Annotated in this window: 49 protein-coding genes (1 of these 49 running past the window's edge); 27 read left to right on the top strand and 22 right to left on the bottom strand. The window is 70.6% G+C overall.

The annotated features are described in order from the left end of the window. Positions 1–498, bottom strand: the 5' portion of a protein-coding gene (locus ACN6LB_RS16230; RefSeq protein WP_356139744.1) for an oligopeptide:H+ symporter. It extends 999 nt beyond the left edge of the window; the window shows 498 of its 1,497 coding nt (coding positions 1–498); its start codon is at positions 496–498; the stop codon falls past the left edge of the window. A gap of 524 nt (positions 499–1,022) precedes the next feature. Between ACN6LB_RS16230 and ACN6LB_RS16225 the strand changes: the two genes are divergently transcribed. After that, on the top strand, positions 1,023–1,700 hold the full coding sequence (locus ACN6LB_RS16225) for a response regulator transcription factor (protein ID WP_107905766.1): 678 nt from the start codon (positions 1,023–1,025) through the stop codon (positions 1,698–1,700). A 50-nt stretch (positions 1,701–1,750) separates the two neighbouring features. Next, on the top strand, positions 1,751–3,025 hold the full coding sequence (locus tag ACN6LB_RS16220; protein WP_445026454.1) for an ATP-binding protein: 1,275 nt from the start codon (positions 1,751–1,753) through the stop codon (positions 3,023–3,025). Positions 3,026–3,132: 107 nt separating this feature from the next. On the opposite strand, the gene ACN6LB_RS16215 is transcribed toward ACN6LB_RS16220, so the two are convergent. Next, entirely contained in the window at positions 3,133–3,669 is a 537-nt protein-coding gene (locus ACN6LB_RS16215; RefSeq protein ID WP_445026453.1) for a GtrA family protein, read from the bottom strand. A gap of 196 nt (positions 3,670–3,865) precedes the next feature. Between ACN6LB_RS16215 and ACN6LB_RS16210 the strand changes: the two genes are divergently transcribed. From ACN6LB_RS16210 to ACN6LB_RS16195, 4 genes are all read left to right on the top strand, one after another. Beyond that, on the top strand, positions 3,866–5,005 hold the full coding sequence (locus ACN6LB_RS16210) for a 5-(carboxyamino)imidazole ribonucleotide synthase (protein WP_445026452.1): 1,140 nt from the start codon (positions 3,866–3,868) through the stop codon (positions 5,003–5,005). Beyond that, positions 5,002–5,526: a 5-(carboxyamino)imidazole ribonucleotide mutase gene (gene purE / locus ACN6LB_RS16205; protein ID WP_356139740.1), complete on the top strand. Its 525-nt coding sequence runs from the start codon at positions 5,002–5,004 to the stop codon at positions 5,524–5,526. The genes ACN6LB_RS16210 and purE overlap by 4 nt, the downstream gene beginning before the upstream one ends. A gap of 5 nt (positions 5,527–5,531) precedes the next feature. Beyond that, the gene (locus ACN6LB_RS16200; protein ID WP_445026451.1) at positions 5,532–6,710 is read left to right on the top strand and encodes a dipeptidase; all 1,179 of its coding nucleotides are present in this window, start codon (positions 5,532–5,534) and stop codon (positions 6,708–6,710) included. A 131-nt stretch (positions 6,711–6,841) separates the two neighbouring features. Next, positions 6,842–7,975, top strand: a complete 1,134-nt coding sequence (locus ACN6LB_RS16195) for a dipeptidase (protein ID WP_445026450.1) — start codon at positions 6,842–6,844, stop codon at positions 7,973–7,975. Between the two features lie 19 nt (positions 7,976–7,994). Here the strand turns inward: ACN6LB_RS16195 and ACN6LB_RS16190 are convergent, their stop codons facing one another. Both ACN6LB_RS16190 and ACN6LB_RS16185 read right to left on the bottom strand, forming a co-directional pair. Then, the gene (locus tag ACN6LB_RS16190) at positions 7,995–8,390 is read right to left on the bottom strand and encodes a VOC family protein (protein WP_356139737.1); all 396 of its coding nucleotides are present in this window, start codon (positions 8,388–8,390) and stop codon (positions 7,995–7,997) included. Positions 8,391–8,454: 64 nt separating this feature from the next. Then, positions 8,455–8,814 carry a VOC family protein gene (locus ACN6LB_RS16185; RefSeq protein WP_445026449.1) on the bottom strand — a complete coding sequence of 120 codons (360 nt, stop codon included), beginning with the start codon at positions 8,812–8,814 and terminating at the stop codon, positions 8,455–8,457. Positions 8,815–8,922: 108 nt separating this feature from the next. On the opposite strand from ACN6LB_RS16185, the gene ACN6LB_RS16180 reads away from it, so the two are divergent. Continuing rightward, positions 8,923–9,423: a CGNR zinc finger domain-containing protein gene (locus ACN6LB_RS16180; RefSeq protein ID WP_445026448.1), complete on the top strand. Its 501-nt coding sequence runs from the start codon at positions 8,923–8,925 to the stop codon at positions 9,421–9,423. A 214-nt stretch (positions 9,424–9,637) separates the two neighbouring features. On the opposite strand, the gene ACN6LB_RS16175 is transcribed toward ACN6LB_RS16180, so the two are convergent. Beyond that, positions 9,638–10,981, bottom strand: a complete 1,344-nt coding sequence (locus tag ACN6LB_RS16175) for a UDP-glucose dehydrogenase family protein (protein ID WP_445026446.1) — start codon at positions 10,979–10,981, stop codon at positions 9,638–9,640. A 175-nt stretch (positions 10,982–11,156) separates the two neighbouring features. On the opposite strand from ACN6LB_RS16175, the gene ACN6LB_RS16170 reads away from it, so the two are divergent. From ACN6LB_RS16170 to ACN6LB_RS16160, 3 genes are all read left to right on the top strand, one after another. After that, positions 11,157–12,314, top strand: a complete 1,158-nt coding sequence (locus ACN6LB_RS16170; protein ID WP_445026445.1) for an acyl-CoA dehydrogenase — start codon at positions 11,157–11,159, stop codon at positions 12,312–12,314. A 179-nt stretch (positions 12,315–12,493) separates the two neighbouring features. Then, on the top strand, positions 12,494–13,069 hold the full coding sequence (locus ACN6LB_RS16165) for a hypothetical protein (protein WP_445026444.1): 576 nt from the start codon (positions 12,494–12,496) through the stop codon (positions 13,067–13,069). A gap of 43 nt (positions 13,070–13,112) precedes the next feature. Next, positions 13,113–14,075 (top strand): tyrosine-type recombinase/integrase, encoded by a 963-nt coding sequence (locus tag ACN6LB_RS16160; protein ID WP_445026443.1) that lies wholly within the window; start codon positions 13,113–13,115, stop codon positions 14,073–14,075. Positions 14,076–14,166: 91 nt separating this feature from the next. Here ACN6LB_RS16160 and ACN6LB_RS16155 read toward each other — a convergent pair whose 3' ends face one another. Next, a complete protein-coding gene (locus ACN6LB_RS16155; RefSeq protein WP_445026441.1) occupies positions 14,167–14,514 on the bottom strand; it encodes a DoxX family protein in 348 nt (115 codons plus the stop codon). A gap of 310 nt (positions 14,515–14,824) precedes the next feature. Here ACN6LB_RS16155 and ACN6LB_RS16150 point away from each other — a divergent pair, with 310 nt between their 5' ends. Next, positions 14,825–17,626, top strand: coding sequence for a phosphorylase family protein (locus tag ACN6LB_RS16150; protein WP_445026440.1), 2,802 nt, complete (start codon positions 14,825–14,827; stop codon positions 17,624–17,626). A gap of 12 nt (positions 17,627–17,638) precedes the next feature. Here the strand turns inward: ACN6LB_RS16150 and ACN6LB_RS16145 are convergent, their stop codons facing one another. Together ACN6LB_RS16145 and ACN6LB_RS16140 are read right to left on the bottom strand one after the other, a co-directional pair. After that, a complete protein-coding gene (locus tag ACN6LB_RS16145) occupies positions 17,639–18,259 on the bottom strand; it encodes an HAD family hydrolase (protein WP_445026439.1) in 621 nt (206 codons plus the stop codon). 107 nt (positions 18,260–18,366) lie between these two features. After that, positions 18,367–19,668: an LCP family protein gene (locus ACN6LB_RS16140; RefSeq protein WP_356148100.1), complete on the bottom strand. Its 1,302-nt coding sequence runs from the start codon at positions 19,666–19,668 to the stop codon at positions 18,367–18,369. A gap of 119 nt (positions 19,669–19,787) precedes the next feature. On the opposite strand from ACN6LB_RS16140, the gene ACN6LB_RS16135 reads away from it, so the two are divergent. Beyond that, complete coding sequence (locus tag ACN6LB_RS16135; protein ID WP_356148103.1) at positions 19,788–20,342, top strand: acyl-CoA thioesterase; 555 nt, start codon at positions 19,788–19,790, stop codon at positions 20,340–20,342. Positions 20,343–20,406: 64 nt separating this feature from the next. Here the strand turns inward: ACN6LB_RS16135 and ACN6LB_RS16130 are convergent, their stop codons facing one another. Then, entirely contained in the window at positions 20,407–21,867 is a 1,461-nt protein-coding gene (locus ACN6LB_RS16130) for an LCP family protein (protein ID WP_445026437.1), read from the bottom strand. 128 nt (positions 21,868–21,995) lie between these two features. Here ACN6LB_RS16130 and ACN6LB_RS16125 point away from each other — a divergent pair, with 128 nt between their 5' ends. Beyond that, positions 21,996–23,024, top strand: coding sequence for a glycosyltransferase family 2 protein (locus ACN6LB_RS16125; RefSeq protein ID WP_445026435.1), 1,029 nt, complete (start codon positions 21,996–21,998; stop codon positions 23,022–23,024). An 18-nt stretch (positions 23,025–23,042) separates the two neighbouring features. Here the strand turns inward: ACN6LB_RS16125 and ACN6LB_RS16120 are convergent, their stop codons facing one another. The 5 genes from ACN6LB_RS16120 to ACN6LB_RS16100 all read right to left on the bottom strand — a co-directional run bounded on the left by ACN6LB_RS16120 (position 23,043) and on the right by ACN6LB_RS16100 (position 31,192). Next, the gene (locus ACN6LB_RS16120; protein WP_445026433.1) at positions 23,043–24,734 is read right to left on the bottom strand and encodes an LCP family protein; all 1,692 of its coding nucleotides are present in this window, start codon (positions 24,732–24,734) and stop codon (positions 23,043–23,045) included. A 381-nt stretch (positions 24,735–25,115) separates the two neighbouring features. Beyond that, entirely contained in the window at positions 25,116–26,861 is a 1,746-nt protein-coding gene (locus tag ACN6LB_RS16115) for an LCP family protein (protein ID WP_445026432.1), read from the bottom strand. Positions 26,862–26,954: 93 nt separating this feature from the next. Then, the gene (locus ACN6LB_RS16110; protein WP_445026430.1) at positions 26,955–28,697 is read right to left on the bottom strand and encodes an LCP family protein; all 1,743 of its coding nucleotides are present in this window, start codon (positions 28,695–28,697) and stop codon (positions 26,955–26,957) included. A 246-nt stretch (positions 28,698–28,943) separates the two neighbouring features. Then, positions 28,944–30,296, bottom strand: a complete 1,353-nt coding sequence (locus tag ACN6LB_RS16105; RefSeq protein ID WP_445026504.1) for an LCP family protein — start codon at positions 30,294–30,296, stop codon at positions 28,944–28,946. A gap of 140 nt (positions 30,297–30,436) precedes the next feature. Then, a complete protein-coding gene (locus ACN6LB_RS16100; protein ID WP_445026429.1) occupies positions 30,437–31,192 on the bottom strand; it encodes a TIGR03089 family protein in 756 nt (251 codons plus the stop codon). 141 nt (positions 31,193–31,333) lie between these two features. On the opposite strand from ACN6LB_RS16100, the gene ACN6LB_RS16095 reads away from it, so the two are divergent. Both ACN6LB_RS16095 and manB read left to right on the top strand, forming a co-directional pair. Beyond that, on the top strand, positions 31,334–32,791 hold the full coding sequence (locus tag ACN6LB_RS16095) for a peptidoglycan recognition protein family protein (protein ID WP_445026503.1): 1,458 nt from the start codon (positions 31,334–31,336) through the stop codon (positions 32,789–32,791). 99 nt (positions 32,792–32,890) lie between these two features. Then, positions 32,891–33,973 (top strand): mannose-1-phosphate guanylyltransferase, encoded by a 1,083-nt coding sequence (gene manB, locus ACN6LB_RS16090; protein WP_356141741.1) that lies wholly within the window; start codon positions 32,891–32,893, stop codon positions 33,971–33,973. Positions 33,974–34,127: 154 nt separating this feature from the next. Here the strand turns inward: manB and ACN6LB_RS16085 are convergent, their stop codons facing one another. The 4 genes from ACN6LB_RS16085 to ACN6LB_RS16070 all read right to left on the bottom strand — a co-directional run bounded on the left by ACN6LB_RS16085 (position 34,128) and on the right by ACN6LB_RS16070 (position 38,082). Next, positions 34,128–35,129: a DNA-3-methyladenine glycosylase family protein gene (locus ACN6LB_RS16085; RefSeq protein WP_445026427.1), complete on the bottom strand. Its 1,002-nt coding sequence runs from the start codon at positions 35,127–35,129 to the stop codon at positions 34,128–34,130. Between the two features lie 104 nt (positions 35,130–35,233). Beyond that, a complete protein-coding gene (locus ACN6LB_RS16080; RefSeq protein ID WP_445026426.1) occupies positions 35,234–36,562 on the bottom strand; it encodes a coenzyme F420-0:L-glutamate ligase in 1,329 nt (442 codons plus the stop codon). Next, complete coding sequence (gene cofD, locus ACN6LB_RS16075; protein ID WP_356141735.1) at positions 36,559–37,518, bottom strand: 2-phospho-L-lactate transferase; 960 nt, start codon at positions 37,516–37,518, stop codon at positions 36,559–36,561. The genes ACN6LB_RS16080 and cofD overlap by 4 nt, the downstream gene beginning before the upstream one ends. Positions 37,519–37,581: 63 nt before the next feature. After that, a complete protein-coding gene (locus ACN6LB_RS16070) occupies positions 37,582–38,082 on the bottom strand; it encodes a cysteine dioxygenase (RefSeq protein ID WP_445026425.1) in 501 nt (166 codons plus the stop codon). A 695-nt stretch (positions 38,083–38,777) separates the two neighbouring features. Here ACN6LB_RS16070 and ACN6LB_RS16065 point away from each other — a divergent pair. The 3 genes from ACN6LB_RS16065 (at position 38,778) to ACN6LB_RS16055 (ending at position 44,647) form a co-directional block, all read left to right on the top strand. Beyond that, positions 38,778–39,041 carry a WhiB family transcriptional regulator gene (locus ACN6LB_RS16065; RefSeq protein WP_010986447.1) on the top strand — a complete coding sequence of 88 codons (264 nt, stop codon included), beginning with the start codon at positions 38,778–38,780 and terminating at the stop codon, positions 39,039–39,041. Positions 39,042–39,380: 339 nt separating this feature from the next. Next, positions 39,381–43,073: a glycosyltransferase gene (locus ACN6LB_RS16060; protein WP_445026424.1), complete on the top strand. Its 3,693-nt coding sequence runs from the start codon at positions 39,381–39,383 to the stop codon at positions 43,071–43,073. Continuing rightward, entirely contained in the window at positions 43,070–44,647 is a 1,578-nt protein-coding gene (locus ACN6LB_RS16055) for a DUF5719 family protein (protein WP_445026422.1), read from the top strand. The genes ACN6LB_RS16060 and ACN6LB_RS16055 overlap by 4 nt, the downstream gene beginning before the upstream one ends. 200 nt (positions 44,648–44,847) lie before the next feature. On the opposite strand, the gene ACN6LB_RS16050 is transcribed toward ACN6LB_RS16055, so the two are convergent. Beyond that, positions 44,848–45,297 (bottom strand): metallopeptidase family protein, encoded by a 450-nt coding sequence (locus ACN6LB_RS16050; RefSeq protein WP_356141759.1) that lies wholly within the window; start codon positions 45,295–45,297, stop codon positions 44,848–44,850. Between the two features lie 325 nt (positions 45,298–45,622). Here ACN6LB_RS16050 and ACN6LB_RS16045 point away from each other — a divergent pair, with 325 nt between their 5' ends. The 6 genes from ACN6LB_RS16045 (at position 45,623) to ACN6LB_RS16020 (ending at position 51,551) form a co-directional block, all read left to right on the top strand. Continuing rightward, positions 45,623–46,054 carry a DUF3499 domain-containing protein gene (locus ACN6LB_RS16045; RefSeq protein ID WP_445026502.1) on the top strand — a complete coding sequence of 144 codons (432 nt, stop codon included), beginning with the start codon at positions 45,623–45,625 and terminating at the stop codon, positions 46,052–46,054. A gap of 139 nt (positions 46,055–46,193) precedes the next feature. Further along, positions 46,194–47,558, top strand: a complete 1,365-nt coding sequence (locus ACN6LB_RS16040; protein ID WP_445026420.1) for a phosphomannomutase/phosphoglucomutase — start codon at positions 46,194–46,196, stop codon at positions 47,556–47,558. A gap of 222 nt (positions 47,559–47,780) precedes the next feature. Beyond that, the gene (locus tag ACN6LB_RS16035) at positions 47,781–47,963 is read left to right on the top strand and encodes a Trm112 family protein (RefSeq protein WP_356141725.1); all 183 of its coding nucleotides are present in this window, start codon (positions 47,781–47,783) and stop codon (positions 47,961–47,963) included. 78 nt (positions 47,964–48,041) lie between these two features. Then, positions 48,042–49,169, top strand: a complete 1,128-nt coding sequence (locus ACN6LB_RS16030; protein ID WP_445026419.1) for an SIS domain-containing protein — start codon at positions 48,042–48,044, stop codon at positions 49,167–49,169. Between the two features lie 130 nt (positions 49,170–49,299). Then, complete coding sequence (manA, locus tag ACN6LB_RS16025; protein ID WP_445026417.1) at positions 49,300–50,451, top strand: mannose-6-phosphate isomerase, class I; 1,152 nt, start codon at positions 49,300–49,302, stop codon at positions 50,449–50,451. 122 nt (positions 50,452–50,573) lie between these two features. Next, positions 50,574–51,551, top strand: coding sequence for a cation diffusion facilitator family transporter (locus ACN6LB_RS16020; protein ID WP_445026415.1), 978 nt, complete (start codon positions 50,574–50,576; stop codon positions 51,549–51,551). A gap of 112 nt (positions 51,552–51,663) precedes the next feature. Here ACN6LB_RS16020 and lepB read toward each other — a convergent pair whose 3' ends face one another. Further along, positions 51,664–52,332 (bottom strand): signal peptidase I, encoded by a 669-nt coding sequence (lepB, locus tag ACN6LB_RS16015; RefSeq protein ID WP_445026413.1) that lies wholly within the window; start codon positions 52,330–52,332, stop codon positions 51,664–51,666. A gap of 360 nt (positions 52,333–52,692) precedes the next feature. Here lepB and ahcY point away from each other — a divergent pair, with 360 nt between their 5' ends. Next, on the top strand, positions 52,693–54,150 hold the full coding sequence (gene ahcY, locus ACN6LB_RS16010) for an adenosylhomocysteinase (RefSeq protein ID WP_445026412.1): 1,458 nt from the start codon (positions 52,693–52,695) through the stop codon (positions 54,148–54,150). A gap of 169 nt (positions 54,151–54,319) precedes the next feature. After that, complete coding sequence (locus ACN6LB_RS16005; RefSeq protein ID WP_356141713.1) at positions 54,320–54,934, top strand: hypothetical protein; 615 nt, start codon at positions 54,320–54,322, stop codon at positions 54,932–54,934. A gap of 50 nt (positions 54,935–54,984) precedes the next feature. Here ACN6LB_RS16005 and ACN6LB_RS16000 read toward each other — a convergent pair whose 3' ends face one another. Continuing rightward, entirely contained in the window at positions 54,985–56,055 is a 1,071-nt protein-coding gene (locus ACN6LB_RS16000; RefSeq protein ID WP_445026411.1) for an RDD family protein, read from the bottom strand. 119 nt (positions 56,056–56,174) lie between these two features. On the opposite strand from ACN6LB_RS16000, the gene ACN6LB_RS15995 reads away from it, so the two are divergent. After that, entirely contained in the window at positions 56,175–57,182 is a 1,008-nt protein-coding gene (locus ACN6LB_RS15995) for a stage II sporulation protein M (RefSeq protein WP_445026410.1), read from the top strand. A gap of 192 nt (positions 57,183–57,374) precedes the next feature. On the opposite strand, the gene ACN6LB_RS15990 is transcribed toward ACN6LB_RS15995, so the two are convergent. Next, a partial coding sequence (locus ACN6LB_RS15990; RefSeq protein WP_445026409.1) for a hypothetical protein occupies positions 57,375–57,671 on the bottom strand: 297 nt, incomplete at its 5' end.

The following is a 57,671-nucleotide window of genomic DNA, read 5'->3' as shown; positions in this document are numbered from 1 at the left end:
GTTGATGCCGATGTAGAAGACCGTGAAGCCACCGTCGCGGCGCGGGTCGTCCGGGCCGTCGTAGAGGTGGCCGACCATCGTGGAGATGTTGGCCTTCAGCAGACCGGAACCGATCGCGACGAGGCCGAGGCCCGCGTAGAAGGTGCCGGAGGAGGGCAGGGCCAGTGTGAGGTGGCCCAGCATGATGATCAGGCCCGCGACGGCGACCGTCTTGCGGGGGCCGAGCACGCGGTCGGCGAACCAGCCGCCGGGGAGGGCGAGCAGGTACACCAGCGACAGGTACACCGAGTAGATGGCGGTCGCGGTGGCCGCGCTGAGGTGCAGGCCCCCCGGTGCCACGAGGTACAGCGGGAGCAGAGCCTTCATGCCGTAGTAGGAGAAACGCTCCCACATCTCGGTCATGAAGAGAGTGGCCAGTCCGCGGGGGTGGCCGAAGAAGGTCTTCTCGGATCCGGGGGTGCCCGGGGTGACCGAGTCCTTCGTCAGGCTGGACGCCATGGTCGTTCCTTGCTGGTTCGGGACGCGCGGCATGAGCGTTGCGCGCCCGGTGGGGCGGCCGGCACCGGCGGGGTTCGACCGTCCACCCCACGCCCACGGGGAGTCCGCTCCGGGTTGCGAAGCGGTGGACGGCGACCACCGGGATCCACGCCCCTCGCACGTTCAGCGCGCTCGGGGCCCGGCCACAGGTCATTCCTTTCAAGGCCGGCAACAGCCGACCCGCACACAAAAGAGACCTTCAGCGTCAAGTGCCCGCCAAAGGTCCCCGGTGTTGCTACAGGCGTTTGGGTCACCATACGGCACGACACTGCCGGATATGGAAGGACTTGAGATATGGATCACAGGCGATCATGGAACCGCGGACATGCATTCGAAGGCGTTCAGTGAGATCGCATCCCACAGCCGCAGGTTCGAACGTCGGAACCGGAAACTCCGTTTCGCCCGGGCATTCTCGCAGACCCAGGTAAGAATCACGGTCGACGATCACACCCCGGCTCCTGTCCAGGGCGGTCTACCATCAGCTCATGACCCGTGTACTGCTCGCCGAGGACGACGCGTCCATCTCGGAGCCGCTGGCCCGCGCCCTGCGCCGGGAAGGTTACGAGGTCGAGGTGCGCGAAGACGGACCCACCGCGCTCGACGCCGGCATGCAGGGCGGCATCGATCTGGTCGTCCTGGACCTCGGTCTGCCCGGCATGGACGGCCTTGAGGTCGCCCGCCGCCTGCGCGCCGAAGGCCACACCGTGCCCGTCCTCATCCTGACCGCGCGCGCCGACGAGGTGGACACCGTCGTCGGCCTCGACGCGGGCGCCGACGACTACGTCACCAAGCCCTTCCGGCTCGCCGAACTGCTCGCCCGTGTCCGGGCCCTGCTCCGGCGCGGCGCCGCCGAGCCCCAGCAGCCGCCCGCCACGCACGGCGTACGGATCGACGTCGAGTCGCACCGCGCCTGGATGGGCGACGAGGAACTCCAGCTCACCGCCAAGGAGTTCGACCTGCTGCGGGTGCTGGTGCGCGACGCGGGCCGGGTCGTCACCCGCGACCAGCTCATGCGCGAGGTCTGGGACACCACATGGTGGTCGTCCACCAAGACCCTCGACATGCACATCTCCTGGCTGCGCAAGAAGCTCGGCGACGACGCGGCGAACCCCCGCTACATCGCGACGGTACGGGGCGTCGGCTTCCGCTTCGAGAAGAGCTGACCGGCACCGCACCGCCGGGTCCGCCCGAGTTTCCGTACAGGTAAGAGGACATGCGCCGTCGACTGATCCAGTCCACGCTCGCCGTGGTGCTCGTGGTGATCGCCGTCTTCGGCGTCTCCCTCGTCATCGTCGAGACCCGCACGATCGGCAACAGCGCCCAGGAGCGGGTGGACTCCGAGGCGCAGAAGCTGGCGAGCATCGTGGACAGCCGGCTCATCGGCGACGCGCACGTCAGCCGGGAGATCCTCAAGTCCCAGGTCACGGGCCAGCGGTACGCGATGATCCGGATCCCGGGCAAGGACCCCATCGAGGTCGGCACCAAGCCCGGCGGCGACGTCATCCACTCCACGGTCAAGGGCGAGGAGGGCGAGACGGTCACCGTCCAGGAGCCGCGCTCGTCGGTGACCCGGGAAGTCGGCCGTACGCTGCTGATCATCGGCGCGGTCGCGCTGCTCGCCATCGTCGCCGCCGTCCTCCTCGCGGTCCGCCAGGCCAACCGCCTCGCCTCCCCGCTCACCGACCTCGCCGAGACCGCGGAACGGCTCGGCTCCGGCGACCCCCGGCCGCGCCACAAGCGGTACGGCGTCCCCGAGCTCGACCGTGTCGCGGACGTCCTCGACGGCAGCGCGGAACGGATCGCGCGCATGCTCACCGCCGAGCGCCGCCTCGCCGCCGACGCCTCCCACCAGCTCCGTACGCCGCTGACGGCCCTGTCCATGCGCCTGGAGGAGATCACCCTCACCGACGACCCGGACACGGTGAAGGAGGAGGCGACCATCGCGCTGACGCAGGTCGAGCGGCTCACGGACGTCGTGGAGCGGCTGCTCACCAACTCGCGCGACCCGCGCACGGGCTCCGCGGTCACCTTCGACCTGGACGAGGTCATCAAGCAGCAGCTGGAGGAGTGGCGCCCGGCCTACCGCAGCGCGGGCCGCGCCATCGTCAGCTCGGGCAAGCGCCACCTGAGGGCCGTCGGCACGCCGGGCGCGGTCGCCCAGGTCCTGGCGGCCCTCATCGAGAACTCCCTCATGCACGGCGGCGGCACCGTCGCCCTGCGCACCCGCGTCATCGGCAACCAGGCCGTCGTCGAGGTCACCGACGAGGGCCCCGGCGTCCCGGCCGACCTCGGCGCCCGCATCTTCGAGCGCACGATCAGCGGCCGCAACTCCACGGGCATCGGCCTCGCGGTCGCCCGCGACCTCGCCGAGGCCGACGGCGGCCGCCTGGAGATGCTCCAGGCCCAGCCCCCGGTCTTCGGCCTGTTCCTGTCGAGGACACCGATGAAGCGACCGCAGCCGACGGAGGAGGAGCCGACGGTTCGGTGAGGGAGGCTTTCAGCCCGTCCGGCGTTTGAGGACGAGGCCGTTCAGGCCGACAGCGGGGGTCTGGGGGCGGCAGCCCCCAGCAAGGCCCGCACCGCCCCAGGGTGCCGTCAGCTGACCCGCTGAGCAGGCCGCTCGGCCGACCCCGCCTCCAGGAACGATTCCGCACTGGCGACGGCCTCACGCGCGGGCAACGTACGGAACACCCACGTCCGGTACGACCAGAACCGGAACATCGTCGCGATCCCGATGCCGAGCACCTTGAAGACGTTCCGCTGCAGCGAGCTGTCCCAGCCGAAGCCGTAGATCGCCGCGTACAGAATTCCGTTCTCGATCACCAGACCGACCGCACTGAACGCCAGGAACAGCGTCAGTTCCTTCGTACGGGCACTGCGGTCCCGGTCACGGTAGGTGAAGTAGCGGAAGCCCAGATAGTTGCAGAAGATCGCGACGACGGTGGCGATGATGTTGGCCCGCACGGCCTGCAGGCTCGTGGTGTGCCACAGGAAATTCGAGACGCCGAAGTTGACGACGGTGCCCAGGGCCCCCACGGCACCGAACTTTACGACCTCGCGCGCGAGCAGGTCGAAGCGCTCGCGCAGTGTGCTGCGGGGCCCCGCCCGCAGCCCCGAGGAACCAGTGCCCATGGTGTCGCCAGCCCCCGTCAGTCGGATACGTCAACCAAGCCATGCTAACCAGCGGCCCCCGCTGGTGCCTGTGGACCGCTTCACGGAGGCGCAAAGACAAGCCCATGGCCGCCCGCCAGGACCCCCCGACAACGGGCAAAGCGCTGGAAAAAGGGACGGAAACCGGCCACCGTGGCGTGGCCGATACTCTTGGAGCGTGACGTTCCCGGTAGTCGGCATGGTCGGCGGCGGTCAGCTCGCTCGTATGACACACGAGTCAGGTATCCCGCTCGGCATCAGATTCAAGCTCCTCAGTGACACCCCTCAGGATTCCGCGGCGCAGGTCGTCGGCGATGTCGTCATCGGCGACTATCGCGACCTCGACACGCTGCGTGACTTCGCGCGGGGCTGCGACGTGATCACCTTCGATCACGAACACGTACCCACCGAGCACCTCAGAGCCCTGGAAGCGGACGGCATCCCCGTCCGCCCCGGCCCCGACGCGCTCGTGCACGCCCAGGACAAGGGGGTGATGCGCGCCAAGCTCGACGAGATCGGTGTGCCGTGTCCCCGGCACCGGATCGTGCGCGACGTCGAGGACGTGGCGGCGTTCGCGGCGGAGGGCGACGGGTTCCCCGTGATCCTCAAGACCGTGCGCGGCGGATACGACGGCAAGGGGGTGTGGTTCGTCCGCTCCCTCGAAGAGGCGGCCGACCCCTTCCGCGCGGGCGTCCCCGTCCTCGCCGAGGAGAAGGTCGACTTCGTACGGGAGCTGGCGGCGAACGTCGTACGCTCGCCGCACGGCCAGGCCGTCGCGTACCCGGTGGTCGAGTCCCAGCAGGTCGACGGCGTCTGCGACACGGTGATCGCCCCCGCGCCCGGCATAGCGGACGAGCTGGCCCTGCGCGCCGAGGAACTGGCCCTGCGCATCGCCAAGGAACTCGGAGTCGTCGGCCACCTCGCCGTGGAGCTCTTCGAGACCCGCGACGGCCGCATCCTCGTCAACGAACTGGCGATGCGCCCGCACAACTCGGGCCACTGGACCCAGGACGGCGCGATCACCTCGCAGTTCGCCAACCACGTCCGCGCGGTCCTCGACCTGCCCCTCGGCGACCCGCGCCCGCGCGCCAGGTGGACCGTCATGGTCAACGTCCTCGGCGGCGACTACCCCGACATGTACTCCGCGTACCTGCACTGCATGGCCCGCGACCCCCAGCTCAAGATCCACATGTACGGCAAGGACGTGAAGCCCGGACGCAAGGTCGGCCACGTCAACACCTACGGCGACGACCTGGACGACGTCCTTGAGCGCGCCCGGCACGCAGCCGGTTACCTGAGAGGCACGATCACCGAATGAGCCCTGTTGTAGGCATCGTCATGGGGTCGGACTCCGACTGGCCCGTCATGGAGGCCGCCGCGCAGGCCCTCGACGAGTTCGAGATCCCCTACGAGGTGGACGTCGTCTCCGCGCACCGGATGCCGCACGAGATGATCGCGTACGGCGAGCAGGCCGCCGAGCGCGGTCTCAAGGCGATCATCGCGGGCGCCGGGGGTGCGGCCCACCTTCCCGGCATGCTCGCCTCCGTCACCCCGCTGCCGGTCATCGGCGTCCCCGTGCCCCTCAAGTACCTGGACGGCATGGACTCGCTGCTGTCGATCGTGCAGATGCCGGCCGGTGTCCCCGTCGCGACCGTCTCGGTCGGCGGCGCGCGCAACGCGGGCCTGCTCGCCGCCCGGATCCTCGCCGCGCACGACGAGGAACTCCTCGGCCGGATGCGGGAGTTCCAGCAGGACCTGAACGACCAGGCCACGGAGAAGGGCAAGCGGCTGCGCGCCAAGGTCGAGGGCGCGGCCGGCGGCTTCGGCTTCGGGAAGTGACGCGCGTGTCCTCTCTCGATCAGGCTCGCGCACTCCTCGCCGAGTTCCCCGTCGTCGACGGGCACAACGACCTGCCCTGGGCACTGCGCGAGCAGGTCCGCTACGACCTCGGCGCCCGCGACATCGCCACCGACCAGAGCGCCCACCTGCACACCGACCTGGCACGGCTGCGCGCCGGCGCCGTCGGCGCGCAGTTCTGGTCGGTGTACGTCCGCTCGGACCAGCCGGGCGCGGTACCCGCCACGCTCGAACAGATCGACTGCGTACGGCAGTTGATCGCGCGCTATCCCAAGGACCTGCGCGGCGCGCTGACCGCCGCCGACATGGAGGCGGCCCGCGCCGAGGGCCGCATCGCCTCCCTCATGGGCGCGGAGGGCGGCCACTCGATCGCCAACTCCCTCGCCACGCTACGGGCGTTGTACGCACTCGGGGTCCGCTACATGACCCTCACGCACAACGACAACAACGCGTGGGCGGACTCGGCGACCGACGAGCCGGGCGTCGGCGGTCTGTCGGCCTTCGGCCGCGCGGTCGTCGCGGAGATGAACCGCGAGGGCATGCTCGTCGACCTCTCCCACGTGGCGGCGACGACGATGCGCGACGCCCTCGACGCCACGTCCGCACCCGTGATCTTCTCCCACTCCTCCTCGCGCGCGGTGTGCGACCACCCGCGCAACATCCCGGACGACGTCCTGGAGCGGCTGCCCGCCAACGGGGGAGTGGCGATGGTGACGTTCGTGCCGAAGTTCGTGCTCCAGGCCGCCGTCGACTGGACGGCGGCCGCCGACGAGAACATGCGCGCCCACGGTTTCCACCACCTCGCCACCACCCCGGAGGCGATGAAGGTCCACCGCGCCTTCGAGGAGACCAACCCGCGCCCCCTCGCCACGGTGTCGACCGTCGCCGACCACCTGGACCACATGCGCGAGGTGGCCGGCATCGACCACCTGGGCATCGGCGGCGACTACGACGGCACGGCGTTCACCCCGGACGGACTCGGCGACGTCTCCGGATACCCGAACCTGATCGCGGAACTGCTCGACCGCGGCTGGTCCGGGACCGACCTGGCCAAGCTGACCTGGCAGAACGCGGTACGGGTGCTGGGCGCGGCCGAGGACGTCGCCCGCGAGCTCCAGACCACGCGAGGGCCCTCGAACGCGACCCTGGAGCAGCTGGACGGCTGACACCCCGGACCTCCGGAGGAGGGTGGGGCGTACCTGGGGCGTACCCCCAAACGCCCCGCCCACCAGGAAGCCCCGGAAGCTCCGTGCGACGGTGACCGTACTGCGATCACGTTGACTTACGGAGCCCCGCCATGGCCGACCTCCAGGACGAACTGCACACCACCGCCGAGGTGGGCGAGCTGGACGAACGGCCCGCCGTCCGGCCGGAGCCTCCCGTCGAAGCGGAACTCCCCGCAAAGACGGCACCGACCCCGGACGGGGACCCGCTCGCGCGGGCACACGCCTTCCTCGCCGCCCACCCCGTCGCCGACGGCTACAGCGGTCTGCCCTGGGCGCTGCGCCACCTCCCCTGGTTCGACCTGGAGCTGGGCGAGAGCGCCGTGGACACGGATGTGCCGCGGATGCGCCGGGGGCACGTGGGCGCACTGTTCTGGTCGCTGCACCTGCCCGAGGGGCTGACCGGGGACCGGGCCGTCGGCGCGACCCTGGAGCAGCTCGACCTCGTCAAAACGGTCGTCCAGACCCACCCCGAGGGCCTGCGGCTGGCATGCAGCGCCGGGCAGACCACCGACGCCCGCAACTGCGGCCGCGTCGCCGTCGTCCTCGGCCCCGCCGGAGCGAGCGCGCTCGGCGACTCGATGGGCATCCTGCGCGCCCTGCACTCCCTCGGCCTGCGCGCACTCACCCTCTCGGGCGTCTCCTGGGCGAGCGAGGCGGGCCTGACCCGCTTCGGCGAGGAGGTCCTTCGCGAGATGAACCGGATCGGCGTCGTGGCCGACCTCTCCGGCGCCTCCGAGGCCACGATCCGCCGCTCCCTCGCCGTGTCCAAGGCGCCGGTGCTGTTCACCCGCTCCGCGGCCCGCGCCCTGCGCCCCCACCCGGCCAACCTCCCCGACGACCTGCTCCGGGAGCTGGCCGCCGCCAATGGCCTGTGCCTGGTCCCGCTCACGGCCGAGCAGACGGGCCCGTCCGTCCGGGACGTCGCAGACCACCTCGACCACGTCCGTACGATCGCGGGCCCGGAGGGCGTCGGCCTGTCGGGCACCTTCGACTCCGGATCCGCGCACCCCCAGGACCTCCCCGACGCGTCCGGCTACCCGCGCCTGATCGCCGAACTCCTCGACCGCGGCTGGACCGAGTCCGACCTCGCCCTGCTCACCTGGGGCAATGTCCAACGGGTGCTGCGCAGCGCGGACTTCACGGCCCGCGCCGCCCAGCAGCGCCGCGAGCCGTCCATGGCGAAGATCGCGGAACTGGACGGATGACGGCGCGGTTCACCTCGTCCTACGCGTGATCGATCCGGCAGAGGCAGAAGGGATGCCCTGCCGGATCGGCGTACACCCGCCAGTCCTGCTTGCCGTCCCGGTCGTCGAGATCCAGCGGCCGGGCACCCAGCGCGAGGACCTTCTCCTGGGCGGCGTCGATCTCCTCCCAGGTGCTGCCCGCGTCGAAGTCGACGTGGAACTGCTGCGAGTTGCGGTCGGCCCGCGGCCACTCCGGGGGGACGAATCCCGCCGCCCGCTGGAACGCCAGCCGCGGACCCTCCGGAATCCGCAGGACGACCCAGTCGTCGTCCTCCGCCTCGGGAGTGCCGCCCGCGACCTTCGCGTAGAAGTCGGCGAGTGCGCGCGGGTCGGGACAGTCCAGGACGACGGAACGGAAACGTGCCACAGGTGCCATGAGGTTCTCCTCGGTCGGTTGGGTTTCCTGGGCCGGCGGACGCCTGGGCCGGCGTCCGCAGCGGTCAGCAGGCGCAGAGGCAGAACGGGTGCCCCGCCGGGTCCGCGTACACACGCCAGGTACGCGACCGGTCCTCCGCGTCCAGGACCTTCGCCCCGAGCGCGAGCACGCCCTTCTCTGCCGCGTCCAGGTCCTCGACGGTCAGGTCCAGATGGAACTGCTGCGAGTCGTCCGGCGCGGGCCACTTCGGCGGTACGTGGCCGGGCGCGGCCTGGAACGCCAGCGACGCTCCGCCGGGCACCCGCAGGTCGACCCAGTCGCCCTCGCCCTCGACCGTGCCGCCGAGCACCTCGGCGTAGAACCCGGCGAGCACTCCCGGGTCGGGACAGTCCAGGACGACGACACTCAGCTTGGCGAGAGCCATGACCATTCCTCCAGTTACCGGTAGGGGCCCCTAAGGGGTAACGGTTACTGCATGCTCCCGCATTGGAGGTAACGTCGCAACCATGTTGTGCTTTCTCGGGGGGCAGCCATGAGCGACAGGGCGCCCGCTCCCGGCGGCCTGGCCCTGATCCAGTCCCTGGTGAACACCCTCGACATCGAGTCGGGCGCCGACTCCCTGGACACGGCGGAAGGGCGCGCGCCCTTCGCCCTCGCGCAGGAGGACGTGGCGGCGGCCCGTGAACTGCGCGAATCGCTCCGCGTGGCATGCCTGGCCCACGCCGGCCACCCGCCGCACGAAACCGTCACCCCGCTCGGCGTGCTCCTCGCGCGGGCACCCCTGCTGGTGACGGTGGACGAGGACAACGGCGCCGCCGCCCTCGCCCCGGCCCCGCCCGCACCGCTCGCCGCACAGGTGGCGGCGGCGATCGCCCAGGCCCTGGTCGAAGGGACCTGGCTGCGTCTGAAGGCCTGCGAGACCTCGACCTGCCACTGGGCGTACTACGACCGCAGCCCGGCGGGCCGCGGCCGCTGGTGCACCATGTCGGTCTGCGGAGCCCGCGCGAAAATGCGCCGCTACCGCGCGAAGTAGCGCCCTTCCGGCCACAGGGCCCACCGGGCCGTGGACAATGGACGAGGACGCCGGTCCGGCCGACTGAGCCTCGGCCGGACCGGCGTCACCTCTGTTTGTTCGCTCGCCTTCGGGGCGCTTCAAGCCGGTGTCGGGAGGCCGACCGTGCTCAGCCCTCCTTCGTCGGGCCTCCGCGCGGTCGGCCTCCCGACACCGGCGCGCCCCTACGACTCCCTCACGCGGTGGGGCGCCCCATGGCCCGGTACGTCCAGCCGGCGCGCCGCCACAGCTCGGGGTCGAGGGCGTTGCGGCCGTCGAGGATCAGGCGGACGGCGGCCGCCTCGCCCAGCGCCGCCGGGTCCAGCTCGCGGAACTCGCGCCACTCCGTGAGGTGCAGGACGACGTCGGCACCCCGCACGGCCTCGATCGCGGAATCGGCGTATCCGAGCGTCGGAAAGACCCGCCGCGCGTTGTCCATGCCCTTCGGGTCGTAGACGGTGACCTGACCGCCCTGAAGGTGGATCTGCCCCGCGACGTTCAGCGCGGGCGAATCCCGTACGTCGTCCGAGTCGGGCTTGAACGTCGCGCCGAGCACGGCGACCCGCTTCCCGAGGAAGGACCCCCCGCCGAGCGCCTCCCTGGTCAGCTCCACCATCTGGCCGCGCTGGCGCATGTTGATGGAGTCGATCTCGCGAAGGAAGGTGAGCGCCTGGTCGGCGCCCAGCTCACCGGCGCGCGCCATGAAAGCGCGAATGTCCTTCGGCAGGCACCCGCCGCCGAACCCGATCCCGGCCCGCAGGAACTTCTTCCCGATCCGGTCGTCGTACCCGATCGCCTCGGCCAGCTTGGCGACGTCACCACCGGCGGCCTCGCACACCTCAGCCATCGCGTTGATGAAGGAGATCTTGGTGGCGAGGAAGGAGTTCGCGGAGGTCTTCACCAGCTCGGCGGTCGGGAAGTCGGTGACCACGAAGGGCGAGCCCTCGGCGACCGGCGTCGTGTAGATCTCGCGCATCAGCTTCTCCGCGCGCTCGCTGCGCACACCGACGACGATGCGGTCGGGGTGCAGCGTGTCGTTCACGGCGAAGCCCTCGCGCAGGAACTCCGGGTTCCAGGCCAGCTCGGCGTCCTCGCCGGCCGGGGCCAGCTCCGCGAGGCGGGCGGCGAGGCGGTCCGCGGAGCCGACCGGCACGGTGGACTTGCCGACGACGAGGGCGGGGCCGTTCAGATGCGGGGCGAGCGACTCGAAGGCGGCGTCGACGTACGACATGTCGGCCGCGTACTCACCGTGCCGCTGCGGCGTGTTCACGCACACGAAGTGGACGTCGCCGAACGCCCCGACCTCGGCCCAGTCCATGGTGAACCGAAGCCGCCCGGAGGAACCCTCGATCCCGGCCACATGCTTGCGCAGCAACTCCTCCAGCCCGGGCTCGTACATCGGGACCTCGCCCCGCTGGAGCATCTCGATCTTCGCGGGTACGACATCGAGCCCGAGGACCTCGAAACCGAGCTCGGCCATGGCCGCGGCGTGCGTGGCGCCGAGATAGCCGGTGCCGATCACGGTGATCTTGAGGGCCATGGATGCTCCTGAGGTGTACGTCATGGGTGCGCTGCCCGAGCATAGTCGGGGCATGCAGCGGCCCCTCACCGGGCAGATTGCCCCCTGTCGCCAAGCTCACGTATCACTCCCGTGGGCATACCCCTAAAATTTGGGTTACTTAACGGTAATTAGCGTCCTTGGAGCGTGAGAGACCTTGGCCGGATCGGCTGATTTCGACCTGTACCGCCCGTCCGAGGAGCACGACATGCTCCGCGACGCGATCCGTTCGCTGGCCGAGGCGAAGATCTCGCCCTTCGCCGCCGCGGTCGACGAGGATGCCCGTTTCCCGCAGGAGGCGCTCGACGCCCTGGTCGCCTCCGACCTGCACGCCGTACACGTCCCGGAGAGCTACGGCGGCGCGGGCGCGGACGCGCTCGCCACGGTCATCGTGATCGAGGAGGTGGCGCGCGTCTGTGTCTCCTCCTCCCTGATCCCTGCCGTGAACAAGCTGGGCTCCCTCCCGGTGATCCTGTCCGGCTCCGAGGACCTGAAGAAGAAGTACCTCTCGCCGCTCGCCAAGGGCGACGCGATGTTCTCCTACGCCCTCTCCGAGCCGGACGCGGGCTCCGACGCGGCCGGCATGACGACGAAGGCGGTCCGCGACGGCGACTCCTACGTCCTCAACGGCGTGAAGCGCTGGATCACCAACGCGGGCGTCTCCGACTACTACACGGTCATGGCGGTCACGGACCCCACCAAGCGCTCGAAGGGCATCTCGGCGTTCGTGGTCGAGAAGGCGGACGAGGGTGTCTCCTTCGGCGCCCCGGAGAAGAAGCTCGGCATCAAGGGCTCCCCGACCCGCGAGGTCTACCTCGACAACGTCCGCATCCCCGCCGACCGCATGATCGGCGAGGAGGGCACGGGCTTCGCCACCGCGATGAAGACCCTGGACCACACCCGCATCACCATCGCCGCCCAGGCGCTCGGTGTCGCCCAGGGCGCCCTCGACTACGCCAAGGGCTATGTCCAGGAGCGCAAGCAGTTCGGCAAGCCGATCGCCGACTTCCAGGGCATCCAGTTCATGCTCGCCGACATGGCCATGAAGATCGAGGCCGCCCGCGCCCTGACCTACCAGGCCGCGGCCGCCTCGGAACGCGGCGACAAGAACCTCACCTTCCAGGGCGCCGCCGCCAAGTGCTTCGCCTCGGACGTGGCCATGGAGGTCACGACGGACGCGGTCCAACTGCTCGGCGGCTACGGCTACACGCGGGACTACCCGGTGGAGCGGATGTTCCGCGATGCCAAGATCACCCAGCTGTACGAGGGTACGAACCAGATCCAGCGCATCGTGATGGCCCGCAACCTGCCGTAGCAAGAACAGACGGCCTTACGTCGAGGGCGCCCCTTTCGGGGGGCGCCTTCGGTGTTTTCTGACTCTGCAACGTGACACACGAAACCTGGCATAAGTCGTGTCTCGTGTTGTAGGTTTCATTCGTGGCCGGGGACCACCCGGCACATGGCGGCTGTTGTGTGCCGCGCTACGTTCGATGCATGAAGAGAGAACGCGAGGACGGCACGCTGCCCGAGGGCTGGCGTGTGGAGGGTGAGGATCTCGTGCACGAGACCGAACTCCACGGGTGGAAGCTGACGGTGGTGAGCGTGTTGAGCGCACCGTGGGACGGCCCCACCAGCCTCCGGATCGATCCTCCCGAAAACGTCGACGTGGCGATCGAGACGGACGGCATCACGGCGGAACTCATGCGGTCGATCTCCATGGCGGAGATCCGCAGGACGACGAAGGAGCTACGCGCACGGCTGGGCCGTGCGACCGATGTTTCGGTGGCTGAGGGTGTCCTCGACAGAGTCGAGACGGAGCACGACTACGCCCTGATGTCCCGCGAGTACGTGCGGCTGGTGGAGCAGGGCTACCGAAGCCCTGTCACCCGGCTGGCCACGGCGTGGGGGATGAGCCGGAACACCATCAGCGGTCGCATCCGGCGTGCACGTGCCATGGGCTTCCTCGACGGGCCGCCAGGCAAGCCCGCGGACCGCCTGACTGCGAAGGCCAGGCGGTGCCTGGAGGGGGAAGCGCGTGACGCAGGACGGGATCACCCGGACCGGAAGTGAGCCTCTTGCCGAAGTGTTCGAGAGGTGGGCGACCACGCGGGGGGTGGAGAACAGCAGTGTCAAGCAGTACCGGACCATCATCAGCCGCGCCGTGGAGCCCTTCTTCGGCGTGCGATCTGTCGGCGCGCTCACCTCGTCCGACATCGCCGAGTGGGTCGAGTGGATGACCCGCACCCGCGGGTACAAACAGACCACCGTGCGATTCCGCTTCAACATCCTCATGTCGGTGTTCGCGTGGGCCCTGGAATCAGGCATGGAGGGTGTGAACCCGTGCAAGGGCGTGAGCCTTCCGTCCAGTCGTGCTCGTACCCACCGTGATCAGCGTGCCGAAGTCCACATCCCCAGCGCGGAAGTGGTGCACGCCGTCATCGGCGCGGCACCGGAGCGCTACCGCGGGATGCTCTGGCTCATGGCGGGATGCGGACTCCGGCTCGGCGAGGCCATGGGGATCGGGCGGGACCGTATTCGATTCGAGGAGAGGGTGATCACGGTCGACCGACAGGTCGCATGTGACGGTGACACCGGCACGGGACGGTACGGCCGTATGCAGTTGCGGCACGTCAAATGGCGGGAGGAAGGCGACCAGGGGCGAGAGGTGCCGCTCCCCGACGTGGTTGCTCTGCCCGTGCGGCGTCACCTCAAGGACCACGGGACCTGGAGCGACGAGGGGTTGCTGTTCAGCAATGTCACCCGGACCGGGCTGCTGTATCCCTCTTACTGGTACGCCAGGATCTGGCGTCCCGCCTTGGCCGGAGCCGATGTCGACTACTTCAAGCCGCACAGCTTCCGGCACTTCTACGCGGCATCGCTCCTCGCCCAGGGTGTTCCGGTGGCCGAAGTGTCCGCTTGGCTGGGCCATTCGTCGGTGAGTTTCACCGAGCGGTACTACGGGGACCTCATGCCGGACGCTCCGGACCGAGCAAGGCTTGCGATGGACGGCGTCCTGGGAGTGGCGGGGCCTGCCGGCGTCGAGGCCGGGCCCGTGCGGCTCCACGGAGTGGCATGACGCCCCGGACATAAGTTGATCCGGTGCATGACGACTGGTTCGAAGTGGACGTGGACGACCCCCGACGTGAGCGACCGGCAACCGTCGGCGCTCACACGGCGGCCAGCAGCACCAGGGACCCGGCCACCGGTGCCATGTAGACCAGGGGGAACGCGATGTGCGAGTACGAGCGTGCCCGGATCACCGTGATGACCGCTCCGGTGAAGTAGAGCACCAGGCCGATTCCGGCCGCCACGCCGATGGCGGGCAGCGCCAGGCCGACCAGCAGACCCACGGCTCCGGCCGCCTTCGCGGCGCCCAGCAACACCCACCACGAGCGGGGGACGCCGTAGTCCGTCAGCGGCTTGACGACCCACTCGGCACGGGCGAAGACGGAGTAGGCGGAGAAGGCCGTCAGTAGGGCTGCCAGGACGGTGACGACGACGTAAGCGGTGGACATCTCGGGGACTCCTCGAAGGATCGTGCCGGTGGGCGTGGAGCCGAACCGGTCGGGGCTGCTCGCTCACTGACCTGTCACGGCGCGGCCCGCGAATGTGACGGGCCAACTCGCTCCTTGTCCTCTCCGTCGCCAATACCCGTGTGAACCAGGGGTGTTGAGCCGCCCGGTGGTACGTTGGGCTTTTGGGTGATGGGCTCCCGGACGGGGTTGACAGCACATCGGTAAGCCCGGGTCAGCGTGAGTGTCGAGGTCAACTTCAAGATCGGTTGGTCGCGTGGCAGCAACCCGTCCTTCTCGTACCGCGGTCGTTGTGACGGCGCTTTCCGTGGAGTTCGACGCACTGGAGCGCCGCCTCAAGGCCAAGGGAGCCGGTGTCCAGGCTCCGCGCAGGCTCAACAGCGGCACCCTCGTGCGGGAGTTCCGGCTCGAGGGCCGGCATGCCTCCTGGACCGTTCACCTGGCCGAACTGGGTGAGGGGAACAGCAACGCCGCCGTGGCGACACAGGAGTTGCTCGCAGCCTTCGGCCCGGATGCCGCGCTGCTGGTCGGGATCGCGGGCAGCCTCAAGGCGGACATCGTCCCCGGTGACGTCGTCGTTGCCACCAAGGTCTACGACATCCACGGCGCCCGGGAGTCGGCCGAGGGCAGCGGTGCGCGTCCGGAGGCGATAGGCGCGTCGCGTCCGCTGGAGCAGACGGCACGCCATGTGAAGTCCCGGATCGAGATCTGCTTCAAACCGATCGCCTCCGGTCAGGTCGTGCTCGCCAGCCCGTCCAGCCCCCTCCGGGCATGGCTGAGGACGACGTACCAGGACGCCGGGGCCATCGAGATGGAGGGCTTCGGCTTCTGCCTGGCGGCGAGGTACAACGCGACGGCGGCCCTCGTCATCCGGGGGATCAGCGACAACGCGGACGGCGAGAAGCACCGCTCCGACACCAACGGCGACCGGGAACGAGCGGCGGCGAACGCGGCGGAGGTGGCCGTCGCCGTACTCCAGGAGCACCAGCCCGGACGCACCGCCGCCGAGCCGCCGCAGAGCGGTGCCGGTGCTCGTGCCGGCGCCTCAGGAGCCACACCGGCCAGTAGCAGCACAACGCCTGCCCCACCCGTCAAGCGGCGCCCCCGTCGCGTCCCGGCCACCACCCCTCCAGGGCGCAAGCCACCGAGCGGGACCACGAGGACGCGCACCCGTGTCGACTGGTCCAAGGCCTGGCGGAAGAACAAGAAGGCACTGATCAGCGGTGGGGCGCTGGCCATGGCCGCGGCCTTCACGTTCGTCGCCGTCTCGTCCTGCCACAGCGGCGACAGCACACCCTCCGCGGACGCAAAGACATACTCCGGCGAGAAGCTGTCGAAGTGCGACAAGAAGGCCGACCTCGACCAGTTGCACATCGCCGCCTCCGTCGACAAGTCGGAACCTCTGCGGCGCGCCGCGCAGATCTACGGCAACCGGTCCGCCGACGGCAAGTGCGTGACCATCGTCGTCGACGACAAGAACTCGGGCGAGGCGATGCGGGCGTTGGCCGACGGCTGGCCCGAGTCCAAGTCCGAGTCCGGCGGCGGAAAGAAGCCGGACGTGTGGGCGCCGGCCGGAAGTGCCTGGCTCTCCCTGGCGAGGGCCAAGGCGACGGGGAAGAACAAGGACCAGTTCCCGAAGACCGTGCAGTCGATCGTGCAGAGCCCGCTGACCGTCGCGATGCCCAGGCCGATGGCCGAGGCCCTGGGCTGGCCCGAACGTCGCTTCACCTGGGCCAAGTTGGCCCAGTGGTCGAAGAACGCGGACGACTTCTGGGCGGACCACGGCAAGCCGCAGTGGGGGGCGTTCAAGCTCGGCAAGACAAACCCCGGCTACTCCACCTCCGGACTCAACGCCACCATCGCCGCCTTCTTCGCCGCCACGGGCACAAGCGGCGAGCTGGGCATCACGCACGTCGACAAACCCGCGAACCGCGCGTTCGTGAAGAGCATCGAGCAGGCCGCGGTCCACTACGGCGACACCACGCTGACGTTCCTCTCCAACCTCCGTGAGGCGGACCGGAGCGACCCGAACAAAGCGATGTCGTACATCTCCGCCGTCACGCTGGAGGAGAGCGCCGTGGCGGCCTACAACGAGGGCTATCCCTGCGGTGCGCTCAGCAGGGCCGACGACAGGGCCTGTATGAAGACCAGCAAGCCGGACACCCCGCTGGTCGCGTTCTACCCGAAGGACGGCCTCCCGTCCTCCGACCACCCGTACATCGAGCTGACGACGATGACCCCGGCCAAGAAGGCGGTGGCGGACGACTTCCTCACGTACCTGCACAGCCCGGACGTCTACGCCCAGCAGTTCGCCCCCTACGGCTTCCGCACCCACGACAACAAGGCCCCCACGAACAGCAAGCTGCTCACCAAGGCCTACGGGGTCCTGCCCAAGACGTACGACAGGATGCCGCTGCCCAAGGGCGAGGTGCTCGACCACATGCTGCAGGTCTGGCCCACGCTGCGCCGCCGCGCCAACGTGCTCATGGTCATCGACACCTCGGAGTCGATGAACGACGAGATCACCGGCACCGGCGACACCAAGATGGGGCGTCTGAAGAACGCGGAATCCAGGCTCTTCGCCGAGTTCACCGGCACCGACCGCGTCGGACTGGTGAAGTTCTCCGACGCGGACGTCCTCGGCGGCGGACACGACTACAAGGAACTCGTGCCGCTCGGCCCGTTCGACGAGAAACTCTCCGGGGGCAAGCGCGCGGACCTGCTGGCCGACAACGTGAAGAGCCTGGAACCGGAAGGCGCGACCGGGCTCTACGACACCCTCGACGCCCAACTGCGCACCATGCGCGAGCACTACGACCCGAAGGCCATCAACGCCATCGTCCTGCTCACCGACGGCCGCAACGAGGACAACGGCAGCCTCGCGAAGGAGGAACTCCTCAAGCGGATCGGCGACCGCGGCAAGCCCCAGGTGCGCATCTTCACCATCGCCTACGGAAGCGCGGCCGACGAGAACGACAAGAACGGCAAGACCGTACTCCAGGAGATCGCGGACGCCAGCGGTGGCCAGGAGTACGACGCGAGGCAGGCCAGGACGATCGAGACGGTGATCACGAGCGTGATCTCCAACTTCTGAGCACAGGCCGCGTCACACCCCGAGCAGCGGCTGAAGCGCCCGCCCCAGATCCGCCGCTTCCCTGAAATGCACCGTCCGCATGCCCAGCGCGAGGGCCGTGTCCACGTTCTCCAGGGTGTCGTCGACGAACAGGCACCGTTCGGCGGGGACCCCGGCCAGCGCGGTGGCGATGTCGTAGATGCGCCGGTCGGGCTTGGCGATGCCGACGCGGGCGCTGCTGACGACATGGTCGGCGAGGTCGGTCAGGCCCAGCGCTTCGAGGTCCTCCTCCAGCTGGACGGACGCGTTGGTGACGAGGACCAGCGGGAGGCGGGCCCGGGCCCGGCGCAGCAGGGCCACGACCGCGTCGTCGGCCTCGAAGGGCGAGCGGGCCAGCGCGGTGGCCAGCTCCCGCGCCGTCGCCTCGGGAACCAGCGCGGTGAGCCCTTGCGCCACCGACTCCGCCCACGCGTCCGGGGTGATCCGGCCGAGCAGCAGCGGAAGGTCCGTCTCCGGCTCGAAGGCGACCTTCAGGGTGGTGCCCTCGGCCAGCCCCGCGGCCCGCTCCAGCGCGGCCACGTGGGAGGAGTCGTAGCGGCGGATGACGTTGTCGACGTCACAGAGCACGGCGTCGTAGCGGGCGAGGGGCGTCATGGCGCCACCCTGGCATCCGAGCCCGGGGGGTCGTCGGCCGGGGTCCGGGACGGGAAGGGCCCCGCCGAGTGGATCGGCGGGGCCCTTCCCGTAGGAGACGCGGACGGTCAGTTGCCCGACACCGTCACCGTCTCGTCGTTCTTCAGCTCGTCCACCAGCGTCTTGACCTTCGCCTTGTCCCAGACGAGGTTGCCGCCGGTGGAGCCGGAGATCGGCATGTTGATGGACTTGCCGTCGCCGCCGGTGACGCCCTTCATGGCCCAGAACATGTCGGCCAGGTCCCACAGGCTCATGTCCTTGTCGACGACGAGGGTGTCGAGGCCGGCGCTCATCGTCGGGTAGAGCTTGAAGGGGTTGAGGACGGTCGAGGGGGTCGCGACCTGGTGGGCCAGGGCGGCCAGGAACTTCTGCTGGTTCTTCGTGCGCTGGAGGTCGCTCGCCGCGAAGGCGTGCCGGGTGCGGACGAACGCGAGGGCCTGCTCGCCGTTGAGGGTCTGCTTGCCCTTCTGGAAGTCCGCGCCGGAGTACTTGTCCTTGAAGCCCTGGTCGAGGGTCATCTCCACGCCGCCGACCGAGTCGACGATGTCCGCGAAGCCCGCGAAGCCGATCTCGACGTAGTGGTCGATGTGCAGCCCGGTGTTGTACTCGATCGTGCGCACCAGCAGGGTCGGGCCGTCGAAGGCGTACGCCGCGTTCAGCTTGTTCGCACCCAGCGGGCCCTTGATCTTGCCGGACTCGGAGCCGCGGAACGTCGGAATCGTGACGTTCGAGTCGCGGGGCAGCGAGATCAGCGTCGAGCCGTTGTCACCGGTGTGCAGGATCATCATCGAGTCCGTGCGCTTGCCCTCGGCGGACCCGGTGTGCAGCTTCTTCTTCTCCTCGGCGGACATGCCCGCGCGGCTGTCGGAGCCGACGATCAGGTAGTTCGTGCCCTTGCCCCCGTCGGGCCGGTCGATGACCTTCGAGAGGTCCACCTCGCGGTTGAGCTTGGAGTCGGCCCAGAAGTACGTGCCCACGGACACCACGATCAGCAGCGTGACCAGGGTGATCGCGGTCCACTTGATCCGGCGCCGCCAGTTCGGCGCGGGCCGCGGCCCCCGGCCGCCCGCCCCGCCGGGCCCCTCGGGGCCGCCGCCGCCACCGTTCGGCTGCCCGTAGACATGGCCGGTGTTGTACCCGCTGTCGTATCCCTGGCCGTCGTCGTACCCCTGGCCGTCGGTGTACGACGGCTGCTGCGGGGGCACCCCCCGGCCGTACGGCGGCGCGGACGGGCCCGGACCGGGCGCCGTCGGGCCGCGCCGGACCTGGCGCATCACACGCGCGCTCTCCGGCTGGGGGCTCGCGCTGCCGCCGCCGTAGCGGTTGCTGCGGCGGTTTTCGTCGGACCACGCGTCGGGCCAATCGTTCATGTCGCCCAGTGTGCAGTGCCGCACTGTGTGCCTTACAAGAGAGTGCGAAGAATCATGGCAGGGCTGTTGCAGAGCTGATGCAAAGCAACCCTTGCGCGGCCCGGCATAAGGTGGACGCCATGACAGACCAGGCTCCCGCCCCGGAATCCGATATACCGGGTAAGCCGACCTCCGCGTCCCGGACCACCCTCAGCCACATCATGACCCACAACGACACCAACCTTCTGGGCACGGTGCACGGCGGCGTCATCATGAAGCTGGTCGACGACGCGGCCGGCGCCGTGGCCGGACGGCACTCCGGCGGGCCCGCGGTCACCGCCTCGATGGACGAGATGGCCTTCCTGGAACCCGTCCGCGTAGGCGACCTCGTCCATGTGAAGGCACAGGTCAACTGGACCGGACGTACGTCGATGGAAGTCGGCGTCCGTGTCCTTGCCGAGCGTTGGAACGAGTCGACGCCACCCCAGCAGGTCGGCTCGGCCTACCTGGTCTTCGCCGCCGTCGACGCCGACGGCAAGCCGAGGCGCGTGCCGCCCGTCCTCCCGGAGACCGAGCGCGACGAGCGCCGCTGCCAGGAGGCCCAGATCCGCCGCACCCACCGGCTGGCCCGCCGCCGCGCGATCATGGAACTCCGGGAGAAGCGCCAGGCGGAAGGCCTCGACGAGGAGGCCTGACACACAGGGATACGGAGCCCGGGGCGTCGGGGTTCGGTCCGATCGGTCCGAGTACCCGTGCCGTCTACGGGCACACCTCCTGGTCCCCGGTCACCGCCCCGAACTCTCCCTGCCGGGGGTCGTCCGCCCGTACCCGTCTGATCTGCTTGAAGTCGGCCCCCGCGAGGACCTTCATGAGCGGGCCCTGCCCCTTGACCGCGCGCAGCTCACAGCCCGGCAGGGCGGCGGCGAGGGACTTCGCCGAGCGGTCCCAGCGGGGGTCGTAGGCGACGACGGTGCGCTTCAGGGTGCGGTCGGGCGCGTTGGCGGGCTGCCGCGTCGTACGGAACCCGGTGCCGCGCAGCGCGCTGTCCACGCGTTTGCCGAGGCCCTCGGTGGCCGTGCCGTTCTGGACCTGGACCTGGATCTGCTGCGGGGCCACATCGACGCGCAGGGCCTTGTTGCGGACCTTGTGCGGGGCGAGCGGCTTGTCGTCGCGCAGGGCCCGGAAGAGCTTCCCGGACTTGGCGTCGTCCCATTTCAGGGTCGAGCCGATGCCCTTGACGACGTATCCCATGCGTCCGATCGGCACGGTGGTGAACTCGGACGAGGCGGGGGAGAAGTTCCGCATCGCCCGGCCCAGGTCGAGCAGCTCCTCCGTGCCGAAGCCCTTGTCGGCGCGGACCGAGCCGAGCACGGCGTGCGTGACGTCGCGGAACTTCAGCGGGTTCAGCAGCACCCCGGAGGAGGTCGCCTGCTCGATCAGCGCCGCGAGGAAGCGCTGCTGGCGCTGCATACGGCCGAGGTCGGAGGATCCGTCGGCGTGCCGCGAGCGCACGTACTGCAGCGCCGCCCCGCCGTTCAGCTTGTGCGAGCCGGGGGCGAGGTCGAGGCCGGTGTAGGAGTCCTTCAGAGGTCCGGCGGTGCAGATCTCCACGCCGCCGAGCACGTCCACCGTCTTCATGAAGCTGGTGAAGTCGACCTCCAGATAGTGGTCGATCTTGACGTGCGTCATGTTCTCGACGGTACGCACGGTCAGGTTCGGGCCCCCTTCCGCGTACGCCGCGTTGATCTTGATGGGGTGGGGGCCGTGCCGTTTGCCGGTGGTCTCGTCGGTGTGCGCGGGCGTCTCGGCGTACGAGTCGCGGGGCAGGCTGACGACGCTGGCCCGCTCCCGGTCCTCCGAGATGTGCACGATCATGATGGTGTCCGTGCAGTGGCAGGGGGCGCCGCCGAGCCGGTACTTCCTCTTCTCCTCCGGCGTGATCTTGTCCCGGCCGTCGGTGCCGACCAGCAGGACGTTCATGCCGTGGCCCGCCTGCGGGCGGTTCTTCATGTCCTTGAACGGGTCGACCCGGGCGATGTCCTCGTCGAGGCCGGTGACGACGGCGTGCCCGATGCCGGCCGAGGCGAGGACGACCACGGAGAGCGTGGTCACCACCCGCATGCCCCAACGCGGCTTCCTGGGCCGTACGGCGGGCCGCCGTACGGGGGACGGCTGCGGGCGGCGCCGGGGCGGGGCGGGGGAGCGGGGCGGCGTGGGCAAGGGGGACACCTCCGCGTCGGCCGGGTGTGGGGGATCCGTGAGCACCGTAGGCCCATACGATCTGCGGCCCGGGCCTGAGGGCGGGCGGCGCGCGACCGTGTCCCCCATTCGCGGTAACGTGACGCCTGATGAGCGAGAAGTCTGACGTGCAGCCCCCCGCCGTATCCGTGATCATGCCGGTCCTCAACGAGGAGCGGCATCTGCGCGGGGCCGTCCAAGCGATCCTGGCGCAGGAGTACGACGGCGAGATGGAGGTGGTCATCGCCATCGGTCCGTCCTCGGACCGCACGGAGGAGATCGCCGCCGAGCTCGTACGGGAAGACCCGCGCGTCCACACGGTGCCGAACCCGACCGGCCGCACCCCCGCCGCGCTCAACGCCGCGATCAAGGCGTCCCGCCACCCGATCGTGGTCCGCGTCGACGGGCACGGCATGCTCTCGCCGAACTACATCTCGACGGCCGTACGGCTCCTGGAGGAGACCGGCGCGCAGAACGTCGGCGGCATCATGCACGCCGAGGGCGAGAACGACTGGGAGCACGCGGTCGCCGCCGCCATGACGTCGAAGATCGGCGTCGGCAACGCGGCCTTCCACACGGGCGGCGAGGCGGCCCCGGCCGAGACCGTGTATCTCGGAGTCTTCCGGCGTGAGGCGCTGGAGCAACAGGGCGGCTACAACGAGGAGTTCATCCGCGCCCAGGACTGGGAGCTGAACTTCCGCATCCGTGAGGCGGGCGGCCTCATCTGGTTCTCGCCCGAGCTGAAGGTGTCCTACCGGCCGCGGCCGAGCGTGCGCGCCCTCGCCAAGCAGTACAAGGACTACGGCCGTTGGCGGCACGTCGTCGCCCGCTACCACGAGGGCTCCATCAACCTGCGCTACCTCGCCCCGCCGACCGCGGTGTGTGCGATCGCCGCGGGCGTCGTGGTCGGCGCGGCACTGACCCCGTGGGGCCTCGTGATCCCCGGCGGGTATCTGGCCGCGATCGCGCTGGGCTCCCTGCCGGCGGGCAAGGGGCTGCCGCTCAAGGCCAGGCTGCAGATCCCCGTCGCCCTCGCCACGATGCACATGTCGTGGGGCTGGGGCTTCCTGACCAGCCCGAAGTCGCTGGCGAAGAAGGTCATCGCCTCGCGCCGCCCGGCGGTTCTCGCCTCGAACTGAGGCCGTACGGGGAACGCCTTATGACCAGGTGAAGGCGGGGTTCACCTTCATGCAGGCGTCGGTCTTGGCGCCGTTGAGGGCCTCCGCCGTGTCCGGGGTCGTGTCGTCCTCCGCCTTGGCCTTGTACGTCGTGCCCGTGCGCCAGTCGGCACCGACCACGAGCGTGACGCCCGAGACGTCCGTCGACTTCTTCACCGAACCGAACGGGATCCCCAGCGACTTGGCGACCTTCTGTGCGTCGCCCTCCAGATCGGCGCTCGGGTAGCGGATGACGGTCTTCTCCGCGGAGGTGGCCGTGGTCGTGTCCGCGGTCGTCCGCGTGAAGCCCTTGCCGAGGAGCAGGTTGCTCACCGTGGTCGCACGCCCGGAGACCGGGCCGAGCGCGGTCGTCCGCGTGCCGTTCTGCACGAGCACACCGATCTCGCCGGCCTCCGCGGCCGGGTCCGAGGAGGCCTTCTCCGCGGTGCTCGTCTTCTTCTTGTTCGTGCCGTCGAGCGAGATGTCCTCGCGGACCAGACGGAACAGCTTCGTGGCGTCCTCCGTGGGCTCCACGCGCGCGCCGACGTACCGGAAGGGCATCGTCGTCATGGTGATGCCCTTCGTGGGCACCTTCTTCAGCTCGCTGCTGAGGTCGTAGAGCTTCGCCACCGTGCCCAGGCCCTCGTCGACGGTGAGCGCGTTGGTGGCCGTCTCGGCGAGCGAGCGCAGCTTGCCCGGGTTGCTCAGCGTCGCGTTCTCGCGCAGCTGGCGCACCATGGCGTTCATGTACTGGTGCTGCGCCTTGGCCCGCGCGATGTCGCTGCCGTCCTCGAAGCCGTAGCGGGTCCGCAGCCACTGCAGGGCCTGCTTGCCCTTGATGTAGGTGGTGCCCTTCTCCAGCTTCAGCCCGGAGCCGTGTCCCAGGCTGTCCTTGGAGTAGATGTTCGCGTCCACGCACACCGGGACGCCGCCGATCGCGTCCGCCATCGACACCACACCCGAGAAGTCGATCTTCATGAAGTGGTCGATGTGGATGTCGGTGAGCTTCTCCCAGGTGGCCACCGTGCAGCCGGGGCCGCCGCGGCCGAGCGACTCGTTGGTCATCAGCCGTCCGACGGTCGCCGGGTACACCTTGCCGTTGTCCGGGTCCGTGCACTTGGGCATCCGCAGCAGCGTGTCGCGCGGCATGCTGACCACCGACATGTTGGTGCGGTCGGCGGAGACGTGCAGCAGCATCTGGACGTCGGCGAGCGGCACCCCGCCGAAGGTGTCCTTGGCGCCGCCGAGCTTCTGGTTCTCCTTGGTGTCCCGCGCGTCCGAACCGATCAGCAGGATGTTCAGCGGGGTCTGGCCGGCCGCGTTCGCCTTGGACTCGGCGGCCCTGTCCTTCTCGTCCCCGATGTTGAGCTTGTCCTTCTTTATGTTGTTGTTCAGGTGCTGGTAGTAGAGATAACCGGCACCGGCGGTGCCGAGTATCAGGACCGCCAGAACCGTCGCCGACCAGCGCAGGATGCGACGTCTGCGACGCGGGCGCTCTCCGCCCCCGCGCCGGCGCCCACCGCCTCCGCCGTGCCGGCCGTGCCCGCGCGGCTGCGGTCGCGGACCGTCGCCGTCACCCGCGCCGTCCGACCGGCCGCCGTGCCCGTCGTGGCGGCCCTCGTCCAGGTCCGGCCCGCCGGCCTGCCCGGCGCGTGGTCGCGTTCCCTCCCCACGCACACTGCTCTGCGCCATCTCCGTGCCTCCCCACCCTGCGCCCGCCGAACGGGCCCGTCCCGCGCTGTGTGTCCCTGTGCTGCGCCCCTGCGCCGTCGCGTCCGTCTCTGTGGACGCTTGTGTGGTGTTAGACGCACGACAGGCCCGTCAGGTCATCACCCGACGCACACCGATTTGTCTGCCGCGGCCCCTCGACCCCCGTCCGGCACACCGGACCGGCTTCGACGGGAGCGTACTTGAGGGTGCTCCGATCAGGGTTTCGCCGACGTTTCCGAGCCGGCCGGACCTGAACACGCCTCATCATTCTGCAGCCAGGTAAGAATTCCCTGTGGAGAGTCGGCGGGTTCGTCAGGGCCGCGGTTCCGGGATCCCGGAACCGCGGCCCTGACGAACCGCGCCTCAGAACCGGTAGGGCTTGTAGATCTCCATGCAGTCCCCGGTGTCCGCACCGTGCACCGCGTCCGCGCTGACGGGCAGGTCACCGGCCGACGGAACCGACTGCTTCGGATAGGCGGCGCCGCTGCGCCAGTCGGCGCCGACGGTCAGCGTGAGCGCGGTGACGTCGTCCGAGGCACGCACCTGGCCGCTCGGCACACCCAGTGCGGTGGCCACGGAGAGGGCGTCGGCCTTCCCCTGAGCACCCGCGCCCTTCGCGTACGTCACCAGGGTCCGTGCCTGCGGGTCCGGCGCCGTACTGGCGAGGGCCCGGGTGAACCCCTTGCCCTGCAGGGTGCTCGCGACGGCCGTGGCCCGCTGTCCCACCGCCGCCACGTCGTCGCCGCCCGTGCCGTTGACGACGCTGACCGCCAGCGTGCCCGCCGGTGCGGCCGCGGGGCCGGTGCTCGTCGCCGAGGGGCCGGGCGACGCGGACGCGCCGCCCTTGCCGGCCTTGCCGCCCTTGTCGAACGACACGTCGCCGCGGACCATCGCCCACACCTTGTCCGCGTCCGTGGCCGCGGGCACGAGGTGGTCCTTGTCCAGCGGATCCTGGATCGTGGGCATGGTCGTCATGGTGAACCGGCTGGTCGGCACGGTCTTGAGCTGCATACCGAGGTCGTACAGCTTCTTGACCGTCCCTATCTCCTCGGAGACCTTGAGGGACTTGGTCGCCGCCTCGGCCAGGTCCGTCAGACGCCCGCCGTCGGTGAAGACGTTCTGGTTCTTCAGCGTGCGGATCATCGAGTTCATGTAGATGTGCTGGGCCTTGGCGCGGCCCAGGTCGCTGAAGAAGGCGTGCCGGGTGCGCAGCCACTGCAGGGCCTCTTCGCCCTTGACGTTGTGCGTGCCGGCCTTCAGCTTCAGGCCGGATCCGCCGCCCACCCCCGGCAGCGGACGGTCCCACACGTTCTGCCGCACACAGACGTCCACGCCGCCGACCGCGTCCGCCATGTCCACCACACCGGCGAAGTCGATCATCATCCAGTGGTCGATGTACACCCCGGTCAGGTTCTGCCAGGTGGCCAGCGTGCAGCCCGGACCGCCACGGGCCAGCGACTCGTTGATGATGGTGTTCTTCGCGGCGTACTTGTCCCCGGTGTCGGGGTCGGTGCACTTCGGGATGTCGACCCGGGTGTCCCGCGGAATGCTCACGACGGAGGCGCTCTTGCGGTCCGCGGACAGGTGGATCAGCATCTGGACGTCGGCCCGCGGCTTGCTGCCGACGCTGTCCTTGTCGCCGCCCAGCTTCACGTTCTTCGCCGAGTTACGGCTGTCGGAGCCGATCATCAGGATGTTCAGCGGGGTCTGCCCGTCCGCGTTGGCCTCCCCCTTCTTGACCCCTGACTCACCGCTGTTGCGCTGGCCCTTCTTGATGTTGCCGTTCAGGTGCAGGTAGTAGAGGTATCCGGCGCCGGCCGTCCCGAGTATCAGGACGGCCACGGTTATCGCGAACCAGCGGAGCACACGGTGCCGGCCGGGTCTGCGCCGACCGGACCGCTGCCTGCCGCGCCGGCCGCCGGAAGCGCGCCGGCTGCCACCGGAGCCGCCCCGGCCGCCGCTGCCGCCCCCGTCCGAAGCCGGGTCCGAGCCCGCGACCGGGGTCGGGTCCTGCGCCGTACCCGGCGCTGAACCGTTTCCCCTCCCCGGTCCGCCGGCCCGCCTTACGCCCCGCCGCGTGCGCTCCCCGCGCACACCACTCTGCGCCATCCCGCTGTTCTCCCCACCCCTGGCGCCACACCGCATACGAGTGCGTCCCCGCGCGCGTACGACTTCGTACGGCGCGGGGACGCATCCGTCAGCTCACTTGGCGCACACCGTCTTGTCCGCTGTGGACTTCTCGACGTCCGGCGCCTTGGAGGTCATCGGGACCCCGGCGCCCTTGAAGTCCTTGCCCAGGGTCAGCACGATCGCCGGAAGTCCCTGGGCGTTCTTCTCACTCTCGCCGGGCTTCATCGCCGAAGCGGGCAGCCCCATGAGGTCCGCCAACTTCCGTGCCTGATCAGCCTGGTCGGGAGAGTACTCGAGGGTTGTCTTGCTGAGCGGCGCGTCCGCGTTGCCGAGCTGGCTCGACTTGAGCACGCCCTCGTCGTTCTGAAGCCAGTTGAGGGTCTCCTGCGCGGAACCGGACTCGGCGCCGCCGTTGTAGATGTCGACCCGGATGTCGGAGGCGGTGGAGCGGGAGCCCTTGAGGCGGGCGGCGACCGCGGCCTTCTCCTTCTTCGCCTTCTGCTTGACGGTCGTCAGCGAGACGTCGTCCTTGATGGCGGAGAAGAGCGAGGGGGCCCTCGTCCGGTCGACGACGACCGTCGCGTGGACCTTCTCGGCCGGGTTGTCGATCACGGGCACCGTCGTGAACGAGATGTTCTTCGGCGGCACCTTCTTCAGCTCCATGGCCATGTCCTTGAGCGTGCTGACCTTGCCGATGCCCTTGTCCACGGTGAGCGCCTTGGTGGCCGCCTCGGCCAGATCCAGCAGCTTGGTGGGGCTCGTGAGGGTCTTGCTGGAGCTCATCTTGCGCATCAGCGAGGCCATGAACTGCTGCTGCACCTTGATGCGGTCGAGGTCGCCCTGGTTGCCGAAGCTGTGCCGGGTGCGGACGAAGGCGAGTGCCTGCTCACCCTCGATGTTGTGCTTCCCGGCGGAGAGCTTGAGATGCGAGTCGGGGTCGTTGACGTCCTTGGCGAGACAGACCTCGACACCGCCCACCGCCGAGGTCAGCGTCTTGACCGCGTTGAAGTCGACCATCGCGAAGTGGTCCGGCTCGATGCCGGTGACCGCCTTGACCGTGCGCATGGTGCAGCCCGGGTCCCGCTTCTCCTGGCCGAGGCTGGTGTTGAAGCGCACGTTGTCCGTGCCCGTGATGGTCTTGATGCTGCCGTCGTCCTGAATCGTGTCGCAGTCCGGGACGTTCACGATCAGGTCGCGCGGGATGCTCAGCGCGGTCGCGTTCGTTCGGTCCTTGGAGACGTGCAGCAGGATGTTGGTGTCGGCGTGCCCGACGCTGTTCTTGTCGCCGTAGCCCTCGTTGCCGGAACCGGTGCGCTTGTCCGTGCCGATGATCAGCAGGTTGAAGGCCTCGTCCTTGCTGAAGCCGCTCTTGGCCGCGTCACCGACGTCCTTCGTGGTGACGTTGCCCTCAAGGTGCTTGAGGTAGGCGTAGGCCGCCGCGGAGACCGCGATGAGCACGAAGGCCATCGTGCCGCCGGTCCACAGCAGTATTTTCTTCGTCCGCGACTTCTTGGACTTCGTCCGTCCCCGCCGCCGCCCGGGAGGCGGCTCGGCCGGCGCGCCGCGGCGTCTGCGCGGCCCCGGCACCTCGGTGTCCGAAACGGCGCCGGAAGCCTGGCGCGAACCCCGGCCCGGCGCGGTGCGTCCGCCCGCCGCAGCGGGAGCCGCACGACGGGCGGATCTACGGGGACCGGGAACTCCCGACTGCGCAGCGGAAGGCTGCAGTCGCAGTTCGTAGTCACCGGTATCGGGGTTGAGTACCCACTGGTCTGCGGGGTCGATATCGTCCGCCCGCCCACGGCCTTGCGCGTCCACGGTTGCTTGAGTCCTCCGTCGGGGCCACGCGGCGCCTTTCCCCCCTCAGAAGGCGCTCGGTCAGTCGGTCCAGCAGTGCGCGACCCCAGGTCGGTCCTCGTGGTCGGGTGCACCGGATCGCTCACACTATCCGCCCAGTTCAGCGTCAAGCGACGACGGTGACAAATTCCACCCCCTACAACTGGGCAATCCGCCTTATTTCTCAGAGAGTTCTTAGCTCAGGCGTTCCCCGCCTTGGCGTGCGCTTTACCCGCAGGTGTCCTCGGCGGCCGTGTTTCCGCGAAAAGTGGGTGCGGGATCGGGAGTACCGGCACGAGAACCGGCCCGCTTTCCGGCGGACTTTCCGTCGTCGTACGACTCCTCTTCGTAGTCGTACCCGGATTCGTACTCGGATTCGGACGACGAGTCGTACGCGCCTTCGCCGCCGCCTTCGGTCGGGTTCTTCTTCGGAAGCGGCTTCTGGGCCTGCGTCGGCGGGGCCTGCGTCGGCGGGGCCTGCGTCGGCGGGGCCTGAGTCGGGGTGGGCGTCGGGGTTCGCTCGGGGGGCTGCTTCGGGGTTTCCTTCGTGACCTCGACGGCCGTGTCCGTGCGCAGCCGCGCGAAGAGTTCCTTCGCCGCGGGCTCCACGAGCTGGTCGCGATTGGTGTCGTGGACGTACGGAGTCCGCGGCACGGTCAGGAATTGCACACGTTCCGTGGGGATGTGGCGCAGGCCGCGCACGAGTTGGTACAGCCCGCGCAGGCTCGCCAGTTCCGGGTCCGTGGTGAGGGAGGACGTGGCCGCGTCGAGCACCGGATAGAGCTTCACGGGATTGAGCAGGACATCGTTGCTCTGCACCTTGTTGACGAGCGCGCCGAGAAAACGCTGCTGGCGTTCCATGCGGTCGGTGTCGCTGCCGTCGCCGAGGGACTTGCGGGCGCGTACGTATCCGAGCGCCTGCTCGCCGTCGAGCGTCACCTTGCCCGCGGGCAGCCGCAGCTTGGCCGCCTTGTCGTTCACCGGGTCCTTCAGGCACACCTCGACGCCGTCGACCGCGTCGACCATCTCCTTGAAGCCGTAGAAGTCCACGACCATGTGGTGGTCGACACGGATGTTCGTGAGCTTCTCGACGGTCCGGATCGTGCAGGCCGAGCCGCCGGTCGCGAAGGCGTAGTTGAACATCGCGAACACCGGCTCGGTGCGGGTGCCGTCCGGGCGGCGGCAGCCGGGCACGTCCACCATCAGGTCACGGGGCAGCGAGACGGCGGTCGCGCTGCGCCGGTCGGCGGACAGGTGAAGCAGGATCGTGGTGTCGGACCGCTCGGTGCCGGAGTCGCGCCCGTACTTGCGGTTCTCGTCCCCCGACCGTGAGTCCGACCCGATCAGCAGGATGTTCTGCGCGTCGCGCACCAGCGCGGTGGGCCGCTCCTTCTCGTACCGGGCGAGCTCGGCGGCCGCGGCGTTGTCCGGAGTGATGTTCGCGTCCAGCTTCTCGTACGCGGCCCAGCCGGCCCCGGCCACGCCCAGCACCAGCACGGCGACCCCGATCGCGGTGTACCGCAGCAGCCGCCGCCGCCGTCGTATGACCCCGGCGCCGGTCGGGGATGCTCCCGAGGGCATGCCTGCGCTGTCGGTCACGGAGCGGTCCACCCCTCATGGCGTACGAGCGTGTCGTCCTGCGGTGCTCTTACGACGATGGCGCGGGGTGGGGGTGGGGCGCGGCCGTTGGAGGGCCGAACGGGTGACCTGGCCCGGTTCCGCTAACGGCGCGTAGCCGTCACCCGCTCGCTCTCGATCCGCTTCGCGAGGGCGTCCTCGCCCAGCTGCCCGAGATGGCGGCACAGCACCACGGAGCCGCCGGTCGCGAGCGGCGCGTACAGCCCGGCGCTGAGCCCCTCCCACGTGTCGTACGACGCCCCGGACAGCAGGCGCGACCCGGGCCCGGTCAGGTCGAGCGCGGGTGCGTCGGCCCGGGCCCGTTCGACGACCTCCGCGCTCGTGTACTCGCCCCCGGCGACGATCAGCGCGGGTGCCTCCGGGTCCACGGGCGCGTACGCCTGGAAGTGGTCCCCCTGGCCGGGCACCTCGACGGCGTAGTCGGCGAAACCGGCGGGCGGCTGCGGGAAGCGTCCGCCGAGCGGCCGCAGCGCCAGGGCGATGCGTTCGCCGGAGCAGGCGCGCGCGGCGTCGAGGGTGTCGGGCCCGCTGACGACGAGGTCGGCGGCGGCCGGGTCGCCCGCGACGTCCGCGACGACGCCCACCGAGGAGCAGGCCAGCAGCCACACCGCCGTCTGCCAGTGCGCGGGCAGCAGCAGCGCGACCCGGTCCCCGGGCTCGGCGGACAGTTCGCCCTGGAGGAGGTTGGCGGTCTTGGCCACCCAATTGGCGAAGGTGGCCACGGACAATTCGACCCGTTCGCCGGTGGCGTCGTCGTAGAAGGTCACCAGGGGGCGCGCGGGGTCCGCGGCGAGCGCGGATCGCAGCAGGTCGGCAGGGGTGCGGTCGGTGGCGTTCACGCGGGCAAGCGTACGCGGGGGCCGTGGCGGGGCCGCCCGGTCAGGTCAACGCGGGGCCCCGGACGGGCCTCGGAGGGCCACCGGTTCGGACGAGCGCAGCCGACGGTCCGTCAATTCCCGGATGGACAGATATGTATGACTATGTCCAGGATCAGGAGCATGCGTGGATTCCTTGCTACCTCGGTCGGCGTCACCTGTGCGGCCGCACTCGCCCTTCCGCTGGCCCTGCCCGCCCCGGCGCAGGCCGGAGCCCCGGCGCGGACGTCCGAGCCGGCCGCCCCCGGCAGCACCCAGTCCCTGCCGCTCGTCCCCCTCGCGGGCACCCGGGCGCTCGGCTCCACCGCGTCCGAACAGGGGCTCTCCAGACGGGACGTACGGTCGTTCTCGCTGGTCGGCGTCGTATGGGACAACCCCGACAGTGAGCTGCACGGCCGCGTCCAGGTCCGCACCCGCGCCGCCGGAACCACCCACTGGTCCGGCTGGCAGGACGTCGAGACGCACTACTCCGACGACGCGGCCGACCTGGACAGCGCCGAGCGCACCTCGGGACGCGTCCGCGGGGCCACCGCACCGCTGTGGGTGGGCGCCTCGGACGGCGTCGAGGTGCGCGTCCAGGCGACGCTGGAGGCGGGCGACGAACGGACGGGAGTGACCGCCGACTCCCCGCTTCCCAGGGGCATGCACCTCGAACTGGTGGACCCCGGCGCGGATCCCGTCAGTGCCCCGGCCGGCCACGCGGAGGCGCTACGGGCGGAGCCGGCGAGCGGCGCATCAGGCGTGTCAGCCGCATCAGCTGTGTCGGCCGTATCGACCGGCGCGGCTGCCGCGGCCGGCGCGCTGACCGCGGAGACGGTCGAGGCCTCCGCCGCCAACGCCGGACTCGCCCCGCTCGGCGCCACGGAGATCCCGGCGCTCACCAAGCAGCAGACCGAACGGGACCCGGCCACCCGGGAACTGCCGTCCGTCCAGGACGGCGAACGGCGCCTCCAGCCGTACATCGGACCGCGCCCGCGCATCATCACTCGCCGCGGCTGGGGCGCCGACGAGCGGCTGCGCGAGCGCGGCTTCGTCTATACGAAGAAGGTCAAGGCGGCCTTCGTGCACCACACGGCTTCGGGCAACAAGTACAGCTGCTCCCAAGCTCCTTCGGTCATCCGCAGTATCTACCGCTACCACGTGGAGAGCAGTGGCTGGCGCGACATCGGCTACAACTTCCTCGTCGACAAGTGCGGGAACATCTACGAGGGTCGTGCGGGCGGTGTGGCAAAACCCGTCATGGGCGCCCACACTCTCGGGTTCAACACCAACAGCATGGGGATCGCCGTCCTCGGCACCTACGGCTCCACCAAGCCGACCCGTGCCGCGCTCAGGGCCATCGCCCGGCTCACCGCATGGAAGCTCGGTCTCTACGGTGCGAATCCGCGCGGCAAGACATACCTGAAGTCCGGGGGTGGCAATCTCTACCGAAAAGGAAAGAACGTACGACTCAATGTGATCTCCGGCCATCGGGACGGGTTCGCCACGGAGTGCCCCGGAAGGCTCCTGTACGGCAAGCTCGGCACGGCCCGGACCACGGCGGCCCGCTACCAGGGGCGATAACTGCTGGTGCGGCCGTCGAAGGCGCCATCGAACGGTCTGCATACACTGGCCCGCCGTGACACCGTTTCGGCGGGCCCCAGCAGGAAGCAGAGACGACAGGTGACAGAAGCGATCCTCCTGGTCGGCGGCAGAGGCACCCGGCTGCGTCCGCTCACGATGAACACCCCCAAGCCGATGGTCCCGGCGGCGGGTGTCCCCTTCCTCACCCACCAGCTGGCGCGAGCGAGAGCGGCGGGCGTCGAGCACATCGTCCTGGCGACCTCCTATCTGGCCGAGGTCTTCGAGCCCTACTTCGGCGACGGCTCGGCGCTGGGCCTCCACCTCGAATACGTCACCGAGGAGGAGCCCCTCGGCACGGGCGGCGCCATCCGCAACGTGGCCGCGCGGCTGCACTCCGGGCCCGACGACCCGGTCCTGATCTTCAACGGCGACATCCTGACCGGCCTGGACATCCCGGCGCTGGTCGCCACGCACCGCTCGTCCCGCGCGGACGTCTCCCTCCACCTCACCCGTGTCGAGGACCCGCGCGCCTACGGTCTCGTCCCCACGGACGCGACCGGCCGCGTCACCGCGTTCCTGGAGAAGCCGCAGACGCCCGAGGAGATCGTCACCGACCAGATCAACGCGGGGGCGTACGTCTTCCGCCGCTCGGTCATCGACACGATCCCGGCGGGCCGCCCGGTCTCGGTGGAACGCGAGACGTTCCCGGACCTCCTCGCCACCGGAGCCCACCTCCAGGGAATGGTCGACTCCACCTACTGGCTGGACCTCGGCACCCCCCAGGCCTTCGTACGCGGCTCCGCCGACCTGGTCCTGGGCCGCGCCCCCTCCCCGGCCGTCCCCGGCCGCTGCGGCGACCGTCTGGTCCTGCCCACCGCCTCCGTCGCCCCGGACGCCAAGCTGACCGGAGGCACGGTCGTCGGCGACGGCGCGTACGTCGGCGAGGGCGCCCGCATCACCGGCAGCACCCTCCTCGACGGCGCCGTCGTCGAACCCGGCGCCGTCATCACCGACTCCCTCATCGGCGCCCACGCCCGCATCGGCGAACGCTCCCTGCTCACCGGCACGGTCATCGGCGACGGCGCGATCATCGGCCCCGACAACGAACTCCGCGAGGGCGCACGCATCTGGTGCGACGCGAGGATCCCGGCGGCGTCGATCCGCTTCTCGTCGGACCAGTAAGGGCTGTTCAGCCCGTCCGGCGTTTGAGGACGAGCGCGAAGCGCGAAAAGGGGGGAAAGGGGGCGAAGCCCCCAGGAGGACGGGACGGGAAGGGGCGGAGGGGGCGAAAAAGCCAGTGGCCCCCGCCCCCGCCCCCACCCCGGCCCGCCGGGGTTCACAACCGCCCGATGTCCCCCCGGTACATCCGCGGAGCCCGCCGCGCAGGCGTACGCCCCGACAGCAGGATCAACCGAGCGGCCCGATGCCGCTGCCCCGCATAGGGCGCGAGCAGCGACAACATCACGGAGTCGTCCGCGTCCCGGTCGCCCGCCAGGGCATACCCCACGATCCCGGGAAGGTGCAGGTCCCCGACCGTCACCGAATCCGGATCCCCATGACTGCGCTGAACCACCTCCGCCGAGGTCCACGGCCCCACCCCCGACACCAGCTCCAGCCGGGCCCGCGCGGCCTCCGGCGCGAACCCCACGGCCTCCTCCAGCCGCGCCGCCACCCGGACCGCCCGCAGAATCGTCGAGGCCCGCTTGTTGTCGACCCCGGCCCGGTGCCACTCCCAGGACGGGATCAGCGCCCAGGTCCGCGGCGCGGGCATCACGTACATCCGCTCGGGTGCGGGCCCCGGCGCCGGCTCCCCGTACTTCCGTACGAGCAACCGCCATGCCCGGTACGCCTCGTCCGTGGTGACCTTCTGCTCCAGGACGGAGGGGATGAGCGACTCCAGCACCAGCCCGGTGCGGGTCAGCCGCAGCCCGGGCCGCAGATGGCGCGTGGCTGCCACGATCCGGTGCCGCGGCTCGAACGCCGACGGGTCGTCCGAGGAGCCGAGCATCTCGGGCAGCTGCTCCAGCAACCACTCGGCCCCGGGCCCCCACGCCTCGCCGCCGGCCACCCCGCCCCGCAGCGCGACCCGCAGCGTTCCGGGCCCGGCGGGCGTCCGGCTGGTCCGCCACACGGACCCGTCCGGCGTCGTACGAAAGGTCGGGTCTCCAGGCCCTCGCCGCAGCGGCCCGAGCACCAGCCCGAGGTCGAGCGGGCCGTCGGGCGTCCACGTACGCCGGCGCGCGGGCGCGGGCGCAGGGCGCGGCACTCCCGAGGGCACGGCGACATGCCCGCCGCGCACGGTCGTACGCGTGGGTCGCGGAGCGAAACGTCCAGCCACGAGGGAGACCCCAGAGGTGCTCGGGATACAGCAGATGCCCTACGAGGGTAGGCGCCCCCGCCCCCCGGTACACCCGACTCGGTGCACCTCACCCGCGCCCCGACTCAGCGCACCTCCACGAACGCCGCCGCGTCCCGCTCCGGCCGGGGCCTGGGCGGCTCCGCCGCGTGCCCCACGGCCACCGCACCCATCGGGTCCCATCCCTCCGGCAGCTCCAGCGCATCCCGTACGACATCCCGGCAGAACATCGTCGACGACACCCAGGCGGAGCCGAGCCGCTCCCCGGCGAGGGCGACCAGGAAGTTCTGGACGCCCGCACCGGCGGCGACGACGAACATCTCCCGCTCGGCCCCGTCGCGACGCGCGTCCCCGTACGCGTGGGAGCCGTCCATGACCAGGCACGGCACGACCAGATACGGCGCCTTGCGCAGCACGTCACCGCGGCGTACCCGCTTGGCGACGGACTCCTCCGTCTTCCCGTCGCGCCGCAGATCGGCGATCCACGCATCGCGCATGGCGTCCAGCAGCCGGGTCCGGGAGTCCTGCGACTCCAGCAGCACGAACCGCCAGGGAGTGGTGTGGTGCGGCGCGGGCGCGGTGACGGCCGCGGCGACCGCCCGCCGGACGGCGCCCGGGTCCACCGGCTCGTCGGTGAAAGCCCGGACGGTACGCCGCTGGGTCACCGCTTCCCGTACGGCCTCCGACGTGCCGAGGCGGAACATGTCGTCCTGCGCACCCCGCACCATCGCCCGCGTTCCCTCGCCGTCGTCCTCGGCCAGCACATGGGCCAGCCCGCGCACGACGGCGACGGGCAGCCCGGCGGCCTTGCCCTTGACCAGGTCGCCCGCGGCGGCGAGTTCGTCGGCCGTGGCGACGACCGTCGCGCTGAGCGGATTGCCGTGCGCGTCGGTGCCCCCGCGCAGGTCGTCCAGCACCCGGACGCCCGCGGCGCCGATGGCGACATCGGTGAGCCCGGTCCGCCAGGGCCGCCCGAAGGTGTCGGTGACGACGACGCCGACATTCACGCCGAGGGCGTCGCGCAGCCCGTCCCGGATCGCCCGGGCGGACGCGTCGGGGTCCTCGGGCAGCAGCAGCACGGTCCCGGCGGGGGTGTTGGAGGCATCGACCCCGGCGGCGGCCATCACGAGCCCCTGCCGGTTCTCGACGATCCGCAGGGCCCCGCGGCGCGCCACGACCCGCACGGTCTCGGCGTCGATGGCCGCTTCCCGGTCCGTCGCCTCGACGACGCGCCCCTCCGCCTTGGAGACGATCTTCGAGGTGACGAGCAGGACGTCCCCGTCGACGAGCGCGGGCTCGGCGACGGCGATCAGCTTGGCGAGGTCGTCACCCTGCCGGACCTCGGGCAGCCCGGGCAGCGCCCAGACCCGGTAGCCCACGGGCTCTCCGCGTTCGCCCCCACGCCCTTCGGTCACGGTGTCCGCACCTCCTCCGCCAGCGCCAGCGCCTCACGCGCCATCTGTGCGGTGGTGTCGAGGTCGGACATCATCAGGGGCACGGCCCGGCACCGGATGCCGGCCTCCTCCACCCGCTCCACGGCCCCCGCGTCCACCGTGTCGACGAGCCAGCCGTCCAGCAGTCCCGAGCCGTAGTGCTCGGCGACCGCGGCGGCCGTGGACTCGACACCCACCGCCGCCAGTACCTTGTCGGCCATGCCGCGCACGGGCGCGTCCCCGACGATGGGGGAGAGGCCGACCACGGGGACGCCCGCGTCGGCGATCGCCTCGCGGATCCCGGGCACGGCGAGGATCGTGCCGATGGAGACGACGGGGTTGGACGGCGGGAAGAGGATCACGTCCGCCTCGGCGATGGCCTCCAGCACACCGGGCGCGGGCTTGGACTGCTCGGCACCGACCGGCACCACGGCCAGCGCGTCCACGGAGGCCCGCAGCCGCACCCAGTACTCCTGGAAGTGGATCACCTTGCGCTCCCCGTCGGTCTCGACGGCCACATGCGTCTCCACGCGGTCGTCGGACATGGGGAGCAGGCGCACTCCGGGCTTCCACCGGTCGCACAGCGCCTCGGTGACGGCGCTGAGGGGGTAGCCCGCGCCGAGCATCTGCGTCCGCACGATGTGCGTCGCGAAGTCGCGGTCGCCGAGCCCGAACCACTCGGGGCCCACTCCGTACGCCGCGAGCTCCTCCTTGAGGTGGAAGGTCTCCTCGGCCCGCCCCCAGCCCTGCTCCTCGTTGATGCCGCCGCCGAGCGTGTACATCACCGTGTCGAGGTCCGGGCAGACCTTCAGCCCGAAGAGATGGATGTCGTCCCCGGTGTTGCCGATGACCGTGATGTCGGCGTCCGGCACGGCCCGCTGAACACCACGCAGGAACCGGGCACCACCGATACCGCCTGCCAGAACCACAATGCGCATGAGGACAAGTCTTGCAGGCGGGTACGACAACGCGTCAGGCGGTCAGGCAACGCGGGAGGCGGTTCAGGCGACCTCGGCCTCGATCTCGGCCTCGGCGCACTGCGACGCGTGCATCGGCATCTCGGTCAGGCCCGGGTAGTAGACGTGCAGGCTGACGGCCGGTTCCAGGGAGTCGTTGGCGACCTCGTGGACGTACCCCGGCGCGAAGACCCGCTGCGTGCCGGCGCTCAACGCGCGCGTGCCGCGCTCGGTGCGCTCGGTCAGGGCGCCGTCCAGGACCGTGAGTACGCCGGAGGAGCCGCCGTGGTCGTGCAGACCGCTGCCCTGTCCGGGCACCCAGGAGAGCAGCCAGACCTCGTAGCCGGGGCCGGTGCGCAGCCGGTGGTACCAGCGGGAGGCGGCGTCGTACCGGACGAGGTGCTCCCACTGGGAGCGGTCGGCGGCGATGGAGCGGGCCAGGCCGACGAAGTCGGCCACGGTGGCCGGGTGTTCGCGCGGCGGCTGGAGAAGGTGGGGTACTTCGAGGATGTCGCCGGCGATCTGGAGGTCGCTGTCGCTGTTCATGGATGCGGTGGTTCCTCGGCATCGAGTGCTGGGGTGGGGAGGACCATTTCCGCCCGGTTCGCGGACGGGAGGGGCGCCCTGGTGCGGGCGGGGGGTTCGCCCCGGTGGGGGCGGAGGCATCAGCCGGAGCGCGGAGGACTCAACAGCTGGGACAGCAACAGAAACAGCTACAGCGAGCGCGGGCAGCACCGTGGGACCCGGCGGAGCGGGTCGAGGTGAGTGCCGAGTTCGCGAGCATGCCCACAAGGACACCGGTTCACACTTCGGCTGTCAACTCGATGTCCGCCATGTGGGAGATGTTTCACCTCATCCGGTTCATCTGGCTGGCGAAAGGTTTGTTCAGGAGCCGCCCCGGACACATGGCGCACAACCGGGCGCACAAACCTCGCCGCGAACCCGTGATCCGAATGTGATCAGGTTCGCTTCGATGTTCGCGTCGGAACGAGATCGAACTCCTGGGCGTCCTTCCCTGTAGCGGGTCGGGAGCCCGGTCAGGCCCTCCGATGGCTGTCAGGGTTTATGCCGATTTGAACACTTTCCGCATAGCCTTGGTTCCGCAGAGTGAATAAGGGGCCCAATAGCAGATCTCGGCTTGACTGGCCCGGATCGGCACACTTGTAATTTCACTCGTGTCGTTCAGCCGAAATCGGGAACGGCAGCATCACGGGGACGCGAAAGACAGACGAGGGGCGCACATGACCGAGCTGGTGCAGCAACTGCTGGTCGACGACGCGGACGAGGAACTCGGCTGGCAGGAGCGCGCGCTGTGCGCCCAGACCGACCCCGAGTCCTTCTTCCCCGAGAAGGGCGGCTCCACCCGCGAGGCCAAGAAGGTCTGCCTCGCCTGCGAAGTCCGTTCCGAATGCCTCGAATACGCGCTCGCCAACGACGAGCGGTTCGGCATCTGGGGCGGCCTGTCCGAGCGCGAACGCCGCCGCCTCAAGAAGGCAGCCATCTGAGAGCGGTCGTCCGGGAGCAGCTGCTTCGAGAGCGGTTGTCCGAGACCTGAGAAGTCCCGACCTCGGACGTCGGGCCCCGGGGCGGGCGTCGTACAGGCGATCGTCAAGCGGCCGCAGTCCGAAAACATCCGTACGCGCGCGTGAGCGCGAAGGCCGGGTGCCGCCGACCAATCGGCACACACCCTTACGTAACGATCGGCCCGTCGCAGGTGGGTTGTCCACAGGCGGCGGGCCGCTCTGTTGGCCAGCCGTTAGTGTGGGCCCTCGTCCGAGACGTCACGCTGTCCCCGCCGGACACAGACGTCCACCGCAGTCCATCGAACCGGGGCCTGTACCTCGATGTCCGTGCACAGCCATTCGGCAGCCCATCACGACACCGCTGCCACCCCTGAGTTCCCGCGTCACGTGGTGACCGCGGTGCTCGTCTCCCACGACGGCGCCCGCTGGCTGCCCGAGGCGCTCGCCGGGCTGCTCGGCCAGGAGCGCCCCGTGCAGAACGCGGTGGCGGCCGACACCGGCAGCGCGGACGAATCCGCCCAGCTGCTGACCGACGCGCTCGGCGCCGACCGGGTCCAGCACCTCGCCCGGCGCACCGGCTTCGGCCAGGCCGTCGAGGAAGCCTCCCGCACCGCGGGCGTACTGACCCCGGACGACCTGCCCTACCTCAAGCGCCCCAGCGGGTGGGACCCCGTCACCCGCAGCTGGCGCGACGACGCGTACGACCTGCCGGAGTTCCCGCACGGCGAGCCCGAGCAGTGGCTGTGGCTGCTGCACGACGACTGCGCCCCCGAGCCGGACGCCCTGTCCCAGCTGCTCCGGGTCGTCGAGAGCGAGGCGGAGCTCGGCCGGCAGGTCGCCGTCGTCGGACCCAAACTCCGCGGCTGGTACGACCGCAAGCAGCTGCTGGAAGTCGGCGTCACCATCGCCCACTCCGGCCGCCGCTGGACGGGCCTGGACCGCCGCGAGCAGGACCAGGGCCAGCACGACCACGTACAGCCCGTGCTCTCCGTCTCCACCGCCGGCATGCTGATCCGGCGCGACGTCTTCGAGCAGCTCGGCGGCTTCGACCGGCGGCTGCCCCTGATGCGTGACGACGTCGACCTGTGCTGGCGCGCCACCGCCGCGGGCCACCGCGTCCTGATCGCCCCCGAAGCGGTCGTACGACATGCCGAGGCGGCCTCCCGCGAGCGCCGCACCGTCGACTGCGTGGGCCGCACCTCCGCGTCCCCGCACAAGGTCGACAAGGCGGGCGCCGCCTACACCCTGCTCGTCAACGCCCGTACGGCGGCGCTGCCCTGGATCCTCCTCCGGCTCGTCCTCGGCACCCTGGTGCGCACCGTCGCGTATCTCGTCGGCAAGGTCCCCGGCCAGGCCGCCGCCGAGATCCGCGGCCTGCTCGGGACGCTGCTGCGGCCCGAGCGGATCATCGCGGGCCGTCGCAGACGCGGCGATTCCCAGATCGACAAGGGTGAACTGCGCGCGCTGTTCCCGCCACCCGGCGCGACGGTGCGGGCCACCATCGAACAGGTCGCGGGCAGCCTCGTGGGCCGCTCCGATCCCGAGGTCGCCCCCGGTGCCGGACGGCACGGCAGCGCGGTCGAGTCCGGACCCGGCGGCGACGACGCCGACTTCCTGGAGGTCGAACAGTTCGCCAGGCTCAAGCGCGTGGCCCGCAAGCCCGGCCCGATGCTCTTCGTGGTGCTGCTGTTCGTCTCGCTCATCGCCTGCCGCGAACTGCTCGGCGGGGGCGCGCTGGCGGGCGGCGCGCTGCTGCCCGCGCCGGCCGACTCCTCCGAGCTCTGGTCGCGCTATCTCGACGGCTGGCATCCGGTCGGCGCGGGCGGCACGCAGTCCGCGCCGCCGTATCTCGCGCTCGTCGCCATGCTGTCCAGCCTGCTCTTCGGCTCCACCGGGCTCGCGGTCACCGTGCTCCTCGTCTGCTCGGTGCCGCTGGCCGGCTTCACCGCGTACTTCGCCTCGCGGCCCCTGGTCGAGTCGCGGCTGCTGCGCGCCTGGGCTTCCGTCGCGTACGCCTTCCTGCCCGCCGCCGCCGGCGCGCTCGCCGGTGGCCGCCTCGGCACCGCCGTCCTCGCGATCCTGCTGCCGCTCATCGCGCGCGCGGGCATCGCCGCGAGCGGCCTCGCGCACTCCTCCGGGTCGCGCGGCAGCTGGCGCGCGACCTGGGCGTACGCCCTGCTGCTGACGTTCACCACGGCCTTCACGCCGATCGTGTGGCCCATCGCGCTGATCCTCGGCATCGCCCTGCTCGCGGTGCGCCGGGGCGACATCGCGGCCTACGGGCTGCGCTTTCTCGCCCAGCTCGGCACCCCGCTGCTGATCCTCGCCCCCTGGTCGCTGACGCTGCTCCCGTTCGGCTTCTTCAAGGAAGCCGGTCTGGAGTACGGCGACAGCGCGGCCTCCGCGTTCGGCCTGCTCGGCGCGAGCCCGGGCGGCCCCGGCACCGTCAGCGGGCTGATGCTCATCGGCATCGTGCTCGCCGCGCTGGCCGCCTTGCTGCGCTCCGAGCGGCAGGCCGGGATCCGGACGGCCTGGGCCATCGCCCTGGTGGCGCTCGTCTTCGCCGTCCTGTCCAACGGCTCCGCATGGGCCGGGCCCGCCACCCTCGTCTACGGCCTCGCCCTCCTCGCCGCTGCCGCACTCGGCGCGGACGGGGCACGCGCGCGTGTCGCCGAGCAGAGCTTCGGCTGGCGCCAGCCGGTCGCCGCGCTCATCGCGTTCGCCGCCGCCGCGGGCCCGCTGCTCCTCGCCGCCGGATGGATGATCCGCGGCGCCGACGGGCCCCTGGAGCGCCGCGACCCGGTGCAGGTGCCCGCGTTCGTCGCCGAGGAGAGCGGCACCCGCGACCAGGCCCGCACCCTCGTCCTCGACAGCGCCTCGGCGGCCAGGGTCGGCTACACCCTGGTCCGCGGATCCGGCGCCCGCCTCGGCGACGCCGAACTCGCTGCGGAGAACGCGGAGAACACCGAGAACAAGAAGCTCGACAAGGTCGTCGCCAACCTGGTCGCGGGCTCCGGCGCCGACCAGGCCGACGAACTGGGCGGCTTCGCCGTGCGCTACGTACTCGTCCACAAGGGCGCGCCTCGCGAGATGAGCCGCGTCCTGGACGCCACACCCGGACTGACCCGGCTCAGCCAGCAGGACGGCAGCGCCCTTTGGCGTGTCGACCGGCAGGTCTCGCGTGCCGCGATCGTCCCCAAGTCCGGTGACCCGCAGCCGATCGCCGCGGGCCCCGTCGACCTCCACACGACCATCCCCTCCGGCGCGGCGGGCCGCGTACTGCGCCTCGCCGACACCGCCGACGAGGGCTGGACCGCCACGCTCGACGGCACCCCGCTCACCCGCACCACGGTCGACGGCTGGGCGCAGGGCTTCGAACTCCCCGCCTCCGGTGGCAAGTTGGACGTCACCTTCGACGCACCGGTGAGCCACGCCGGCTGGCTGTGGGCGCAGGGCGCACTCGCCGTCATCCTCGTGGTGCTCGCTCTGCCCGGGCGGCGCCGTGACGTCGACGACGACCTTCCCGAAGAGCCCGTCATCCCCGCCCAGGAGGTCACCGGCGAGGGCCGCCGCGCCCGCCGCCTGCGCGCCCAGGCCGAGGCGGAACAGGCGGAACAGGCCGCACAGACAGGGCAGGACGCCGCCCAGGACTACGACATCCCGTCTCCTCCTTCGCAGGAGACACCCGACGCCCCGGCCGCGGTCCCCCAGCAGCACTCCTACGACGAGTGGGAGACCCCGACCTACGCGGGCGCCGAGTACAACACCTACGGCGGCGAGCAGTACCAGGGCCAGCAGCAGTACCCGGCGGGCACGTACGAGCAGCCGTACCAGGCCGACCCCTACCAGGGCGGCCAGTACGACCCGTACGCCTACGGGGGGACGCAGGCGTCGTACGACCAGACGTACACCCAGGGCTACGACCCGGCGGCGTACGACCCGGAGCAGCCCCCGATGCCGCCGCAGCCGCCGCACGGCAACGACAGTGAGCGCCCCGACGGGAGCCAGCAGTGAACCGCACGACCCTGTCCCTGATCGTCGGCACCACCGCCCTCGCCGCCGTCACCGGATTCGCCGCGCTCACCGCGCCGGCCGCCTCCGGCGGCGACACGGAGAAGGCCGCGGCCCGGCTGCCCGTTGAGCGCACCAGCCTGCTCTGCCCGGCGCCGAGCATCTCCGACCTCGCCGAGACCTCGTACACGTCGTTCACACCGGTCTCCCAGGGCGCGGGCGCGAGCGGTACGGCCGAACTGCGCTCCGCGACCGAGGAGTCGGGGGACGGCGGCACCACGAGCGAGGACAAGAAGACCGACAAGGCGACCGACAAGAAGACGGACGAGAAGGCCGCCGACAAGACCGGCGACAAGGCGGACAAGACGGCCGCGGGCAAGGCCGACAAGCCCGTCCTGGAGACCAAGGAACCCGGCAAGCCGGCCACCGGGGACAGCTCGGGGGCCGAGGCGCCCGCGCTCATCGGCACCGCCGAGGGCAAGTTCGCGCCGGGCTGGACCGTCCAGGAGACCACGGAGGTCGCCGCGGGCACCGGCCGCGGCCTGCTCGGCACCAACTGCACCGCCCCGGACACCGAGTTCTGGTTCCCGGGCGCAGGCACCACCGCCGACCGCACCGACTACGTACACCTGACCAACCCCGACGACTCCACCGCCGTCGTCGACATCGAGCTGTACGGCAAGGACGGCGCCCTCAAGTCCTCGGTGGCGGACGGCATCACGGTCCAGCCGCACTCCAGCGAGCCGATCCTGCTGTCCACGCTGACCGACGAGCAGCAGACCAACGTCACCGTCCACGTGAGCGTCCGCAGCGGCCGGGTCGCCGCCGCCGTCCAGGCCCTCGACGACAAGCTCGGCGGGGACTGGCTGGCCGCCTCCACGGACCCCTCGGGCAGTCTCGTACTGCCCGGCATCCCCAAGGACGCCACCTCCGTACGCCTGGTCGCCTTCGCGCGCGGTGACGACGACGCCGACCTGAAGGTGCGCCTCGCCACGCCCTCCGGGCTGATCACCCCCGCGGGCAACGAGACAGTGCATGTGAAGTCCGGCATGACCACCGCTGTCGACCTCGGCGCCCTGACGCGCGGCGAGGCGGGTTCCCTGGTGCTCACGCCCACCGAGAAGGCGGTGCCGGTCGTGGCCGCCGTGCGGGTCGTGCGCGGCAAGGGCGACAAGCAGGAGACCGCTTTCATCCCCGCGACCGGCCCGGTCGCCGCACGCGCGACGGTCGCCGACAACAGCGCCAAGGGGTCCACGCTCGCCCTGGCCGCCCCCGACGGGACCGCCAAGGTCAAGATCACCGCCTCCGCGGGCAGCGAGGGCGGTACGGCGGCGACGAAGACGTACACGATCAAGGGCGGCACCACCCAGAACGTCGAACTCCCGGTCCCGGGCGGCCTCAAGGGGACGTACGCGCTGACGGTCGAGCCGCTCTCCGGAGGCCCCGTCTACGCCTCCCGGATGCTCGCCGCCACCGAGGGCGGCGTGCCCGGCTTCACCGTCCAGACCCTTCCGGACGACCGGGGGACGGTGGAGGTGCCGCAGGCGGAGCAGGACCTCTCGGTCCTGCAGAAGTAGCCCGGGCCGGCCGCCGCGGCCCGGGTGGGTCCGCCCGCTAGGGGGTGTTTGAAAGTCCCGCACAGCACCCACGGCGCCCGGCACGCACCCTCGCCGCACCGGCCGAAGCCCCAAGTACGTCCAGTACGAGGGCCTTCGTCCGGCACGCCGAGGGCACGCACCGGACACCGCGGGCACCGCACAGGACTTTCAAACACCCCCTAGTCCTCGCCGTAGCGGGGGTCCACCGTCTCCGGGGTGAGCCCCAGCAACTCCGCGACCTGCTCCACGACGATCTCGTGCACCAGGGCCGCGCGCTCGTCGCGGCCCTTGGTGCGGATCTCGACCGGGCGCCGGTACACGACCACGCGCGCGGGGTGGTCCTCGCGCGCCGGGACCGTGCCGCCCAGTGGCACGGCCTCGTCGCTCCAGGCGTCGCCCGGAGCGTCCAGACGCGGCACTTCGAGGACGAGGAAGTCAATGTCGGCGAGCTGCGGCCAGCGCCGTTCGAGCCGCTCCACGGAGTCCTGCACCAGGTCCGCGAAGACCTCGGCACGACTCGCGGAGAGCGGCACCTGCGGCGGCGCCACGGGGCCGCGCATGCCTCGTCCATGGCGGTCACGGCGGCGGGGCCCGGGTGCGGCGGCGCGGGGCGGTACGGGGTTGTCCATCACTGGCGAAGCGTAGTCCCCGTACGCTCCGGGCGCCCGGCCACACGCGGCCGCGGGGCACCGTCCCGACATGTCGCACGATGACCGTTGCGGACAGCGCTCGACGAGTGTTCGGGATGTCACCCGATGACCATTCCGGCCAAGCTTGGGCTCGATTCCGTATCCCTCCAAGACCGTCGATCTCAAGGCAATTGACGGGGTTTGCACCAAGTGGTGATCGGATGCAGGTCTGTTCGGTATCTCGTCGAAGAGGGTCGTGCCTGGTCAGCGTGGTGTGCGAGGGGAGTTGTGTGCGCCGTTTCACACCACGACACGGTCGGGTGACCTGGGGGAGAGTCGTCGCGGCCCGCTCAAGAGTGCGGTACCGTCCAACGTCGTGAGCCCTGTACGTCGCTGTTCGCGCACCGCTTGCGGCCGTCCCGCCGTCGCGACGCTGACGTACGTCTACGCCGACTCGACCGCGGTCCTCGGCCCGCTCGCCACCTACGCCGAACCTCACTGCTACGACCTGTGCGCCGAGCACGCCGCACGCCTCACCGCGCCACGCGGCTGGGAGGTCGTCCGGCTCGCCGACTCCTCCGGTCCGTCCCGCCCCAGCGGTGACGACCTCGAAGCGCTCGCCAACGCGGTGCGCGAGGCCGCCCGCCCGCAGCAGCGCACCGCGGAGGCCGGTGGCGGCGGCAACGCGCGCACCGTCGACCCGATGCAGGTCGCGCGCCGCGGCCACCTGCGGGTGCTGCGCTCACCGGACAACTGAGTCCCCTCCAACGCCTCCGGCTCGTCCGACTCCGCCGACCTCACGTCGCGAGGGGGAGTCCGATCAGCCGCTTCACAGCGGACTGTCAGCCGGGGCGGGTAGTTTGGGGTGACCGAAGTGGACTTCTGGAGGGTTGGCCGTGACTGCTGATCTGTCGCAGCTCGTGAAGGCGTACGACGTACGTGGAGTGGTCCCGGACCAGTGGGACGAGTCGTTGGCCGAGCTGTTCGGGGCGGCCTTCGTCCAGGTGACCGGCGCGACCGCGATCGTGATCGGACACGACATGCGGCCTTCCTCGCCCGGCCTGTCGCGTGCCTTCGCGCGCGGCGCGGCGGCGCGCGGCGTCGACGTGACCGAGATCGGCCTGTGCTCGACGGACCAGCTGTACTACGCGTCGGGCGCGTTCGACCTGCCGGGCGCCATGTTCACGGCCTCCCACAACCCCGCGCAGTACAACGGCATCAAGATGTGCCGGGCGGGTGCCGCGCCCGTCGGCCAGGACACCGGCCTCGCCGAGATCCGCCAACTCGTGGAGTCCTGGCTCGACTCGGGCGCCCCGTCCTCGGACGCGACCCAGGGAACGATCACCCAGCGGGACACGTTGGAGGATTACGCGGCGCACCTGCGCGGCCTTGTCGACCTGACCTCCATCCGCCCCCTGAAGGTCGTCGTCGACGCGGGCAACGGCATGGGCGGACACACCGTCCCGACCGTCTTCGCCGGCCTGCCGCTGACCCTCGTGCCGATGTACTTCGAGCTGGACGGCACGTTCCCCAACCACGAGGCCAACCCGCTCGACCCGAAGAACATCGTCGACCTGCAGCAGCGTGTACGCGAGGAGGGCGCCGACCTCGGCATCGCCTTCGACGGCGACGCGGACCGCTGCTTCGTCGTCGACGAGCACGGCGACCCGGTCGCACCGTCCGCCATCACCGCGCTGGTCGCCTCCCGCGAGCTCGCCAAGCACGGCGGCAAGGGCACGATCATCCACAACCTCATCACCTCCTGGTCGGTCCCCGAGGTCGTCCGCGAGAACGGCGGCACCCCGGTCCGCACCCGCGTGGGCCACTCGTTCATCAAGGCGGAGATGGCCAGGTCCGGCGCCATCTTCGGCGGCGAGCACTCCGCGCACTACTACTTCAAGGACTTCTGGAACGCGGACACGGGCATGCTCGCCGCGCTCCACGTCCTCGCGGCGCTCGGCGGCCAGGAGGGCACGCTCTCCGCCCTGGTCGCGCAGTACGACCGCTACGCCGCCTCCGGCGAGATCAACTCCACGGTCGACGACCAGACGGCCCGCCTCGCCGCGATCAAGACGGCGTACGAGGGCCAGGAGGGCGTCACCCTCGACGAACTCGACGGCCTCACCATCACCGCCGCCGACTGGTGGTTCAACGTCCGCCCCTCCAACACGGAACCCCTCCTCCGCCTGAACGCCGAGGCGCGGGACGAGGCGACCATGGCGAAGGTGCGGGACGAGGTCCTGGCGATCATCAGGGGCTGAGGTAGATCTTTCAGCCCGTCCGGCGTTTGAGGCCGAGCGCGAAGCGCGACAAGCGGGGAGAGGGGGCGAAGCCCCCAGGACCACGGGACGGGAAGGGGCGGAGGGGGCGAAGAAACCAGCCGCCTCCACCCCGGTGCCGGACCCTGTCCACAGGGACCGGCACCCCGCGCGTCACGGCGGTACCCTGACCAGGCCGCATTCCACTGTTCGGAAGGACACACCATGCCGCTCGAAGCGGGCCTCCTGGAGATCCTCGCCTGCCCCGCCTGCCACGCCCCGCTCAAGGAGCAGGACACGGACGGCCAGGCGGAGCTGGTCTGCACCGGCCAGGGCTGCGGCCTCGCCTACCCCGTGCGCGACGGGATCCCCGTACTGCTCGTCGACGAGGCCCGCCGCCCCGCGTAAGCGCGGAGGCGCGCAAGCGCAAGCGACCACCGTCGCGACTGCCCGGACGTACCCCCGGCGATCGGAGGCTGCCGACCCATGCTCGACGAATCGCTGCTCGACGACCCCGACGCGCTCGCCCGCGCCGACCGCCGTGAGCTGCTGCGCGGCGCCGCCGAGGCCGGCGCCCGCGTCCGCACCGCGGTCCGGCACGCCACCGAGGCAGGCATCCCGGACCTGAAGCCCGACGGGCGCCCGCGCTCCGTCCTGATCGCCGGCCCCGGCATGGCCGCCACAGGCGTCGCCGAACTCCTCGGCACCCTCGCCGGGACCAGCTGCCCCGTCACCCGGCTCACCCCGGGCGGCGTCGCCCCCGCGGCAGGCGCCCTGCGCTGGGAACTGCCCGGCTGGGCGGGCCCCGTGGACCTGCTCCTGATCGCCACCCCTGACGGCTCGGAACCCGGCCTCTCGCTGCTGGTCGAGCAGGCGTACCGGCGCGGCTGCACCGTCGCCGCCGTAGCCCCGTCGAACTCCCCGGTGACCGAGTCGATCGAGAGCACGCACGGCCTGTTCGTACCCATGGCGACCGCCCCGTACGAGGTGGAGGCGCCCCTCGCCGCGTCCGCGCCCGGCGTCCTGTGGGCGCTGCTCACCCCGCTGCTCGCGCTCCTGGACCGCACCGGCCTGCTCGCGGCACCCTCCGAGGCACTGCAGAAGGTCGCCGACCGCCTCGACCTCGTCGCCGAGCGCTGCGGTCCGGCCATCGCGACCTACAGCAACCCCGCCAAGACCCTCGCCGTCGAGCTCGCCGAGGCACTCCCGGTGATCTGGACGGAGGGCACCTCCGCCGGCCCCGCGGGCCGCCGTTTCACCGCCGCGCTCGCCGAACTCGCGGGCCGCCCCTCGCTCACCGCCGAACTCCCCGAGGCGCTCGCCTCGCACAGCGTGCTGCTCGCGGGCGCACTCGCCGCTGGCGCGGACCCCGACGACTTCTTCCGCGACCGGGTCGAGGAGGCACAGGCCCTCCACGCACGCGTGGTGCTGCTCCGCGACCGCCCGATCGGCGGACTGAGCGCCGCCCCCGCGGCCCGCGAGCTCGCCCTCGGCCACGACACCGCCATCAGCGAACTCGGACCGGAGGAGGGCACCGAGCTGGAGACCCTCGCCGAGCTGATCGCCGTCACGGATTTCGCCGCCGTTTACCTGGCGCTCGCTTCAGGGGCCTGATCTTGACCCACGCCCCGCTCACGCCCCGTGAGCAGCGTGGCTCACACCGCGCGAACCTCGTGGCTCCCGCCGCGTGAGCATCTCGGGTCACGCCGGCCGAACAGCGTACGTACGGAGAAGAAGACACACCATGGACCGCCTGGAGAACACCGTCCGCCCCTACGCCTGGGGCTCCACCACCGCCATCCCGCGGCTGCTCGGCGTGGAGCCGACCGGCGAACCGCAGGCGGAGATGTGGATGGGCGCCCACCCCGGCGCGCCCTCGCGCACCGCACGCGGTCCCCTCACCGAGCTCATCGACGAGGCCCCCGAGAAGGAACTCGGCGCGGCGGCCGTCGCCAAATTCGGCCCGCGCCTGCCCTTCCTCCTCAAGATCCTCGCCGCGGGCGCCCCCCTCTCCCTCCAGGTGCACCCCAACCTCGAACAGGCGAGGGAGGGTTACGAGGACGAGGAGCGCCGCGAAATCCCCGTCGGCGCCGCGCACCGCAACTACAAGGACGCCAACCACAAGCCCGAACTGATCTGCGCCCTCACCGAGTTCGACGGCCTCTGCGGCTTCCGCGCCCCCGACGAGGCCGCCGAACTCCTCGCAGGCCTGGACGTCGACTCCCTGAAGCCGTACGTCGACCTGCTGCACGCCCACCCCGAAGAGGCCGCACTGCGCGAGGTCCTCACGGCGCTGCTCTCCGCCGACCGCGACGAGATGGCCGACACGGTCACCGAGGCCGCGACCGCCTGCGCACGCCTCGGCGGCTCCTATGAGCCCTACGCCGACATCGCGCACCACTACCCGGGCGACCCCGGCGTCATCGCCGCGATGCTCCTCAATCACGTCCAACTCCAGCCCGGCGAAGCTCTGTTCCTCGGTGCGGGCGTCCCGCACGCGTACCTGAACGGCCTCGGCGTCGAGATCATGGCCAACTCCGACAACGTCCTGCGCTGCGGTCTGACCCCCAAGCACGTCGACGTCCCCGAACTCCTGCGCATCGTCCGCTTCGAGGCGAGCGACCCCGGCGTCCTGCGCCCCGAGGCGTCCCCCGACGGCGAAGAGGTCTACGCGACCCCCATCGACGAGTTCCGCCTCTCCCGCTACGTCCTCCCCGAGGGCGCGGCCCCGCACGACCTGACCCTGACGACCCCGCAGATCCTGCTGTGCACCGCGGGTTCCGTCCGGGCCGGGGAGCACCCGCTCACCCCCGGCGAGTCCGTCTTCGTACCGGCGGGCGAACAGGCCGGCGTCTCCGGCGCGGGCACGCTCTTCCGGGCCACTGTGGTGGCCTGACGCGTCCTTGGCGGACAGGGCTGCAACAATGGCCCACCGGCAAAGCAGGGGCAAAGGCCTGGACGGCGTACGAGAGTACGAACCGGTCGCGGGACGGCGTTACGAAGGGACAGCAGGAGCACATGAGCGCTTCAGGCGGCACCAAAGCGATCGTGGCGGCACTCGGCGCCAACCTCGCGATCGCGGTATCGAAGTTCGTGGCGTTCGCCTTCAGCGGTTCGTCGTCGATGCTCGCCGAGGGCGTCCACTCGCTCGCCGACTCAGGCAACCAGGCCCTGCTTCTGATCGGCGGCAAGAAGGCCGAGCGAGAGGCGACCCCGGAACACCCCTTCGGCTACGGCCGCGAGCGGTACATCTACGCCTTCCTGGTCTCGATCGTCCTCTTCTCGGTCGGCGGCATGTTCGCCGTCTACGAGGGCTACGAGAAGATCAAGCACCCGCACGACATCGAGCACTGGTACTGGCCGGTGGGCGTCCTCGTCTTCGCGATCATCGCCGAGGGCTTCTCCTTCCGCACCGCCATCAAGGAGTCCAACCAGCTGCGTGGCGGGCTGTCCTGGTCGCAGTTCGTCCGCCGCGCCAAGGCCCCCGAGCTGCCCGTCGTCCTCCTGGAGGACTTCGGCGCGCTCATCGGTCTGGTCCTCGCGCTCGGCGGCGTCGGCCTGGCCCTGCTCACCGGTGACGGCATCTGGGACGGCATCGGCACCCTCTGCATCGGCATCCTGCTCATCCTGATCGCCCTCGTCCTGGCCGCCGAGACCAAGTCCCTGCTGCTCGGCGAGGCCGCGGGCGTCGACGAGGTCAAGAAGATCGAGGCCGCGATGGTCGACGGCGACACGGTCACCGGCGTCATCCACATGCGCACGCTCCACCTCGGCCCCGAGGAACTGCTGATCGCCGCCAAGATCGCCGTTCAGCACGACGACACGGCCGCCGAGGTCGCCTCCGCCATAAACGCGGCCGAGGCCCGCATCCGCGCCGCCGTCCCGATCGCCCGCGTGATCTACCTGGAGCCGGACATCTACAGCGAGACCGAGGCGGCGAAGGGCCCGGACCGCGAGGCCACGCCCGGCGGCCCGGCGCAGACCCCCGGACACTGACCTCTCCTCGTACGCCGCTACTCCTGCCGTACGTGCCCGGGGGTCCGCCTGAAGCAGGGCGGGCCCCCGAGGTCGTTCACAGCTGCCACAGCTGCCACAGCTGTCACACCTGTCATACCTGCACGGGCCACGGCGGCATCGGCGGCACCACCTGCCGCCGCCGTACGACCAGGGCGGCGATCCCGAAGCCGAGCCCGACGAGCGCGAGAACCAGTCCGACCAGCGCCGCCGAGATCCACACGAGGGCCCCTCCGAACCCGTCGACGACCCGGCCCAGCACAGCTCCGTCCGCCACCGTCCCCTGATGACCGACGCTCGTGTAGAACCGCGAGTCCATCGAGTTCGCCCGATAGTCGCCCAGCAGGAACAACCGCCCCGCCGGCACCTTCACGTCGTACGGCCTGACCCCGTCGGCGACACCGTCCTTCAGATACGGCTCGTCCAGCGGCTTCCCGTTGACGGTGACCCGCTCGTCCGCCCCCGAGCCCTCGCAGCACACCACCCGGTCACCGCCGACCCCGATCACCCGCTTGATCAGGGCTCCCTTGATCTCCGGCTCGGGCGCCTCGAAGAGCACGACGTCCCCCCGGCGCACCTCGTCGCCGTCCAGCCGCTCCACGACGAGGCGCTTCCCGACGGTGTAGGTGGGCGCCATGCTCCCGCCCGCCACCGTCACAGACGTATAGACCGACCGTACGTACAGCAGCGAACCGACGACCATCACCAGCCCCAACGGCCCCAACAGCCAGGCTGTGACCGCCAGCCCTCGTACCCTGCGCATCGCTGCTCCCTCCCCATGCGGCACATCCGCGGGGGCAGAGGCTAGCGGCCTGCTGTGAACGCACGGTGCCCGGCCCACCCGCCTCCCGTGCTCCTCCGGCCCCCCTCGGGAGTGCCGCCGAGTCCGGAGCCGGACTGGGGCGGGCCGGTCCGACCGGTGTAGCTTGGTGACTGAGCCAGACGTCGCTGCTGATGGCGGTCGGGCGGTCCCACCGCGGACCGGCCGAGGGAGAGAGGGCCTCCGACGGACTGCGCTGCGCGCACCGCGGGCACGTCTGTGCCCTCGCCAGGGCACCCATGTGTCCGCCGCCGCGCAGACCAGCCGTACCCACCTCGCCCCAACCCCGAGGAGCAGCTCTCCATGACGACTGTCGACAACCGGCAGGACTTCAAGGTCGCCGATCTCTCCCTGGCCGAGTTCGGCCGCAAGGAGATCACCCTCGCCGAGCACGAGATGCCCGGCCTGATGTCCATCCGCAAGGAGTTCGCCGCCACTCAGCCGCTGGCCGGCGCCCGGATCATGGGCTCGCTGCACATGACCGTGCAGACCGCCGTCCTGATCGAGACCCTGGTCGCCCTGGGCGCCGAGGTCCGCTGGGTGTCCTGCAACATCTTCTCCACCCAGGACCACGCGGCCGCCGCCATCGCGGTCGGCCCGAACGGCACGCCCGAGAACCCGCAGGGCATCCCGGTCTTCGCCTGGAAGGGCGAGACCCTGGAGGAGTACTGGTGGTGCACGGAGCAGGCGCTGACCTGGCCGAACACCCCCACCGGCGGCCCGAACATGATCCTCGACGACGGCGGCGACGCCACCCTCCTCGTCCACAAGGGCGTCGAGTACGAGAAGGACGGCAAGGTCCCCTCGCCCGACACCGCCGAGAACGACGAGCACCGCGTCATCCTCGAACTCCTCAACCGCACCATCACCGACGGCTCGCAGAAGTGGACCCAGCTGGCGTCCGAGATCCGCGGCGTGACCGAGGAGACCACGACCGGCGTCCACCGCCTGTACGAGATGCACCGCGACGGCACCCTCCTGTTCCCGGCGATCAACGTGAACGACGCCGTCACCAAGTCGAAGTTCGACAACAAGTACGGCTGCCGCCACTCCCTGATCGACGGCATCAACCGCGCCACCGACGTCCTCATCGGCGGCAAGACCGCGGTCGTCTGCGGCTACGGCGACGTGGGCAAGGGCTGCGCGGAGTCCCTGCGCGGACAGGGCGCCCGCGTGATCATCACCGAGATCGACCCGATCTGTGCCCTGCAGGCGGCGATGGACGGCTACCAGGTCACGACCCTCGACGAGGTCATCGACAAGGCCGACATCTTCGTCACCACGACGGGCAACAAGGACATCATCATGGCCGCCGACATGGCCAAGATGAAGCACCAGGCGATCGTCGGCAACATCGGCCACTTCGACAACGAGATCGACATGGCCGGCCTCGCGAAGATCCCCGGCATCGTCAAGGACGAGGTCAAGCCGCAGGTCCACACCTGGACGTTCTCCGACGGCAAGGTGCTCATCGTCCTGTCCGAGGGCCGCCTGCTGAACCTGGGCAACGCCACCGGCCACCCGTCGTTCGTGATGTCCAACTCGTTCGCGGACCAGACCCTGGCCCAGATCGAGCTGTTCACCAAGCCCGACGAGTACCCGACCGACGTCTACGTGCTGCCCAAGCACCTCGACGAGAAGGTCGCCCGTCTCCACCTCGACGCGCTCGGCGTGAAGCTCACGACCCTCCGCCCCGAGCAGGCCTCGTACATCGGTGTCGAGGTCGATGGCCCGTACAAGTCGGACCACTACCGCTACTGATTCGGACCACTACCGCTACTGATACCGCCACCGAGTCGGTAACCCAGCTCGCGGTGGGTGCGTCCGTGCACTGACGCACCCCTCAGCAGCAGGTCCCAGGCAGGCCCCCGCACCCCCGTGCCGGGGGCCTGCCCGTGTCCGGACCAGCCCGTCAGAACCCAGGACCCCCATGCCCCGCGGCCGATATTCGCTTCATGACCCGCATGACCACACCCCTCTCGGTGAAGAGCACTTCCACTGCGCGCCCGGCCCCTCCGGCTGGCGCTACGTCTCCCAGCTGACCACCCCTTCCGGCGACCACGCCGGCTCCGTCGATCTCGCCCTCGACGACCTCGGCCGCCCCATCCGTCTCGAACTCAACGCCGCCGGCTGGCAGGTCCGCGGCGCCGCGCTCGACGGCGTCACCTGGGTCCGCACCGACCCCACCGGCACTCAGGCCACCGAAGGCAACGTCCGCGCCCACGCCTTCACCGGCACATCCCCCGCGTTCCTTGTCGCCACCGCCCGTCTCCTCCGCCTCACCCCTTCCGCCTCCGCAACCCGCGTACGCCTCGTCGCCTTCACGGACCCGGTCCTCGCCCCGCGCACCGTGGACCAGTCCTGGGCCTTGATCTCGAGAGAAACACACGCCACTGACAACGCCCCCCTCGCGGTGGACGAATACCAGGTCACAGCCCTGGACACGGGGGAGCAGCACGCCGTGCACATCTCCGGCGACGTGGTTCTCGCAGCGCCCGGCATCGAGCTGGAACACCTCGAATCACCACCGTCGGTGTTCACCTGACGGAGCGTCGGTGCTCGACCGGCCCGCGGAGAAGGGGAAGTGACGGCCGGTCAGGAGGGCGGCACGAACCCGGTCGCGGGACTGTCGGCCTGACGACCGCCCTGCGGTGCCTGAGCAGCCTGCTGTGATGCCGCGTCAGGGGAATGATCGCCCGAGGGCTGACCGGCCGCCCCTGAGTTCGCTGCCGGGTAGGCGGGAGCCGCCGGCGGATACGGAGATGGATACGGATACGGATAGGCGGTGCCGGGGTGGTGCACCGGCGGACCGTCAGCGCCCGCCGCCCCGGTCATCCCGGCCGCACCGGTCGACCCGACCGTCCCTGTCGCCGCCACCCCGGGTCCGGCCGGGCGCGCGTACGGGTTGACGGCCGCCGCGCCGCCGAAGGTCCGTCGAGCCTCTCGCGACTGCCGCTCCTGCACCACGGCCGCCAGATACGCGGCCGGCGGCACGCCCTGCGGCGCCGGAGCGCCCGTACGAACAGCGAGGTCACCGGCGAGTCGTTCCGCCATCGCCGCACCGACCTGCGGATCCAACTGCCGCATCCGCGTCAGGTACTGGCGGACGGCCAGCCACAGGCCGTCAGGAACCGCGGACAGATCGAGCCCGGAGAACCGCCCCGCCAGCCAGGGCGGCGGCGGAGGCATGAAAGGCATGTGCCCGACCGGCACCCTTTCCCGTACGACGAGAGTGCCCGCGAAGACGTCACCGAGCCGCCGCCCCCGTGCCGAGACCAACGAGGCGACGCACGCGACGATCCCGAACGTCATCAAAATCTCCACCACACCCACAGCGCCGCGCACCAGCGCATGCCGGAACCGAATCGGCCCGCCGTCGTCCCGCACCACCCGCAACCCGAAGACCAGCTTTCCCAGGGAACGGCCGTGACTGAGCGTCTCCACCGCTATGGGCCCCCCGACCAGGACGAGAACGAAACTCGCGATCGAGACCGCTACCTGCGCCGCTTCGTCGAGAGCGGCCGTCGAGGCCACCAGGGCGATGGTCACCGCGATGTAGACCAGCATCCCCACGACCAGGTCGAGCAACACGGCCAGCGCACGGCTCGGCAACTTCGCGGGGCGCAGCTCCAGCGCCACCGCCTCGCCCGTCACTAGCTCACTCACGCCTGCCGTCCTTCCCCTGACCTGCCCCGAGAACGGCCAGTCTGCCAAGCTGAGGACACATCGCGCCGCAGTACGACAAGCTGACACCCGAGACGAGCAGCCGAGGAGCAGGCAACCCGATGGACCTCGACGTCTTCGTGTCCGCACACCGCGCCGAGTGGGACCGGCTCGACGCGCTGCTGCGCCGCCGGCGCCGTCTCACCGGAGCCGAGGCAGACGAACTCGTCGCCCTTTACCAGCGCACGGCCACGCATCTGTCCGTGATCCAGTCCAGCGCCCCCGACCCTCAGCTCACCGGTCGGCTCAGTCAACTCGTGGCACGCGCGCGTAGTGCCGTGACAGGAACGCGCCGCGCTTCTTGGCGTGACGTCACCCGCTTCCTTGCGCACGGTTTCCCCGCGGCGGTCTATCGCTCACGCCACTGGTGGGTGCCCACGGCGCTCGTCTCCACCGCGGTAGCGATCCTCCTGGGGTGGTGGATCGGCACACACCCCGAAGTCCAGTCCTCGCTCACCACCCCCAGCGAACTGCGCGAGCTCACCCGCCCGGGTGGCCAGTACGAGACCTACTACTCGAGCCATCCCGCCACGTCCTTCGCCGCCCAGGTGTGGACGAACAACGCCCAGGCCGCCGCGATGTGCCTGGTCCTGGGCATCTTCCTGGGACTCCCGGTCCTCTGGATCCTGCTTCAGAACATGGTCAACGTCGGCGCAGGCATCGGCCTGATGACCTCGGCCGGCCGCCTCGACACGTTCCTCGGCCTCATCCTTCCGCACGGCCTTCTGGAACTGACCGCCGTCTTCGTGGCTGCGGGAACGGGCCTGCGCCTGGGCTGGACCGTGATCGACCCGGGCCCCCGGTCCCGCCGTACGGCCCTCGCCGAAGAGGGCCGGGCCGCCCTGGGCATGGCGATAGGCCTGGCCCTGGTCCTCTTCGTCTCGGGAGCCATCGAAGGCTTCGTCACCCCATCGGGGCTCCCCACCTGGGCCCGCATCGCCATCGGCGTCGCAGCCGAGCTGGCCTTCCTGGCGTACGTCTTCGTCCTGGGGGGTCGCGCGGCCCGCGCCGGTGACACCGGTGACGTCAGCGACTCCGAGCGCAGCGCCACACTTCCGACGGCCGCTTGATGTGCAGACACCTCGGTGGACCTGTTAGTCTCCTCTTCGCCCACAAGACCGTTGACACGGTTCGAGTGGGGAGGTAGATTCGAACAGTTGCCTAGAGCTGGACACGTCCGGCGGCAACGGTTGACATCTGCTGGCTTCTTGTGAATGCGATTCCCGAGAAGCCCTCCCGATTATTCAGGAATGAGTCGCCGGTCAGTCCGGCCAAAAACTTCTGATAAAGTCGGGCTCGCCGAAAGAGAGCCGAAAGGCAATCAAATAGGCAAAGGCCCTCCAACGGCCACCGGAAACAAATTCCGACCGGAAACGGAACGGAAAAAGGATCTGGTAAGGTTGGAAACACAGAAGGGAAGCGCCCGGAGGAAAGCCCGAGAGGGTGAGTACAAAGGAAGTGTCCGTTCCTTGAGAACTCAACAGCGTGCCAAAAATCAACGCCAGATATGTTGATACCCCGTCTCCGGCCGATCGGTCGGGGCGAGGTTCCTTTGAAAA

This window comes from Streptomyces sp. SAS_270, assembly GCF_052543295.1.
This window is presented reverse-complemented; position numbering and strand designations above follow the sequence as displayed.

What these genes read in the sequence shown, in the direction of transcription:
- ACN6LB_RS16225 (WP_107905766.1), top strand. Translation starts at nt 1,023, where the DNA reads ATGACCCGTGTACTGCTCGCCGAGGACGACGCGTCCATCTCGGAGCCG.
- ACN6LB_RS16220 (WP_445026454.1), top strand. Translation starts at nt 1,751, where the DNA reads ATGCGCCGTCGACTGATCCAGTCCACGCTCGCCGTGGTGCTCGTGGTG.
- ACN6LB_RS16215 (WP_445026453.1), bottom strand. Translation starts at nt 3,669, where the DNA reads ATGGGCACTGGTTCCTCGGGGCTGCGGGCGGGGCCCCGCAGCACACTG.
- purE (WP_356139740.1), top strand. Translation starts at nt 5,002, where the DNA reads ATGAGCCCTGTTGTAGGCATCGTCATGGGGTCGGACTCCGACTGGCCC.
- ACN6LB_RS16195 (WP_445026450.1), top strand. Translation starts at nt 6,842, where the DNA reads ATGGCCGACCTCCAGGACGAACTGCACACCACCGCCGAGGTGGGCGAG.
- ACN6LB_RS16190 (WP_356139737.1), bottom strand. Translation starts at nt 8,390, where the DNA reads ATGGCACCTGTGGCACGTTTCCGTTCCGTCGTCCTGGACTGTCCCGAC.
- ACN6LB_RS16185 (WP_445026449.1), bottom strand. Translation starts at nt 8,814, where the DNA reads ATGGCTCTCGCCAAGCTGAGTGTCGTCGTCCTGGACTGTCCCGACCCG.
- ACN6LB_RS16180 (WP_445026448.1), top strand. Translation starts at nt 8,923, where the DNA reads ATGAGCGACAGGGCGCCCGCTCCCGGCGGCCTGGCCCTGATCCAGTCC.
- ACN6LB_RS16175 (WP_445026446.1), bottom strand. Translation starts at nt 10,981, where the DNA reads ATGGCCCTCAAGATCACCGTGATCGGCACCGGCTATCTCGGCGCCACG.
- ACN6LB_RS16165 (WP_445026444.1), top strand. Translation starts at nt 12,494, where the DNA reads ATGAAGAGAGAACGCGAGGACGGCACGCTGCCCGAGGGCTGGCGTGTG.
- ACN6LB_RS16155 (WP_445026441.1), bottom strand. Translation starts at nt 14,514, where the DNA reads ATGTCCACCGCTTACGTCGTCGTCACCGTCCTGGCAGCCCTACTGACG.
- ACN6LB_RS16145 (WP_445026439.1), bottom strand. Translation starts at nt 18,259, where the DNA reads ATGACGCCCCTCGCCCGCTACGACGCCGTGCTCTGTGACGTCGACAAC.
- ACN6LB_RS16140 (WP_356148100.1), bottom strand. Translation starts at nt 19,668, where the DNA reads ATGAACGATTGGCCCGACGCGTGGTCCGACGAAAACCGCCGCAGCAAC.
- ACN6LB_RS16135 (WP_356148103.1), top strand. Translation starts at nt 19,788, where the DNA reads ATGACAGACCAGGCTCCCGCCCCGGAATCCGATATACCGGGTAAGCCG.
- ACN6LB_RS16125 (WP_445026435.1), top strand. Translation starts at nt 21,996, where the DNA reads ATGAGCGAGAAGTCTGACGTGCAGCCCCCCGCCGTATCCGTGATCATG.
- ACN6LB_RS16120 (WP_445026433.1), bottom strand. Translation starts at nt 24,734, where the DNA reads ATGGCGCAGAGCAGTGTGCGTGGGGAGGGAACGCGACCACGCGCCGGG.
- ACN6LB_RS16115 (WP_445026432.1), bottom strand. Translation starts at nt 26,861, where the DNA reads ATGGCGCAGAGTGGTGTGCGCGGGGAGCGCACGCGGCGGGGCGTAAGG.
- ACN6LB_RS16105 (WP_445026504.1), bottom strand. Translation starts at nt 30,296, where the DNA reads ATGCCCTCGGGAGCATCCCCGACCGGCGCCGGGGTCATACGACGGCGG.
- ACN6LB_RS16095 (WP_445026503.1), top strand. Translation starts at nt 31,334, where the DNA reads ATGTCCAGGATCAGGAGCATGCGTGGATTCCTTGCTACCTCGGTCGGC.
- cofD (WP_356141735.1), bottom strand. Translation starts at nt 37,518, where the DNA reads ATGCGCATTGTGGTTCTGGCAGGCGGTATCGGTGGTGCCCGGTTCCTG.
- ACN6LB_RS16070 (WP_445026425.1), bottom strand. Translation starts at nt 38,082, where the DNA reads ATGAACAGCGACAGCGACCTCCAGATCGCCGGCGACATCCTCGAAGTA.
- ACN6LB_RS16065 (WP_010986447.1), top strand. Translation starts at nt 38,778, where the DNA reads ATGACCGAGCTGGTGCAGCAACTGCTGGTCGACGACGCGGACGAGGAA.
- ACN6LB_RS16060 (WP_445026424.1), top strand. Translation starts at nt 39,381, where the DNA reads ATGTCCGTGCACAGCCATTCGGCAGCCCATCACGACACCGCTGCCACC.
- ACN6LB_RS16050 (WP_356141759.1), bottom strand. Translation starts at nt 45,297, where the DNA reads ATGGACAACCCCGTACCGCCCCGCGCCGCCGCACCCGGGCCCCGCCGC.
- ACN6LB_RS16035 (WP_356141725.1), top strand. Translation starts at nt 47,781, where the DNA reads ATGCCGCTCGAAGCGGGCCTCCTGGAGATCCTCGCCTGCCCCGCCTGC.
- ACN6LB_RS16030 (WP_445026419.1), top strand. Translation starts at nt 48,042, where the DNA reads ATGCTCGACGAATCGCTGCTCGACGACCCCGACGCGCTCGCCCGCGCC.
- manA (WP_445026417.1), top strand. Translation starts at nt 49,300, where the DNA reads ATGGACCGCCTGGAGAACACCGTCCGCCCCTACGCCTGGGGCTCCACC.
- ACN6LB_RS16020 (WP_445026415.1), top strand. Translation starts at nt 50,574, where the DNA reads ATGAGCGCTTCAGGCGGCACCAAAGCGATCGTGGCGGCACTCGGCGCC.
- lepB (WP_445026413.1), bottom strand. Translation starts at nt 52,332, where the DNA reads ATGCGCAGGGTACGAGGGCTGGCGGTCACAGCCTGGCTGTTGGGGCCG.
- ahcY (WP_445026412.1), top strand. Translation starts at nt 52,693, where the DNA reads ATGACGACTGTCGACAACCGGCAGGACTTCAAGGTCGCCGATCTCTCC.
- ACN6LB_RS16005 (WP_356141713.1), top strand. Translation starts at nt 54,320, where the DNA reads ATGCCCCGCGGCCGATATTCGCTTCATGACCCGCATGACCACACCCCT.
- ACN6LB_RS15995 (WP_445026410.1), top strand. Translation starts at nt 56,175, where the DNA reads ATGGACCTCGACGTCTTCGTGTCCGCACACCGCGCCGAGTGGGACCGG.